Annotated in this window: 42 protein-coding genes (1 of these 42 cut by a window edge); 15 read left to right on the top strand and 27 right to left on the bottom strand. The window is 36.7% G+C overall.

What is annotated here, in order from left to right:
- Positions 1-370: the 5' portion of an RNA polymerase sigma factor gene (locus B5X53_RS16180; protein ID WP_079714272.1), read on the bottom strand. The gene continues 176 nt to the left of window position 1, outside the view; the window shows 370 of its 546 coding nt (coding positions 1-370); it begins with the start codon at positions 368-370; its stop codon lies off the left edge, out of view.
- Positions 371-648: 278 nt separating this feature from the next.
- Between B5X53_RS16180 and B5X53_RS16175 the strand changes: the two genes are divergently transcribed.
- From B5X53_RS16175 to B5X53_RS16135, 9 genes are all read left to right on the top strand, one after another.
- Positions 649-1,152, top strand: a complete 504-nt coding sequence (locus B5X53_RS16175; protein ID WP_079714271.1) for an outer membrane protein — start codon at positions 649-651, stop codon at positions 1,150-1,152.
- Between the two features lie 66 nt (positions 1,153-1,218).
- Positions 1,219-2,463, top strand: a complete 1,245-nt coding sequence (locus B5X53_RS16170) for a hypothetical protein (RefSeq protein WP_079714270.1) — start codon at positions 1,219-1,221, stop codon at positions 2,461-2,463.
- Between the two features lie 86 nt (positions 2,464-2,549).
- On the top strand, positions 2,550-2,981 hold the full coding sequence (locus B5X53_RS16165; RefSeq protein WP_079714269.1) for a lipocalin family protein: 432 nt from the start codon (positions 2,550-2,552) through the stop codon (positions 2,979-2,981).
- Positions 2,982-3,046: 65 nt separating this feature from the next.
- The gene (locus B5X53_RS16160; RefSeq protein WP_079714268.1) at positions 3,047-3,538 is read left to right on the top strand and encodes a hypothetical protein; all 492 of its coding nucleotides are present in this window, start codon (positions 3,047-3,049) and stop codon (positions 3,536-3,538) included.
- A gap of 94 nt (positions 3,539-3,632) precedes the next feature.
- Entirely contained in the window at positions 3,633-4,217 is a 585-nt protein-coding gene (locus B5X53_RS16155; RefSeq protein WP_079714267.1) for a hypothetical protein, read from the top strand.
- Between the two features lie 152 nt (positions 4,218-4,369).
- Entirely contained in the window at positions 4,370-5,542 is a 1,173-nt protein-coding gene (locus B5X53_RS16150) for a hypothetical protein (protein ID WP_143533271.1), read from the top strand.
- Positions 5,543-5,572: 30 nt separating this feature from the next.
- Complete coding sequence (locus tag B5X53_RS16145; RefSeq protein ID WP_079714265.1) at positions 5,573-7,339, top strand: outer membrane protein assembly factor BamB family protein; 1,767 nt, start codon at positions 5,573-5,575, stop codon at positions 7,337-7,339.
- A gap of 22 nt (positions 7,340-7,361) precedes the next feature.
- Entirely contained in the window at positions 7,362-8,063 is a 702-nt protein-coding gene (locus B5X53_RS16140) for a hypothetical protein (protein ID WP_143533270.1), read from the top strand.
- A 131-nt stretch (positions 8,064-8,194) separates the two neighbouring features.
- Positions 8,195-10,981, top strand: a complete 2,787-nt coding sequence (locus tag B5X53_RS16135) for a CHAT domain-containing protein (RefSeq protein ID WP_079714263.1) — start codon at positions 8,195-8,197, stop codon at positions 10,979-10,981.
- Between the two features lie 261 nt (positions 10,982-11,242).
- Here the strand turns inward: B5X53_RS16135 and B5X53_RS16130 are convergent, their stop codons facing one another.
- From B5X53_RS16130 to B5X53_RS16030, 21 genes are all read right to left on the bottom strand, one after another.
- A complete protein-coding gene (locus B5X53_RS16130; RefSeq protein ID WP_157822095.1) occupies positions 11,243-12,601 on the bottom strand; it encodes a capsule assembly Wzi family protein in 1,359 nt (452 codons plus the stop codon).
- A gap of 397 nt (positions 12,602-12,998) precedes the next feature.
- Complete coding sequence (locus B5X53_RS16125; RefSeq protein WP_079714261.1) at positions 12,999-15,398, bottom strand: GumC family protein; 2,400 nt, start codon at positions 15,396-15,398, stop codon at positions 12,999-13,001.
- A 6-nt stretch (positions 15,399-15,404) separates the two neighbouring features.
- Positions 15,405-16,202, bottom strand: coding sequence for a polysaccharide biosynthesis/export family protein (locus B5X53_RS16120; protein WP_079714260.1), 798 nt, complete (start codon positions 16,200-16,202; stop codon positions 15,405-15,407).
- Between the two features lie 544 nt (positions 16,203-16,746).
- A complete protein-coding gene (locus B5X53_RS16115) occupies positions 16,747-17,925 on the bottom strand; it encodes a glycosyltransferase family 4 protein (protein ID WP_079714259.1) in 1,179 nt (392 codons plus the stop codon).
- Between the two features lie 248 nt (positions 17,926-18,173).
- Positions 18,174-19,295 carry a non-hydrolyzing UDP-N-acetylglucosamine 2-epimerase gene (gene wecB / locus B5X53_RS16110; protein WP_079714258.1) on the bottom strand — a complete coding sequence of 374 codons (1,122 nt, stop codon included), beginning with the start codon at positions 19,293-19,295 and terminating at the stop codon, positions 18,174-18,176.
- A 58-nt stretch (positions 19,296-19,353) separates the two neighbouring features.
- The gene (locus tag B5X53_RS16105; protein WP_079714257.1) at positions 19,354-20,571 is read right to left on the bottom strand and encodes a glycosyltransferase family 4 protein; all 1,218 of its coding nucleotides are present in this window, start codon (positions 20,569-20,571) and stop codon (positions 19,354-19,356) included.
- A gap of 17 nt (positions 20,572-20,588) precedes the next feature.
- On the bottom strand, positions 20,589-21,704 hold the full coding sequence (locus B5X53_RS16100; RefSeq protein WP_143533269.1) for a glycosyltransferase family protein: 1,116 nt from the start codon (positions 21,702-21,704) through the stop codon (positions 20,589-20,591).
- 12 nt (positions 21,705-21,716) lie between these two features.
- Positions 21,717-23,294, bottom strand: a complete 1,578-nt coding sequence (locus B5X53_RS16095; RefSeq protein ID WP_159447911.1) for a heparinase II/III domain-containing protein — start codon at positions 23,292-23,294, stop codon at positions 21,717-21,719.
- Between the two features lie 94 nt (positions 23,295-23,388).
- Entirely contained in the window at positions 23,389-24,534 is a 1,146-nt protein-coding gene (locus B5X53_RS16090; RefSeq protein ID WP_079714254.1) for a hypothetical protein, read from the bottom strand.
- Between the two features lie 22 nt (positions 24,535-24,556).
- Positions 24,557-26,266, bottom strand: a complete 1,710-nt coding sequence (locus B5X53_RS16085) for an asparagine synthetase B family protein (protein ID WP_079714253.1) — start codon at positions 26,264-26,266, stop codon at positions 24,557-24,559.
- A 25-nt stretch (positions 26,267-26,291) separates the two neighbouring features.
- Positions 26,292-26,861, bottom strand: a complete 570-nt coding sequence (locus tag B5X53_RS16080; RefSeq protein WP_079714252.1) for a serine acetyltransferase — start codon at positions 26,859-26,861, stop codon at positions 26,292-26,294.
- Positions 26,862-26,885: 24 nt separating this feature from the next.
- Positions 26,886-28,346, bottom strand: a complete 1,461-nt coding sequence (locus B5X53_RS16075; RefSeq protein WP_079714251.1) for an MOP flippase family protein — start codon at positions 28,344-28,346, stop codon at positions 26,886-26,888.
- The gene (locus B5X53_RS16070; RefSeq protein ID WP_079714250.1) at positions 28,346-29,512 is read right to left on the bottom strand and encodes a TDP-N-acetylfucosamine:lipid II N-acetylfucosaminyltransferase family protein; all 1,167 of its coding nucleotides are present in this window, start codon (positions 29,510-29,512) and stop codon (positions 28,346-28,348) included. Before B5X53_RS16070 ends, B5X53_RS16075 begins: the two co-directional genes overlap by 1 nt.
- A complete protein-coding gene (rffA, locus tag B5X53_RS16065; RefSeq protein WP_079714249.1) occupies positions 29,466-30,665 on the bottom strand; it encodes a dTDP-4-amino-4,6-dideoxygalactose transaminase in 1,200 nt (399 codons plus the stop codon). Before rffA ends, B5X53_RS16070 begins: the two co-directional genes overlap by 47 nt.
- Positions 30,662-31,534, bottom strand: coding sequence for a methionyl-tRNA formyltransferase (locus tag B5X53_RS16060; protein ID WP_079714248.1), 873 nt, complete (start codon positions 31,532-31,534; stop codon positions 30,662-30,664). Before B5X53_RS16060 ends, rffA begins: the two co-directional genes overlap by 4 nt.
- Before the next feature lie 2 nt (positions 31,535-31,536).
- Complete coding sequence (gene rfbA / locus B5X53_RS16055; protein ID WP_079714247.1) at positions 31,537-32,406, bottom strand: glucose-1-phosphate thymidylyltransferase RfbA; 870 nt, start codon at positions 32,404-32,406, stop codon at positions 31,537-31,539.
- A 52-nt stretch (positions 32,407-32,458) separates the two neighbouring features.
- Positions 32,459-33,526, bottom strand: coding sequence for a dTDP-glucose 4,6-dehydratase (rfbB, locus tag B5X53_RS16050; RefSeq protein ID WP_079714246.1), 1,068 nt, complete (start codon positions 33,524-33,526; stop codon positions 32,459-32,461).
- Positions 33,527-33,531: 5 nt separating this feature from the next.
- Positions 33,532-34,887, bottom strand: coding sequence for a nucleotide sugar dehydrogenase (locus B5X53_RS16045; protein WP_079714245.1), 1,356 nt, complete (start codon positions 34,885-34,887; stop codon positions 33,532-33,534).
- Between the two features lie 951 nt (positions 34,888-35,838).
- A complete protein-coding gene (locus B5X53_RS16040; protein WP_079714244.1) occupies positions 35,839-36,207 on the bottom strand; it encodes a helix-turn-helix domain-containing protein in 369 nt (122 codons plus the stop codon).
- A gap of 10 nt (positions 36,208-36,217) precedes the next feature.
- Positions 36,218-36,607, bottom strand: a complete 390-nt coding sequence (locus B5X53_RS16035; RefSeq protein WP_079714243.1) for a helix-turn-helix domain-containing protein — start codon at positions 36,605-36,607, stop codon at positions 36,218-36,220.
- Positions 36,608-36,612: 5 nt separating this feature from the next.
- Positions 36,613-36,993 (bottom strand): helix-turn-helix domain-containing protein, encoded by a 381-nt coding sequence (locus tag B5X53_RS16030; protein ID WP_079714242.1) that lies wholly within the window; start codon positions 36,991-36,993, stop codon positions 36,613-36,615.
- Between the two features lie 712 nt (positions 36,994-37,705).
- Between B5X53_RS16030 and B5X53_RS16025 the strand changes: the two genes are divergently transcribed.
- The 3 genes from B5X53_RS16025 to B5X53_RS16015 are packed head-to-tail and all read left to right on the top strand — an operon-like array spanning position 37,706 to position 44,965.
- Positions 37,706-40,702, top strand: coding sequence for a SusC/RagA family TonB-linked outer membrane protein (locus tag B5X53_RS16025; RefSeq protein ID WP_079714241.1), 2,997 nt, complete (start codon positions 37,706-37,708; stop codon positions 40,700-40,702).
- An 8-nt stretch (positions 40,703-40,710) separates the two neighbouring features.
- Entirely contained in the window at positions 40,711-42,099 is a 1,389-nt protein-coding gene (locus B5X53_RS16020; RefSeq protein WP_079714240.1) for a RagB/SusD family nutrient uptake outer membrane protein, read from the top strand.
- Between the two features lie 25 nt (positions 42,100-42,124).
- Entirely contained in the window at positions 42,125-44,965 is a 2,841-nt protein-coding gene (locus B5X53_RS16015) for a M16 family metallopeptidase (protein WP_079714239.1), read from the top strand.
- A gap of 69 nt (positions 44,966-45,034) precedes the next feature.
- Here B5X53_RS16015 and B5X53_RS16010 read toward each other — a convergent pair whose 3' ends face one another.
- From B5X53_RS16010 to B5X53_RS16000, 3 genes are all read right to left on the bottom strand, one after another.
- Complete coding sequence (locus B5X53_RS16010; protein ID WP_079714238.1) at positions 45,035-45,358, bottom strand: DUF6520 family protein; 324 nt, start codon at positions 45,356-45,358, stop codon at positions 45,035-45,037.
- A 240-nt stretch (positions 45,359-45,598) separates the two neighbouring features.
- Positions 45,599-46,537 carry a helix-turn-helix transcriptional regulator gene (locus B5X53_RS16005; protein ID WP_079714237.1) on the bottom strand — a complete coding sequence of 313 codons (939 nt, stop codon included), beginning with the start codon at positions 46,535-46,537 and terminating at the stop codon, positions 45,599-45,601.
- Position 46,538: 1 nt separating this feature from the next.
- On the bottom strand, positions 46,539-46,919 hold the full coding sequence (locus tag B5X53_RS16000) for a DUF7793 family protein (RefSeq protein WP_079714236.1): 381 nt from the start codon (positions 46,917-46,919) through the stop codon (positions 46,539-46,541).
- Between the two features lie 1,233 nt (positions 46,920-48,152).
- Here B5X53_RS16000 and B5X53_RS15995 point away from each other — a divergent pair.
- The 3 genes from B5X53_RS15995 to B5X53_RS15985 are packed head-to-tail and all read left to right on the top strand — an operon-like array spanning position 48,153 to position 53,872.
- Positions 48,153-51,302: a SusC/RagA family TonB-linked outer membrane protein gene (locus B5X53_RS15995; RefSeq protein ID WP_079714289.1), complete on the top strand. Its 3,150-nt coding sequence runs from the start codon at positions 48,153-48,155 to the stop codon at positions 51,300-51,302.
- Complete coding sequence (locus B5X53_RS15990; protein WP_317042335.1) at positions 51,303-52,781, top strand: SusD/RagB family nutrient-binding outer membrane lipoprotein; 1,479 nt, start codon at positions 51,303-51,305, stop codon at positions 52,779-52,781.
- A gap of 8 nt (positions 52,782-52,789) precedes the next feature.
- Positions 52,790-53,872, top strand: a complete 1,083-nt coding sequence (locus B5X53_RS15985) for an alkaline phosphatase family protein (RefSeq protein WP_079714235.1) — start codon at positions 52,790-52,792, stop codon at positions 53,870-53,872.
- A 281-nt stretch (positions 53,873-54,153) separates the two neighbouring features.
- Here B5X53_RS15985 and B5X53_RS15980 read toward each other — a convergent pair whose 3' ends face one another.
- Both B5X53_RS15980 and B5X53_RS15975 read right to left on the bottom strand, forming a co-directional pair.
- A complete protein-coding gene (locus B5X53_RS15980; RefSeq protein WP_079714234.1) occupies positions 54,154-55,050 on the bottom strand; it encodes an outer membrane beta-barrel protein in 897 nt (298 codons plus the stop codon).
- A 39-nt stretch (positions 55,051-55,089) separates the two neighbouring features.
- The coding region (locus B5X53_RS15975; protein ID WP_143533267.1) for an MBG domain-containing protein at positions 55,090-57,671 on the bottom strand (2,582 nt) is incomplete at its 5' end.

Raw genomic sequence — 57,671 nt, 5'->3', positions numbered from 1 at the left:
ATCTTTTTAAGGCTATTTGCCGTTGATCATCTATTTCTGCTTCAAATACCTTCATTTCTTCCGAAACATGAATTATTCCTTCACCATGATAGATTTTTTTATTCTTATTTAATTGCTTGTATATTTTAAATTTCCCAATGGCAAATAGATAGGTTTTTAATGAACTGGTTAATTGCTCCAGTTTTTGATCTTGTACATTTTCATATAAACTGATAATAGTCTCCTGGTAGATATCTGAAATATCCTCTGAGGGTATAAAAAATGTATGGGCAAACAAAAAAAACTCCTCTTTATAAGTAAGATAGATCCTATCTAAAGTTTTCAAGTCATTTTGCTTTAGTTTATCAACTAAATACTGGTCTTTAACCATTAATCCATTTTTTGGGGTAAAGTAAACATCGGCAAAGGTAAACTTTTTTCCTACTACACATTATTCTTTAGCCTCCCCCTTAAAGTATGATCTCATTGACATTCATAGTCAGTGCTGTCTCAAAAATCAAAAAATTTTTTCTGATCTATATCTTATAGCTCTGCCCCTGAATTAGTTGTTTAAAAAACTGCTTCCCATAAATTTTTATCACTCCCAATGTTTACTTCTTTTTTCTAAAGGTATCAATAGGTGAATGTTTAATCAAAAATTAATATAAAATGAAAAAAACACTATTCTCTATTATCCTTATGTTAGGATTCTTAAGCACTACGCAAGCACAAGAAGAAACCAGAATCGGAGGCTTTCTTGCCTATGGAACCGAAATAGAAAACCTGGGTATTGGGGTCAATGCAGAGTTTCCTGTCATGGAAAAACTTAGCATCTCACCTTCGGTCATCTATTATTTTCCGAAAGAAGAATATGGATTTAAAATGAATTGGCTGGAATTTAATGCCAATGCCAACTATTATTTTCTGAATAACAGTGACCTGGGGGTTTATGCCCTTGGCGGACTTAATTACAGTAGCATAAAAGTTTCCTATGATGATTCGTGGGGTATGGGTGGAAATTTTTCAGCATCAGACGGTCGTTTTGGACTTAACCTTGGTGGCGGGCTCAATTTTGATATTGGCAGCAGTATCCTACCCTTTGCTGAAATTAAATACGTCATCCTGGATAGTGGACAATTGGTAGCCTCTGCCGGTGTAAAATTTAAACTCTAATCAAAAATTTTGGAAAATAGAATTTCCGATTTTCCTTCAATGAATAATTAATTAAAAAGAAACGAAATGAAAAATTATTTTAAACCTACCTCTTACTTAAGCCTTCTTATCTGCAGTATATTGTTATTAGCCTCATGTAGTAGTGATGATGAAGATATTGAGCCAGTAGAAGAACTACTCCCTCCTATTGTTCTTGAATGCGACTACTTTAGTGAAGACCGTGTACTGGAAAACGATACAAATAGACCCGTAGATTATATTATAAGTTGTTGGACAAATGTAGAAGGAAGCCTTAGAATTGAAGCAGGCGTTGTTATTGAGTTTGAAAATCACGCAGGATTAAGAGTTAACCTGGACAACAAGGTTTTTGAAATAAAGGGAACTGCAACAGATCCTGTTATCTTAACCGGAACTTCCAAACAAAAGGGTTATTGGAGAGGGATTTTCCTAACCGAAGCGCACAACCCAAACAACCTTATAGAGCATACGGTAATAGAATATGCCGGTTCACAAAACCTAACTTCTTCTTCTCCTGTATATGAAGGCAGTTTGGCCCTAAGAGGAGTTTCGGGCACCCCGCCGCAAGCTCTTACCCTAAACCACGTAGAAATAATAAATGGTGGCAGCGTTGGTCTAGACTATCACGGTATCAGTAAAAACGCAAGCATTTCGACTTCAAACCTAATTATTGCAGGAAACGAAGATGTACCGGTAAAGGTCTCAGCAGAGATGGCGCATTTTTTCGATAATACTTCTTCGTATACCGGTAATGCCAGCGATTTTTTTAACATTACAGGTTCCTATTACGAAATTGAAGACCAAACCGTAAGTTGGCAAAAATTGGACGTCCCGTATCTTGTAGATAGCAGGGTGAGTATCGGGGACGATGGTCACCTTAGCATTGAAGAAGGGGTAGAAATGCAGTTTAAAGCCGGGGCATATCTCCAAGCATACGGTTTTCTTCCTCCTTACAACTTAAGTTTAAAAATCTTAGGAACAGAGGCAGATCCTGTACATTTAAAAGCACATAACGGCACCAACTGGGGCGGTATACAATTTGGTTTTACACAAGAAAACAATATCATATCCCATACCGTCATAGAACATGCTAAAGGCGATTTTCCGGTTGGAAACATCCAAAATTCAGGTGCTATCTATATGCACGCACGACCTAAGTTAACCGTCGAAAATACGATTTTCAGAAACTTAGAAAATTGTGCCTTTTATGGATACTCAAGCAACCCGTTTGAAAACTTAACAACAACCAATCTCACTTTTGACAATGTCAGTGAAGAGTGGTGTGAAGAATAATTAGTAATGAGCAGCGGTATGTAAAAACGGAATTAGCCATTTACCTACCGCGCGCTCTTTAAGAGAAACCCATTCTAAAACAATATATGAAAGGGAGTATGCTACATATAATTTTATTACTTACGCTTAACTGCTGGCTTACTAGTTATACGTCCTTTTCCCAAACTCTTGATAAAGAAACCATTCTAGGCACCTGGGATATACAAGGCAACTTGATGGGTGAGAACGGTAAAGGGTGGTTGATACCACACAAGCAGTCTAATGCTGATTGCTTGCCAGACCACACCGTTTTTACTAAGAACCATATGGCCAGGGAAGTAAAATACAACAAGAGTTGCCAAGAAAGAGAAAACACTTTTAATTGGACATTGAACGAGGGTATTATAACACTTTCCAAAGGAGAACGTAGCATTAAATGGCATATCGAAGACATGAAAAATGGCAAAATGACCATAGGTGTTCCGATCCACCCGGGAGCAGAAAAAAAGCTATATCTGCTATATAAAAAACGAAATTAATCTTATAAGAAATGAAAAGAACAATCATACAATCAGCAACATATATTATAGCTTTATGCCTATTTATGGCTTGCTCAAATGACAATGAAAAAAAAGAAAATAAAAACACTTCCTCCAATGTGCATACTTATCATATCGATATAGCGAACGGAAAAACCTACCAGGGAAATATCTCTAAAGTTTCAGGCGGAGTTTATAATCCTGTTTCGATCGTTGAATATAGCCAGGCGATAGATAGCAAAGTAATGGCCGGAACACTTATGGATACCGGTGAATTTCAGATAGGAATAGGAATAGCCTTAGATGAAAACAATAAGCCAAGTCTTAAAGGTAGTGGTCCGGGTATTGTTTTTGGCCAATGGGGAGTGGAAGATAAATACAGCCCCTCAGGAATAATAGATATCACGTTAAATAATTATGAGGAACATAATATTTCCATATATGGCCAAGATGGAAAAGTAGCATCGTGCATTTTGAATTTTAGTGGGAAGTTTAAGTTAGGAGCAGATGGGGAGGAGGTAAATGTAACTGGTGAAATAGTCGTGGACGCCCCTTAAAACGTAGCTTAAAATTTTGATAAAAGGGACAGGATTCTCAGGTTCTTTCAGAATTAGTGCCTGGTAAAAATTAACAAGGACAAATCTTAAACAGATGAATATAACTACACTTTCAAGACCTATTATAATAATATGTATACTGGTTTTAGCAATTGGTACCACAGCCCAGACTAACAATGAACATCAAGTTTCTTTTGTTGTATCGGGAGCAATATCAGGTAAAAAAACAGGTAATGCAAAGGTATTGTTCTCCGAAGGACAGAACAGGCATTTCTTTACTATCCAAATTACAGACGAAAATACAAATACTCCCGAATACAGATTACGATTTCGGGCGGAGTCCTGGGAAGAACTAGGACTACCCGAACCGGGAGAATATGCTATTATAGACCGGGGGAATCCCGACCTGGGATATGAAGCAGGGTTTGAAGTAACCTATACGCATTATTTAGAATACAATGACTCATATTATCAAAATGTAGCCATAGAATACAAAGCGCAGCCCGCCTGGAAAATAGCTCCCAAAGGAAAAATAATCATTGAATCGGTTGATGGTACTTCCCTTACGGGCAGCTTTGAATTTGAACTACCGGAAAACACATCCATTAACAAAGCACCTCTAACAGGAAAAGGGATAAACATTGTTAGCGGCAAGTTTAATGTTGAAACAAAGAAATAAAAAATTAAGAAATGAAAACAATCTATTCCAGTACCCTGATGCTTTTATGTGTTTGGTTAAGTGTATCTTCTTGTTCAAAAGAACAGAATCCAGCACCACCGCAAGATGAAGAAGAGCAGCAACTAAGCCTTACGATAAACCAGGCAATGATAATGGTATCATCGACGGTCACTTTTGAAGTCACCGCAGATGGAGAACCCGTGACCGATGCCGATATCTTTATCAACGGACAGAAAACCGATGCATATCAACACCAATTTAACCAGGCCCAAACTGCAACCGCTATTGCGAAGAAAGACGGGTATAAAGACAGTGAGCCGCTTACAATCACGGTAAACGTAATGCAAAGTGATGTGGATATTTACGTGCTGGGTGAAGGTTATCACGAACAACTCCAGGGCATTTGGCCTATGTATTGGAAGAATGGAGAACCAATGCCACTGCTACTCGCTCCAAATCATATGGAAGACCCTGTGATTTACCATAGTATTGCCGTCTCTGGTCACGATGTGTATATCACAGGTGAAAGAATCTTTTCAAGTTCACGAGCCTCAGCTTTCTTTTGGAAAAACAACACTTACCATGAATTAACCCAGCCATCCGGGTATGCCAAAGGATTAGACATCAGTCTGGCCGATGATGACGTGTATGTGGCAGGGGTTCAAAAAAATGCGAACAACCTGATAGATATTGCTTATTGGAAAAATGGTGGAGAGTTACCTGTTCGTCTGGATAGTGGAACCATAGGCCAAACGGGAGAGAGTTTCATCAAGGTAATCGGGGATGATGTTCATGTTGCAGGCATATTGGATGCTGAACCCACATACTGGAAAAATGGGGTTGCCACCCCGTTAGAAGGCACGGGAGTGGTTACCGGTATTGCAGTATCCGACCATGGAGATGTATATATTTCCGGATACGGATCGAACGGGAACCGCACAATAGCCAAATATTGGAAAAACGGACAAGAAGTTATTTTAGGAACAGGTGAGCTGGAGTCAGAATCAAGTTCAATTTTTGTAGAAGACGACGATGTATATGTGGCCGGATATGAGAAGGTATTACATAAATCGGGTCAAGGCAGGGTAAATGTCGCAAGGTACTGGAAGAATGGAGAAGCAGTAGATCTGACGGATCGCTCGTACCCTGCAGAAGCTAGTGGCATCTTTGTATTGGACGGGAATGTATATGTGTCGGGAATAGAATCTCTACCCGACCAGAAAGTCTCGGCAACCTATTGGCATAACAGCCAACCGGTGAGGTTATCGAATAAGGACCACAACGGGCAGGCCGGTGATATCTTTGTGGTGAAAAAAAATCCATAACCCTTCCCCCCTCTCAGAAAAACTAAAAAAATGAACTTCATAAAAATAACATTTCTATTTCTTTTAATAGCATGGCAGTCAACAGCTCAGGACGCTATTGATCCAGGGAATATCGATCTTGGCTTCTCACCAGAATTCATTGATTTTTCACCAGATGACAGATACCTGGTTGCCGAAAACGACTCTCATTACCAAGTTTGGGATTTAGAAACCCAAACCAGGATATTAAATGGAAAGCATACTTTTAAACCGGGACGCGCTATAAAATCAAAGGTGTTGCCAACCGGTAGCGGTTATTTCTTGTTTGGAACCGAGCAAGTGTTTATGACGGTCGATTACCAACACAACAAGACCCACGTTAAGGCCTTTAGCCTTAAAGATGGAAAAATGATCTGGGAAACCGACCAATTGCATATGGAAGTTAGCCTTGCCGAAACCATTTTACGTTTACACGGTGAAGGTATCGTAACCGCTGAAATAGTTGGGAAACAGGTAAACCCACGCCACTCATTCAATTCCTTTTTTACTCCGGACAAAGTCTTAGACAGACTAATTAATTACCTCCCTGAAAGGAATACGCTCTTTTTCAACGGAAAAAAAGGTTTGCAATCGGTTGACATTAATAATGGCAATATCAACTGGACACAAAAATCCGTAACTGGTGGAATTGGGGAAATTTTATTCAACCCTCAAGCCGGTCAATTATACCTAATAAAAGTTCCCAATTCTGAAGGCTCGGTAGACCTTCTTACAGCCAAACCCGAAGTACAAGCCTTGGATGTAAACACCGGTAAACTGCTATGGAGTGTTCCTTATACAGGTGACTTTACACCTGGTTACGCTTCGATAGTTGGCCACACTTTAGTGCTTCCATATTTAGATCTAACTTTTATCGATGTTAAGAATGCTGTAGAACGCAATGGTGACATCAAAAGTCGTCTGGGAGCTGCACGAACCTCAACCAAAGTTTTGGGCGGTATAATGGCCATAGATAAAGCCATTAATGGCGGCAATAGCCAGGCAAAAACCGATAGTAAATACAATAGATTAATCCCTCGACAACTTTATTTTGACGCCAATGGGAAGTTATGCTACTTCACGATATTTAACAAAAAAGGAAAACTAGGTGTAGGAGGTAAAAAGGGCTACCTCAATATTGATATTCATAAAGACAAGGTAGAAGTAGAAAAATATAATATCCTGGGAGACCAATGGACAGTGATACAAGATCAGCTGGAAGACGGTATTTTTTATATAAAATCATCTGGCACCCTTAACCGTACGATGATAACGGCCATAAATCCCGAAAATGGAGAAATTCTTTTTCAAACCGATAAAGCCAGAAACAGTGCCGATAGAGCCAAAGCCTTCAATCCTTTTTTAATTTCCAATGCTCGTATTATCGATTTTGTGTCCAAAGGTATCTATACCCTTGATGCCAGAACCGGACAGAAAATCGCTTACACCACCTCCAGGGACTTAGGCGTGGGCACAATAAAATCCAGCCGTTTTTTCGAGAAAGGCATCTATATTTTCGGCACCAAAGGCATAGGAATCATGGACTTTGACGGTAAGATTATACTAAATGTAGAAGCCAGGAACGTAAAGGATGTAGTAGCCAATTCAAACGAAGTCTGGATACTGGAAAATAACAAGTTTACCCGCGTCAATCTTCAACTAGCCAAAATAACAGAAAACATTACCTTTAAAAGCCGTGAAACGATGGTATTCAGCCCTTCCGGAAAATACCTTTTAAAGGTGAATAAAAAGGGAGATAAAATTAAAATGTATAACTAAAAACTCAATTATAATGAACAAAATGAAATCAATCACTCACTTATTAACCATAATGCTAGTGATTAGCTTAACGGTAAGCTGCTCCAAAGACAATAGTGAGGAAATTGGCAATGACCTAACCGGGGTAAACGCCACATACAATATGATGGTGGATTATAATGATAAGGGAAGTCAAATCCCGGAACTTACAGAAAGCAATTACTTGTTTGAATCCGACCTGTATACCTTTTATTTAAAAACAGAAATTAACAAACTAGAAACTAAAATAAATAACTGGGCAGAGATAGCTCCCAAAAATCCCAAATATGAGGAAGTCCAAGCCGATATTAAAAAAGCCAAAGAAAGCTTAATCGGTTTATACGAAAACCTAGAAAATATAAAGCCCTTAATAGGTATTAAACCACCACGAAAACCACGTCCTTGTTTGGGCAAAGATAACGACGCCATACCCTGTATTAATCCTAAGCGATTCAGCCTACTGGTAACTACTGATGATGTTGAAATTCTCAGCTTGAGCCTTTCTGACAGTAAAAACAATACCATTGCGGTCAATAATTCCAAGGAAACCCACCAACCGCTACCTGAATATAAAAATTTACTTTACTATACTTCGGTACAGCTTAAGGAAATCCAACCTATGGTCGAAGCTACCTTATCCATACAAAAGCAAGTTAAGGGTAAGACTTTTATTTACAAAGTTCCCGTAATGGTTAGGCAGGATTAACAAACGAATTAAAACAGTTTACCAATAAGCCTTTATATATAATTAAAAAACAACGGAAGGTAGTAATCAGAAAAGAGGTCGTATGTCTATACGCCTCTTTTTTGTATTTTAGGGCGCTATAAGCTTTTTAGATGAAAAAGACGATTATTACTCGTATAGGACTCATTCTGTTTTTTACCACCTCCATACAAGCCCAAAACGATACACTGGAATATCATTACTCACAACTACACCAATACGTATATACCGACCAGGATTCCACATATTACCACGCTGATAAAATTATTCCGGTAGCCTCAAGACACAAAGCCTACGACTACCTGTTTTATACTCTTACTATGGTTAATTATTCAGCAGGATATTTTCATAACCTAAGCAAACTCAGAGAAAGCACACATTTAGCCGATTCCCTCTTTACTACACACCATACTGGCTTGCAAAATTTAGGCCTACGGGATTATACTGATATTACTGTTCAGAAGCAATTTGATAAAGGCCTATATTATTATTTGGTAGGCCACTACAAAAAAGCGAGAAGCAGTTTTAATAGCATGCTTGAAACCCTCAGCAGCCTTCCCGATTCCTTTCAAACTGCCAATGACTATGCTTCTATATCTTCTGCATACAATTACCTGGCAAAAATGTATACCAATGAAGGCAAATATGAGCTGGCAAAGCTTTACTATAAAAAGGATCTACAATTTTTAAAGGAAAAGTTGCCTATCCAACAAGAAAATATAAGCCATGTGTACCGATTACTTGGCGAAGTATATATGAAAGAAGGACAATACCAGGAGGCCAATCGGTATATTCTAGCTTCGCTAAACCACGACCTTAAAGATTTCACTACAGAAGAAAGTAATAGTATAGCTGCTGGAACCGGCTATATGGTTGAAAACTATCTGGCGCTCTCAAAAGTGGATAGTGCGAAACACTATCTCTCCATTATGAGACGCGCTTTAACTGATAATAGCTCCTATGCCCCAAACTATTACTTAAACAAGGCTGCTGTTCTGGATAAAGAGAAAGAGAAAAAGGGCGCATTAACAGCCTATTTAAAGGCATTAGAACTCGCTAAAGCGAAATGGAACAATAGTCCACATAGCAATATAGCACAAATACACGATAAAATAGCGTCATTTTATCAACGTGAAGGACAAACCACCTTAGCCCTAGAAGAATACAATAAGGGCATTGCACAGGTATACGGGAATTCCATAGAAAGGTCCACCTTAAACCTCATTACTTTAGTAAACCTTTTAAAAAACAAGGCAAATGCACTAAGCACATTCCAAACAACAGAAGCCCGTAATAACATCTTGCAAACAGTAGATTTGGGTATCCGCACCCTGGATAGTCTAAAACCCACTTTTGAAAACCACGGCGATAAGTATCAACTTATAGAAAACGCTTACCAATTGTTTGAGACTGGTATTGCCGCTTCATTTGCATTGTATCAATTAGATAATGATCCAGGTTATATAGACAAAGCATTCTATTATTTAGAAAAAAGCAAAAGCATCCTGTTGATGGAGGCTTTGTTAAGTGCCAAAGCAACCCGGTTTGGGTCGGTGCCCCAAAGTCTCCTGGAAGAAGAAAGTTCGCTACGTAAAGAAATTAGTCTCTTGGAAAAACAACAGCATACAGCAAAAAAAACCTCTAATAAAATAAAAAAAAGACTGTTTCTGTTAAAAGATGAATATCATAAGTTAATGGCTACTATAGAAAAGAACCATCCTGAGTATTACAACTTAAAATACAATACCAAGGTTGTTAACTTGAATGAAATAAAAACACTGCTGGATAGTGATCAAGCTTTTATAAGCTACTTTTATGGCAGTGAAAACCTATACGCTATTACCGCCGGGAATAAGAAAAACGGGTTTTATCGCCTTGATACCAGTAAGAATCTAAACGAACAAATAACAACGTATTACCATACATTAAGCACACCCGGTATTTTGAATAGCAAGCTTATTACCGCTTCGGCCGAGTTGTACGCCCAACTTTTAGAACCGATGCAGAATGATTTTTCAGCAAAAGAAAGGTTACTTATTGTAGCCGATGGTGCGCTCAATTATATTCCATTTGAGAGTATGGTTGTTTCTAAGGAGACCGATAAAATTAATTTCCTGGCTGAAAAGAAATCTATTGGCTATGTAAATTCAGCTACCTTATACAAGGAGTTGTCAGGAAAAAAAGAGCAAAACCATTCTGTTTTAGCCTTTGCTCCCAGCTTTATGGGCTCTAAAAACGACAAATTACAATCCTTAAAAAGCAATAAGGATGAAGTAGCGGCTATTTTAGGTCATTTCAAAGGAAACGGATTTATCGATAGCGAGGCTACACTTGCTAATTTTGTAAAAGAACCGAATTTGTTTGGCATCCTTCATCTAGCTACCCATGCCACGGTAAACGACACATTACCGGAGCTGTCTTACCTTTCTTTTGAACCCGTGGAAGGCCAGGAAAGCACCTTGCACGTGAGCGATTTGTACAATTTAAAACTCAACGCCAACCTGGTTACTCTTAGTGCCTGCGAAACCGGTATCGGAAATTTAATGAGGAGCGAAGGCTTTATAAGTCTCTCTCGCGGATTTTATTATAGTGGTGCTTCAAGCATTGCCGGTACACTCTGGAAAATAAGCGACGAATCTGCCGCTGAACTGATGGATTATTTTTATAAAAACTTAGCCGAAGGTAAAACAAAAGACGCAGCCCTGGCCCAGGCAAAACGTGATTTCATAGTCTATAATCCCCTTAAAGCACACCCCTATTTCTGGGCTGGCTTTATTGTTAACGGCGATGTGTCTCCTGTTACAGCACAAAAGAACAATATTGTATGGTGGGTGTTATGTTTTTTAATATTAGGGGGGGTGGTTTTCTTTGTTCTTAAACGCAGGAAGTCGCAGGTATAAATATTACTGTGTTATAACTGGGAAACTAAATATTATAAGAATAAGTTAGGAAGAGAAGAATCCTTAATCATAAAGCAAAGTAATACGTACTTTAAAATCAATGAAAGAGGGTAGGTATATTAGCTTAGAGAAGGATTAAAAAGAATATATTTGAAATTGAAGGTTCTAGTCACTGATATGGAGTAGAATTAAAAGCTTAATTCAAATGTGAAATTTTGCTAAATGGAAGGCTACATTCTTTGCAAGAAGATAAATAGTCTTCTAAAATTGCTTACTCAAATTTAAACCAACTCCATAAAGAGGTTCTGAGATATTGCTTACTTCAACACCTAGCTGGACATTCAGCTGCACAAAAGACTGTAAAACATTAATATCGAACAATCCGGCTAGGATATCCCGGTTTGGAGTATAGAACCTCCCGTACCTGCCTTCGTTATGAGAAAAACTCAGTAATAACTTCCAGGGATAACTCACAAAGTAATTGGAAAAATTTCCGGATAAGCCTAAATGATGTGCGCTAAATTTACTGTTAACGACCTGGTCTAATTCTTCATTGTAAGTAAAAAACGGAAGGCCTATTATTCTGCGCTCATAAGTAAAACCGGAATGATAAGTCAGGAAATTATTCATATAATTGTCCGCCCCATGGGGGGAACCGGCATTAACACTTTGATTTCGGGTATAAAAAAATTCATATAGAATTCCATTAACCAGTCGTTGATCATCTTCAAAATCAAGAAAAATACCATAGCGTCCATCGGGAAAATTAGCGTAACGGCTACCGGAACCGTCCTCAAACATATGGTTGTAGATAAAACTTAATTCAAGCTCAGGATTAATTCTTTTTGTAATTTCAAGTTCGTAAGTACCTAAATGATTTCCCAATACATTGGCCTGGTCCCCTCCTACAGCATTATCACCACCTTCCCGTCCGGAAATCACTTTTACATAATCTGAAAATCCATCGGGTTGTGGTCCTGACTCGGGGGAGTCACCGGCCCATTGCGCAAAATGCCGAACCCCTACTTTAAGCTGAAAATCGGGGTTGGGTTGGTATACTAAATTGATGCTTTTATGATGCAACCTCGCACCTTTTACAAAGCGATCGTCTCCCAGCAAATATTCACTCCAACTAGCTTCAAAACCATAAGCTGATTCAGGAGTAAAGAAAATAGTGCGATTGGTAGAAAATGATATCCCCGGCAATGGCCTGGCATTAAGGGACCATAACATGTTTTCGTTAGTGGCACTTAAACCTTTATAAAGCTCTTTTTCCTGCCTGCGTCCAAGTACGGCTTCAAGCCAATTGTTATTATAAGCAGCATAAACCTCATCCAGGAATATTTCATCACTTATTCCATCCTGGTATAAAATCCCTGCACCAATTTCTAAAGAATTCCCATTGCGGAATTCATTGAAAGTCCTTCCCGAAATCCAGCCAGAAAGATTTGTTTCATCAGACACCCGGCCACGCTGATTATGAACCATCCAGAAAGGAAGTTTTTGTAAAGAACCTTCATGTAAATAGCCATTTAAATTTACAGAGCCCTCAAAATTCCACTGTGCATAACTACTGAAGGATAGCAAACTAATAAAGCTTAAAAAAAATAATTTTTTCATTGGTTGATTAAATCTGGTTTCAACGAGCTTAAATTTAAAAAATTGCCTTTTCTCAGTTGGCATTTAACAGTCTCAGAAGGCAGGAACATCTCTACACCAAAGCTTGGAGCGCTCCTGAGTCGCTCGCAAGGTCGAAACGAGGTAAGAAAAAAACTAAAAAAATTCGTGGTTTCAGTCTCAGTTCGCAAAAAAACTCCAACAAAGAAATTGTACAGCTTCGGAGTCGCTAATAATGATTACCCGACACAAGAGGAAACTGAAAACAGAGAATCGAAAACTCACAACAGAAAACTTCCATGAGCAGTCTCAGTTAGCAGGAAAACACTTATCAAAAGATTGCCACGCTTCTATCCTATATTGCTGCCATTGACAAACCGAAACAAGAGAGAACCAATAACTAAAAAATCGCTGCTTTCTCCTTAAGTCTCTTAAAGAAAGACTTCTTTTCTTCCCCATAGGCATAACCATACTTATTCCCGTAACCGAAATTAGCAAGCTCTACATCATTCAGTACAAAACTTACATCGTGTAGTTTTCCTTCGTTCTTGGCATCTACAGCAAATCCGAGTAGTTTCTTTTCAGTATAACCTGCACGGGCTACGTAGAGCGTAAGATCGGCATATTTGTTAATCAAAAAGGTATCGGCTACCAGCATTGATGGCGCAGTATCTACAATTATATAATCGTAAATTCCTTCCAATTCGTTCAACAGCCTTGCCATTCTTTCGCTTCTAAGCAGTTCTGATGGATTTGGAGGTATATGTCCGGAGGCTATAATATCTAATTTTTCGTGCGCTTTTGCTTTGGCAATAATCTCTTTAATGCCGGTTTCGGTATTATAAAGATAATCACTTACCCCGACATAGGTACGGGCATCGGTCTCGTATCGCTGAAGCTGCGGATTTCTTAGATCGGCTCCAACTATTACTACCTTTTTACCCATATTGGCCAAGGTAATAGCCAGGTTAAATGCTATAAAGGTTTTTCCTTCCCCTTTAACCGTAGAGGTTACAAATAATTTAATTCCCTTTTCCTTATCTCCTGCACCAACTAATAAATACTGAAGGTTGGTTACCATAATCCGGAATGCTTCGGAAAGTACCGACCTGTCATTTACCGAAATAAGATCACTTTCCTTCCTGGCAATCCTCGGGATTTCACCGACTATAGGAATTTCTTTGGTCGCGTTTTCTATATCGGTTCTATCGGTGATTTTATTATTCAATAAATTTTTTACATAAATAATAAGAAACGGGATAAGTAAACCTAAGATTAAAGCAGCGAGCAAAATGATTTTCGCCTTTGGTGAAACCGGTTTAGTATTACTGTAAGCACTGTCTACAATCTTTGCTTTAGGTGCTGTAACCGCCAGGGATAAAGAATTCTCTTCTCTCTTTTCAAGCAAAAATAAATAAAGGGCTTCTTTAATATTCTGCTGCCTTTCAATGCCCCGGTACTGTCTTTCTTTTGCCGGCACTGCCGAAATTTGAGAGCCTATAACAGCCGCCTGCCTGTCCAGGTCTTCCTGGGCAATAAGGAGATTACTGCGCATTCTTTCCAGGCTTTGTAAAACATTCCCACGCATCTGGTCTATTTGGGAATTCAGCCTTAAAACCACCGGGTTTTCTTCAGTAGAAGCGCTTAAAATCCTGTTTCTTTCTAAAACCAGGGTGTTGTATTCTTTGATCATATCATTGACGCCTTCTTCCTGGATACCAAGGTTTGCCGGTAAAAGGTCAGATGTATTACCTTTTAAATGATCTAACATCGCATTGGCCAGTTCTAACTGGGTACCCACCTCCTGCTGGCGCTTCTTATAATCGCTGGCGTTTTCTATAAATAATTCTGATTCCGCCTCTATATTAGTAAGCTGATTAGATTCCTTAAATTCCTCTTTACCTACTTCAACCGAATCTAATTCCTGGTTAATAATACTTAATCGTTCATCTATAAAAGAAGCGGTATTGGTAGCCACCAGATTTTTATCTTCTATTGCCTGCCGGTTATATTCCAGAATTAACTGGTCTAAGATATCCTGGGCTTTTTCGGTTACCGGGTCTACCAGGCTTAACTCTAAAAGGCTCGAATTCTTATCGGTAAGATTAACCTGGACTCCTTCCCGGTATTTACCTACTATTGATTCTACTGGACTAAATTGAACACTAACTTCCAGGTCTTCTTCTTCTTCCGGTTCTATGCCTGTTCTTTCAAGCGTGATATCTGCAAAGCCGATATTCACCGGATTTCCAAATCTCCCCTCAAAATTTTTGTCGGATTCGGTGTTTATTAAAATAAAATCGTTTTCTGATTGAGGCTCAATTAAGAAACGGTGACCCAGTTCCTCTTTTATAATTTCACTCAGTTTTTCCTCATCCAATTGAAGTACCTGCACATTGAAAGGAGACTTGTTATAAAGCTCTTTGGATTTTACCCCAGCTTCATCGTAATAGATTATATTTAAATCAAGCGCCTTAACGGTTTTGGTCATTAAGGTTTTAGATCTCAGGATCCCAATTTCATTTTCAATACTGCTGGCACCCATACCGCTTAAAAGGCCGAGATCGGCAAAACCAGCCATTTCTGAAGAAGGACCCTTGCTTTCTTCATCTTTAATAATTATACTGGCGGTTGTACTGTATTGTGCGGTGGTATATTTTAAATATACAAAACCGATAAGTACACATAAAATTACTCCGAAAACAAACCAGGGCCAGTACTTTAGGTATTTATCGAGTTCTTCTCTTAAGTTAATTTCTTCTTCCTGGGATCTTATAGGGGTATGATGTTGTTGAGACATAATAAGTTATCTGGTTAAAAGTACGGCAACTGAAACTAAGACCGAGGCGATAGAAATATAAACCCCGGCATTCCGGTTATAATTTGCACTTTGTCTTTGGGGACCATTGGGTTCTACGTAAATAACATCATTTTGCTGTAAATGATAATATGGCGAATTAATAATATCGGCATCGCCCAGGTCGAGATAGGCGTGAGTGGTCCTGCCATTTTCTTCCCGCATTACCAGTACATTATCCCGTTTACCGTAAATCGTCATATCCCCGGCCATTCCGAGGGCTTGGGGTAAAGTAAAATAATCGTCCTGAACATTAAATGTTCCGGGGCGGGTTACCTCTCCCAAAACACTTACCTGGAAATTTACCACCCTCACATTCACAATAGGATCCTGAACATACCTTTTTATCTGGCTTTTTAAGTTTTGGGCAAATTCTTCCTGGCTAAAACCTTCGGCTTTAGTTTTCCCCAGAAACGGAAAATCTATATTTCCATCTTTCCCTACAAGGTAGGTTTGAAGTTGCTGCCTGCCATTCACACTTAATCCAATTTGATCGCCCCCCATGGGAACACCTATTACAGGAAGGTTAAATGGTAAAGCCGCATCCTGTTGAGCCGCCGCAACGCTTATGGTAAGCAAGTCATTTGGTTTAATTTTTAAACTCTTATTAGATTGTTCTTCCATTTTAGCTTCTGCTTCTTCCAGACCCTGGAAATAAACAATTTCCTGGCGGGAAACACAGGAAGTGGCTAAAAAAATACAAAAAAGCCCAAGGGCCGGTAATCTTAAAAAATGGGGGTATTTCATTTATTTTAAAATTTGTGCGAATATAAAATTTTATGTTAATTTTTCCTTAATTATTTTTAAGAATTATGAAGTTTTTGTCAACCCTTACGGCTTGTTCGTATTTCATGTCACGGCTAGTAGTTCAACTATTCGGAACCTAAATTTGGTACCATCACATCTCTCACTTCGAGTTTCCGACATAAGTAGGAAATATCCAGAAGTGTTATGAAGTTAAAGCTTACGTTGATTCTAGCTACATCGATATTTTCACTATGATTCCCACATCGCCACTGATCTGACGGTCTTTTTAGTTTACAGTAAGAAGTCTACGTTGCAGCCAAAAAACTAACGCCATTGCGAAGTATTCCAAAGTATCGGGAGACTGAAGCAATCTGGCCGTTGAAAATTGGTTTCAATTAATAACGTTAATAAGATTAAAAGATTGCTGCGCTCGTGTCGCGCTAATGACCAAAAGAGGCAAGAGAAAAGACTTAAATATTCTTGGATTTGTAGTACCTCAGAAGACAAACTGCATACTGCCAGCTGAAAACTGCTCACTGCCTACCTATTCCCCTGCCATGGCAACTTTATCTTTTCTGCTCCTATCCATTCCTTCACTTTGTTTTCTTAGATTTCTTCTTAGCGCTTTCTTTTTAAGTACTTCAAAAGCAATTGCAACTATTATAAACACACCTAACATCGCTAGGCACATTCCAACACTTCTTAGATCCCTACTTAATATAATAAATAAAACTATTACGGCCAGGCTTAATCCGCCCAAAACAAAACTTGCTTTTTTATGACTTAGGCCATTGTCCAGCAGAACGTGATGCATATGACTACGATCGGCTTCAAAAGGAGTTTTTCCGTTTCTTAATCGAATAACAATTACCCTTATAGTATCAAAAATGGGTAAAAACAAGACCGCTAAGGCGAAGAGCAGCGTATTTTCCGGCACATAACCTTCTCTCATAAGAGGTTGGTACGGTTGCATTACCAGTATCTTTAAACTTAAAAAAGCAATCATAAATCCCATCACAAGGCTTCCCCCATCTCCCATAAAAATCTTTCTTCTTCCACGAGAAAAATTAAACCTTAAAAAAGCCCCCAAAATTCCTGCAGTACAAAGACTTAATAAAACAAAATATGGATGCCCGGTGGTATAAAAAACCAGGGCATAAGTAAGAGAAATTACAATTCCAACAATTCCCGCCAGGCCGTCTATTCCATCTATAAGGTTATAAGCATTTATTAAAGCCACCACAATTAAAACATTAAAAGCATAACCTAATATTTCAGGAATCTCATGAATTCCTAAAAATCCATGAAAACTTGTAAGGCTCAGTTCCGGTGAAAAAATAATAAAACCGGCTGCAAATAACTGACTGACAAACTTTAACCTAGCAGAAGAGATCACCAGATCATCCTTTAAGCCGGCCATAAATAAAAAGGTAAGCCCTATTATAAGGTGATTCCCTGTAGGAGATGTGCGTAAGGCCTGTAGCAAACTTATTATTAACACCAGCACCAGGAAGAAAGCCACACCGCCAAAAGGAGGAATTGCCGTTTTATGAGAACTACGAGCATTTACTTCTTTCATCAAGTTCTTTTCCCTGCTTACCCATAATACCTTAGGAGTAAAATACCAGGTAAGACAAAAGGCCAGTAAAAACACGCCAATAGCAAAAAATAAATAATGCTGATGAAATAGGTCCAACAAGATGTTTTGATCTAAAATGTTCATAACATAAGGTTTTGGTTAGTTAATTGTGGTCGGTAAGTAGATCCATTATACGGCATCCTGAATCTATTTCAGGACCTAAGATGAATTAAAAACTATTGTTGAACGAAGCTTTATGGTCAGAATTTAATGTTTTAAGTCGCGTAGTCGATACCACCAATTGTTAATTGAGAATATGTTAGACTTAAGTTGGTAGGTTAGGTGGTAGAATTAAATAAACTGGGAAAACTAAGCTATAAATTAAAATTAAGCTAGGCGTCTAACCTAACTTCAATTGTCTGATAAATATCAATCAATCTCTCAATAATCCGTTCAGAAGTTTTGCCATCCCAAAGTGGAATCTTCCCACCTTGTTTCCATTCCCCGACCATTAATTTTTCTAGATAGGGTTTTAATTTTTCAGGCTCGGTTCCTACAAGCTCGTTGGTTCCCATAGTAATAGTTTCAGGTCTTTCTGTATTATCTCTTAAAGTCATACAAGGCACACCCATGACAGTGGTTTCTTCGGTAATTCCACCTGAATCGGTAATTACGGCTTTCGCATTTTGAACTAAGTAATTAAATTCCAGGTAAGAAAGCGGTTCCACATAATGTAAATCGTGATGTTCAATACCTAAATTCTTTAAAATTTTGGCAGTTCTTGGATGTACAGGAAAAATGACGGGTAGGTTTCCTGTGCCGTCAATGATCGCCTGCATCATCTCTTTTAACTTTTCCTCTTCATCCACATTTGCAGGACGGTGGAGCGTAAGCACAAAATAATTTTTATCCTCCAGGGCTTTCCCATCCACCTTTATCTGAGGATCGATAAAATTTTTCATATTTGAAAGCAGGGTATCTATCATGGTATTCCCGACAAAATGAATTCTTTCTTCAGCTATTCCGGCCTTTCGCAGGTTTTCATTGGCAATTTCTGAAGTAGTAAAAAAATGGTCAGAAATACTGTCCGTTACCATCCGGTTAATTTCCTCTGGCATGCTTAGATCTCCGGAGCGTATTCCGGCTTCCACGTGTACCACTTCAACATTAAGTTTTTTTGCTGTAATGCTGCAGGCCATGGTAGAGGTGACGTCACCCACAACTAAAACTACATCTGCCGGATTTTCCTGGAGTTCTTTTTCAAACCGAACCATAATGTTGGCGGTTTGCTCTGCCTGGCTTCCACCACCGGCTTCCAAATTAGCGTGAGGCTCGGGAATTCCTAATTGCTCAAAAAAGCTACCGGACATTTTTTTATCATAATGTTGCCCCGTATGTACAAGGCGAAAATCTATTTTCTCTCCAACTGATCTAGCTTTTTTGATAGCTTTAATAATTGGTGCAATCTTCATAAAGTTTGGTCGCGCTCCCGCGATAATGTTGATTTTTAGCATTTTTTTATTTTTTTTGTCATCCTGTCCCGCAGTTTCGGGATTGTTTCAGGATCTATTATTAATCTCTTTTTACCCGTTGTAAACATTCCAGCATCCTGGCCGCAATTTTACTCCTGTCAAAATCCTTTATCAGTTTTTTAGATCCTTCTAAATTTTCCTGATACTTCTCTTTACTGGTTATGGAGTTTATAGCTTCATAAAATGAGTGTTGATCTTCAGGTCTAAAACAAACCCCTGCATTGTAATTTTCAATAATCCCTTTGGTTTCGCCCTCAAGCCCCAGTAAGATAGGTTTCTCCATCGCCGCAGCCTCAAAAATTTTCGAAGGAATTACGGTTAAAAAGGTATCGCTTCTTCGAAGATTAACTAGAGCGATATCCATCAAACTCAAATAATCAACCACCTCTTTCTTTCCCACTGAATCTACAAAAACAGCATTTTGCAAGTTTAATTCTTTAGCCTGTTTTAAAAGATTTTTTTTCTCTGCTCCGTCTCCAATAAATAGGAAGGCCAATTCAGGATGAGATTCTGCAAGGGGTTTAATAGCATTGAGAATAAAACTTAGCCCGTGTGCCATTCCGTGGGTACCTATATAAGCAAAAACAGTTTTATTCTGAAGTTTAAGTTTTTGTTCAAGTTCTATCTTCTTCCCTTGGGGTTTAAAAAGTTCTAGGTTGGCACCATTTTTAAAAACAGAGATCTTTTCACCATTAATACCCCTGGCAATAATCTTTTTCTTAAAAGTATCCGTCACTACAATGATATGGTCGGCACTTTGGTATAATTTCTTCTCTAACCATTCAAAAAAGCGGATAGTCCTGTTCCGTTCCATCGCTCCCACTGCAATAATCGATTCCGGCCAGAGATCCCTGACTTCAAACACCCATCTTTTTCCTTTGAAAAAGGAAAGTAATCTCCCTGAAACTGCGGTAAAGAACTGTGGCGAAGTAGCCACTATAAGATCGGTTTTAACAAATAGGCCGGCAAAGAAAGCCATCATTGCAAAACTGATATAATCCAGGATACGTTTTACAAATCCTTCGTTGGCGGTAATATAACTCCAGACTCGAATAACTTTGATCCCGTCAATATTTTCTGTCTGGTAAAGTTTATTCTTATATCCCGGAAAAACTTTCCCCTTGGGAAAATTCGGAGCACAGGTAATCACGGTTATATTTACCCCGGTTTTCAGCCATTCTTTGCAGTGTTCATGGGTACGGTTGGCAGGTGCATTAACTTCCGGAGGAAAGTTATCAGTGATAAATAATATTTTCATTAGAAAATGATCCTGTATTAAGTATTTATAATTTTTTTTATAACAATGTCTTGATCCTCCCAAGTAAATTTATTCACGATTTTTGTTGTATTTGTTCTATAACCGTCGTAGTTTTTTTTCATTTCATAAATTCCTACCTCTATATCCTCTACCAATTCCCCAAAAGAATTTAGAGTAACCCCACAATTGTATTTAGATACTATATTTTTCATAGTAGGGTTAGCTCCAACAATGACAGGAATACCTTGTTTAAGACTATGATACATTCTGTTTGGTGCACATAAATAATTGTTTTTGTTCTCATCTGTATAAAAGATGAAAGAGAATCTAGCTTTTCTCATATAGTATCCCAAAGAATTGCTCGGTTTCTTTCCTAATACTTTAATGAAAGAGTCAAATTCGCTATATTTAGTTCGCACTTTTTTATATGTTTCATTCTGCTCCCCAACCACAAGTAAATATTGCTTAGTATTAATGCAAGCCAAAACTAAAGAATCAAAATTTCTTGAAGGATGTGTGGCGCTTTGACAGTAAGCAAAATTTTTATTTTTAATCCATTCTTCAAATTCTGAATCAAAAAAGTCTTTGTCCAAAGATTGATTTTTCCCTTCCATTGAAGGATAGTTGTGTAAGACGTTATATTTTGTGATCATTCCTTTATTAGTCATGTATGCACCTCTCTCTCCATTTGCGACAATAATAGTATTAGCTTTCTTTCCAATTTTTGTGAATAGATAATTTAAACCCTTATTTTTAACAAAAGATGAAGGAGGTAGTTCATGAAGATCCCAGATCAACGATTTTTTAGTTTTCAATCTCAAGAATGGTATTATAAACATAAGGATCGGATCATGTACCCAGACTTTGTCAAAATTCTTTATCCTAATTTCTTTATTGAGCTTGAATACTAATTCTAGAAGAGTTAAAGCTTTTCCTAACCCAGAGTTCGTTTTTCTAATTCTAAAGTCTGGATTTAAAACTTTCACATTAGATTTAGAATAGGAGGATTTTATATCTTCAATGGCGAATACGGTAATCTGCTCAACTCCTAATGTCAAAAGACTATCGATTTCTTTCTTAAGTCTCTCGTCATAAGTTATTGATGAAGTTTTTATTATCATTAAAATTTTCATATTCATCTTTTATTATTGGAAAAAAATTTTATTGTCTTTCAAGGTTATTTGAATGTTATGAACGCCAACTTTAAGGATATAAATATTGTTTCCTATAATTGAGAAATCAAATCCTTTTGTTCCTTTGAGGATGGAGGTTATTATATAATTCGTTTCAGAAAACACTTCATAGGAATGTTCAATATGCCTTTCTTGATACTCATAACTAATATAATTTTTCTTTTGGGAAATTTTTGAAATATTTAAAAAAGAGACTTCTGTCTCCAAAAGATTAGAATATAATCTTAATTCACCGTGGATATCTTTTTTTACAAAATAAGTTTTAGAATCGACCAAATTAATATTACACGCAATCCTGTTATCGGAGAACAAATCAACAATGATTAAATGATCTTTCTGGTTAAAAATAAACAATCGTTCATGTATTTTTTTTTGAAGTTCACTGCTAATTTTCACCATTTGAAAATCTTTTACTTGCATGATTTTTTCGATTTTATAGGTAGATAATGAAAAATAATCAGGTTTGGAGACAACGAAAGCAAGATTGTGAGATTGTTCACTTCTTATATTTTTATTAAATTCAGATTTGGAATAAGTAAACTTTCCTGCATCGGTAATTATCTTATTTCCCTGAAGAAATAATTCAAAGGAAGTAGTGTCCTTATGTTTATGAATTCTTGAATTAGTAGATAAAATGCTGGAAAAATACCACCCAGTTTGATTAGAAATTGATAGTAGGTAATCTTTTAAATATAAGTTGCCATGAAAATCTCTACTAGAATTTTTAAACATTTTAGAATAAGAGACTTTATGATCTAGACCACTGTCGCCAATAAGAGGAATTTCATTATTGGGAGTGATAAAAAATGAAGATATTTCTTTGCATTTCAAAATTTTATCTTTTAATTCATTAATGTCAAATATTATTCTCAATTCCTCAAACACGAAAGTTGCCCATAAATGATATTCGGGACTGTGTTCCTGGTGTACCCCTTCTTTACTAAATTGTTTCCCAAACAACTCTACTACACTTTCTTTTTCTTTTTTAAGCTTAACAAAATTTTCAAGTCTCTGAAATATTAAAAGTCTCGCAACTCGCTGAAAAATTTGATGATTTCCTTTTTGAAGTAAGTAATCCTTTTTAAGGAAAAATTCGTGGAGTTTAATAGCATAGTCAAATCTCTTACTTTCACTTTTTGAGAAATTAAGACTTTCAGTTTGGACAATACGATATAATAAAATCAACCTAAAGGAATCGGCCATATCATACCAGCAAAAAGGATTGCTCTTTCCTTTCTTAAGAAACAATTCTATCCAATTGGATATGTAATCTTTGCATACTTCTAGGACATCTTCCCTATCATTATTTTCTTCAAGTAAGGAATATAATGGGTAGAAAGCATTCCATCGAAAGGCTTCATTTCGCTCAAGGTTCTTCGTGCTGAGAATAAATTGCCTGAAATTATCTTCTTTATAGACTTTTTCTAAGAGTTTTGTTTCTGTATTTCTATTTTCAATATTTTGATTTAATAATACCTCGACCGGTTTAAAAAACTTTAATGTTTTATGGTGACGGTGGTAATCATTCAAGATATTGGAAAACTTTACCAAAAAACCTTCAAAAAGGGAAAAGCCGACGAAAGAAAATTTTCGTCTCATAACAAAATATGTTTTAAAAAATAACCTAAGCATTTCTTCTTAACTTGTATTTTTTAATTAATATAACTGTTATACCAGCAAGAACATAAAGAGGCAACTTAACTCTACTGTGTCCTCCTCCACCATGATATAAACCATAAATACTTATTGTGCCTAAAGTAAATAAGAGATAAGCCAACAATTCTTTTTCTTTAAAAAAATATTCTAAAATCACTCCTTTTAATTTTCTGATATTAAAAATTATATAAAAAAAAGAAAGATAGAGACTAATTTGAGATAACAACCGTAATAGATCATTGGTGTAGCCAAACTCAGAAGCTCCGTTAGAATAAATCTCTTGGAACATTGAAGTGGGAATTGGAGTGAAAACAAATCTGACAAAAGAATAAATAAAATATTCACCAGTTAAACTAGCTTCTATGGCAGTGTCTTGAGCTTTTGAAAAACCATCTTCTAATAATACTTCTATCGAAAACAAATAAGAATTAATTTTATTTTTAAAAACAACAAAAATTCCTGATATACTTAAAGCTGATAAAACCACATATTTCAGAAATTTCTTAAAAAAATTCCCTTCCTTCTTTTTCAATATTATCTCCAGGATATAAACACCTAATAGCGCAAAAAGTAGTAATCCAAGGTAAAAAGGTCGCATTCCCACAATAAAAAAAACTGAGAGAACAAGGATGAGGATCCGATATTTTCCCTTGAAATTGAAAAAAGCATAAATAAAAATTAGGGAGAACGTAAAAAGCCATATATCTCTTAGAGCAGTCTGAGAAAGAAAAAGAATATAAGGGAAAAACAATGGAATAAAAAGGCTTTTTCTACTGTTTGTGAGACGCCATAGCACAAAAATTAGAAAAGGAATTATTACTAGATGAATAATTTTAGAAAAAAAACCAAACTCAAAATCCGTAGATTTTACAGTTTGAACAATATTAAACCAAAGGATTCGGTCCTGTTTTGCAGCCTCTGAAATGTCCAAATTATAAAAGTAAACAGCTTCATCACTAATGAAATAGTCAATTCCTCTAAATGTGTGCTCAAGAGAAAAGATTGCTAAGACTAATAGAATAATAAGAAGATAATAACCACTTATTAAAGCAACAAAAGGACTTTTTTTATATACAGTCAGCAGTGATAAAAAAATAAAAGGAAGTAAAATCATTATAAGAACACTATAGCTTTTACTAGAAAAACAATTTAACAGCAGACAACAACGTTAGAACCTGATTTTTCTCTACTCCACTACCATTATTATAAAGGGAAATACAATCTGCTTTAAGATCTCCTAGATCATCAAGTCGTGAAATATTTTCATCAAAAAAGGAGTCTTGAAAAGCTTGCAGGCTTTTGTTATTGTTATACCAAAAGTCCAGAGGGTTCATATGGTTTTTTGTTGCTTTTCGATCTGGTGATCCAAGAATTTTTCTTCTCACGATTGCTGGAATTTTCTTTACTGGAACGTATTTATTTCTAAATTTAACCTGTTTATCTGTAATTTTTGACTCTGTGGCGGCCCAAACATAATTAGCTGCATCTGGGTACTTTCGTATTATCCAATTCTTATAAACCTTATGATTCATACGGTATTTAATTGGAATTGAAAGACAGAATTCAAAAAAGTCAATATCATAGAATGGTGACATTGTTTCAGTATATTGTTGGGCAGATAGCAAACCATTATTCGCTCCATTGAGTCCTCTTCTATACACCAAGCTTTTTTCTAAATTTTGGAAGTTATCAATCTCTATAGGTTTAAATTCTATTTTGTCTACCAAACGTTTAGAATAGGCACCGCTTAATTCTTTAAAAGATTTTTCGGAAAGTTCCTTCACAAAACTTCCAATCACTATATCACCAAGCTGTCCTGAATGAATAATTCCTAAATTCTCAAAATTTATAATTTTGTAAAGGCTGTTGGCATGTGCTAATCCATAAAAAAGTACGTTTCCACCTGACATAAGATTGATCTGATCAATATCTGTAAGGAAGTTACCATTGTCTAGAGCTTTAAAAATCCATTCATGATTTAATTCCGCTGCAATTTTCTTTGGAATTGTTTCGTCTAGATAATCGGTTTGAGAAAATGTAAAATTAATTTGGTTATTATAACCTAATTCATTTCCTACCCAGCTTGTCATTCGCGAATCCAGACCGCCACTAAGAGCAACAAAATGGTTTAAGCCATATTCCTTATCTTTATCAAATTGGAGGGATACGGCCTTCCGGAATAAATCATCTAATGTTTCCAAATCATTATCGGTGAATTCACCGTCCACTTTGGACAATGGTAGTTGGTAATATTTCACAACTTTAGAAATGTTATCTTCGATTAGAATATAATGGCCTGGCTCTAATTTCTTAATATTTGCACAAAGGGTATTATCATCAAGCATATAGCCAAAGCTTAATAACATATATGCAGCATTAATATCTAACTTAGGCTTTAATTTATTTTTTTTCCAATAATGATAAATATCTGTAATAACACTTGATATAATCTTGAAATTACTATCGTAATATATATGCTTGGTGCCCAAATGATCTGTGAATATAATCCATTTAAGTGTTTTTTTGTCATAAACCAAGCCCGAAAAGGAGCCTCTAAAAATTTTAAAGAAATCATTCCCTCTCTCTAGGTAGAGAGACCAGATATATTTTGCCCATTCTTTCTTTTTTTGACTGGATATCAAGGATTTCTTATTAAGAATCACTCCTTCAATCAATATTATACAATTTTCATCTTCATAAAAAACCTTATCGTTAAGGAACTTATTGGTAGTAAACCTTTGAATGGAAAAACTTTCTCCCGTAATAAAATTGTTTATTAAATAAGGTTCTGTTTCTTTATTTTTAAGAAAATTATTTTTCTCAAACAATATGTTAAAACCAGGCATAATTTTTAGATTGATAATGTTAAAATTAATATTTTATGTCCTCTATCCAGTGACCATTTTCATAATAGTACCATTTGCCGCCCCTTTCACTGAAAAATCTGTTGTCCATAGGAATTTTCTTTTTAATTATTCTTGTTGGGGCCGATACTGCAATAGAATTGCATGGCATATCTTCATAAACCACGGCGTTGGCGCCTACCCTACAGTTGTCACCTATAGTAATCTTTCCTATTATTTTTGCCCCACTTCCTATATAAACATTATCTCCAATGGTAGGGCTGCCAAAGTTCCGGTGCTTATAAAGGGTGTTAGAGCCTATAGTGACTTGTTGGTAAATTATGGAATTCTTACCTATACTTGCCCCACCTGATATAAAAACACCTCTTGGTCCGTGCGGAAAAAAGGGTTGCCCTTTAACTATTGAATTATAAGCAATCCATGAATTAAATTTTCTATCCATATACTCTTCGTATATTGAAAGTAAGAAAGGAGAGAATTGCTGGTTTAATTTTGCCTTTACTTTCCATATATTTTTATAGAATAACCATACATATAGAATAGTAAAGGGCTTAAAGAAGATAAAAATTGTTTTCATTAATAGAATTTTCGAAATGTTATCCTATACCCCTTTAATTTTTCTGAAAATATTTAATTCTTTTACTTCATGAATCAATGCTAAATTCAATTTCCTACTTATCATTAAATAAATTAAGGTATAGATGATAGCCGTACTAATTGTAGCTAAAAATAAATTACTGATAAACGAATAAAGGAATAAAGGAATAATGCCAGAAATCAGAGATATGCCAATAGGTATTGCAAAACTTTGGAAATATTCCGTGTAATTTATATCACAAAGTGGTTTAAGGAATAAATACCAAATCGGATAAATGATTGTAGAAGTTCTAAGAATTGCAAGAGAAATTGCTATTCCTAATAACCCAAAAGAACTCCCCAACCAAATTGTGGCAGGCATTAAGAAAAATAGTCCCAGATTCCAGTAAAACCCCCAATCCGCTCTTCCTTTTGCCAATTGTAATGACCCAACAGGATTTCCTACACTTACACTAAGTATCATGATACATAATATTTCAAAAATAGGAGCAGCCTCAATCCATTGGGCACCAAAGGCAAAACTTATTATTGGTTCTGATAAAATTATTGATAGGATATAAACCGGAGCATTTGCACTTGTAAGAAGAATAACTACTTTAATGTAGGCATTTTTTAATCGGACTGGCTCACCTTTTATAGAAGCGAAAAAGGGAAAAGCAACTTTTGTCAGAACAGGATTGAGAATTTGAAAGGGTTTTATAGCCAAACTTTTTGCTATGTTATATAACCCTAAAGCCTCCATTCCCAAAAGTTTTCCAATCAATATCGTATCAAAATTCCCATTAAAATAGTTAATTAATTTTTCACCTACTTGATAAAATCCAAAAGAGAAAAATCCTTGATCTTTTAAACTTTTATAAGAAAACATAAATTGAGGTTTGTATTCCCTTATACCATATAGGATTACAAGAAAAGTAGAAATTACTGCAGTAGTGAGGCTAGCTATCACCAGCGAGAAAACACCGTAATTCAGATAGGCCAAAATAACAGCAGTAATTAATCCTGTCACCTTTCCTATAATATCCCGTATTGCCAGTGCTTTAAAATTTAATTCCTTTTTTAGTAAAGCTTCATATTGCTGCCCCCAAGGAATTACTAGGAAAGTAGTGGCAATAACTATTATCACAGAAGTCAACTCATTAGATTCGTAAAAGATACCGATAAAAGGTGCCGAAATAATTAGAATGAAATAAATCAGAATACCAAAAAAAACATTCAACCAAAACAAAGAACTCAGTTGACTCTTATGCACATTTTGTTTAAATATTATAGTATTAGAAAGGCCCATATCCACAAATATCCGCGAAAATCCAATGATAAATAAAGCAAGAGCCATTAAACCAAAATCATCTTTATTCAAAAACCGAGTTAAAATAGTAATTTGAAGCAATTGGACGACAGATGTTACTATTGCTCCGAGTGTAGTCCATTTAGTACCTTTAATAACTTTTTTTTTTTTCGTCATTAGCGAAAATACTCTTCAAAATTGTTTTTTAACTCTTTAAGTAGTTGTTTTTCACCAACCTCTTTTTTCAGAATTTCTCTGTTCCTATTTTGTTCTTGAAAGGAGAGTAGGTCAAATACTTCCAAATTTTCTCTTCTTAAATCTTTTTCAATCGAAAATACATGAATTCCTTTTCTTTTAAGAAAATGAAATATAGAATTTCGTTCATCAAGATATATTTTTGAACCTAACCATAACATAGATAAGACATTTCCTATGGCCTGTTGCCTATAATGATTCATTATTACGATTCCGCATTGTTGTAGATATTCATTATATTGGTGGAGAGGCAGAAAATCAATTAAAGGTTCAAAATTTTCAGGAAAAATTTCCCTGCCTTTACTAATAATAGAATCAGCATAATTCTTTTTTCCATAACTTAGAGGAACTATTATTTTTTTTCCCATGAGGGGTAGCCTCTGCAGCAATTCAAATATTTCTAAGTGGTTGTTATTTTCAGAAGCCGAATTTCCTACAAGAATATTTGTCGCATTTACTCTCGCTTTTTCATTTTTAACCATTAATTCAATAGGATAATAGGAGAATTTAAGGAAATCTACATCCTGTGAAATTTTTTGATGGATGAAATCCACTTCTTCCTTAAAAAGGATACCACAGAACTTAACATTTCGGATTGCCGTTAATATTGTTTCAGAAGGAGTATTAGTTTGAAAGAATAGCTGATAATAAACTGGTCTTAAAATATTCTTTATGCTACTCTTCAATACTTTGAAGCCGGTTTTTTTTAAAAATTTCGAATAGGTAATTGGTCCTATGATATTTCGCGGATCAACAATTAGAGGATTATTATAAACTTCCCAACCCCAAAGAAACCAAACAATTTGGCAATCCTTGGAAATTTTATTAAGCAAAAAAGCGGAATAATAATCTAGACCATGAAAAATAACAATTTTATCATAAGACAAATTCTTAGCTAATACTTTTAATGTCTTTATTTTTTTTTCAACTAATAAAAAGTCTTGGTTTTGATTTACATATTTTAATTTCTCATAAGGATTATCCACTAAAAGGTAAAAAAGATTCCGGTTTGGAAATACTTCATTAAATTGCCAATATGCACTATTTATAAACTTTTCGTCTGAGGCTATGTGTATTATCTTCTTCAATAGAGTAGGTATTATAAAATTCTAGAACAGATTTAATTATTTTATCCTGTTCCATTTCAGTTAATTCATAGAATAATGGAAGCCTTACAAGATAGTCTGAATAAGACTCACTCACTTCTAATTTTTCTCCTTCATATTTATCTTCATAGAATTTGCTTTTATGAAGTGATAAATAATGAAATACAGCAAGAATACCGTCTGTCTTTAAATGATCTATCAACTTCTCTCTCTCTCTGGCATTACTGCAAATTAAATAATACATATGCGCGTTATTGCTCGCATATTCGGGCACGAAAGGTAGTTGCACCTTGTTAACCTTATCAAGAATTCCACAGAAACTGTTATTATAATTGTTCCACAATTCCTTTCTTTTGCATTGAATATTCTCAATATTTTCTACCTGGGCATATAAAAAAGCAGCGATAATATCTGACGGCAAAAATGAACTACCTATGTCTACCCAGCCATATTTATCAACTTCCCCGCGAAAAAAAGCAGAACGGTTTGTTCCCTTCTCCCATATGATTTCGGCTCTTTCTGCAAAATGGAGGTCATTAATAGCTAACATGCCTCCTTCTCCTGAAATTATATTTTTTGTCTCGTGAAATGAAAATGCAGCTAAATGCCCGATAGAACCCAGTGCCTTTTTAATACCATTCCTTCCCGTATAATAACTGTCGATAGCCTGTGCTGCGTCTTCAATTACAAAAAGATTATATCTATCTGCCAAATCCATTATTTTGTCCATATGGCAAGCCACACCGGCATAATGAACAGGAACTATTGCCTTTGTTCTTTCAGTTATCAAGTCTTCAAGACTGTCTTCGTCCATTCCGGGATGATCTTTTCTGCTGTCTGCAAAAATAATTTTTGCACCACGAAGGATAAAAGCATTTGAAGTGGAAACAAAAGTGTAAGAAGGCATAATCACTTCATCTCCCGGTTTGATATCAATTAAAATTGCAGCCATTTCCAAGGCATCTGTACAAGATGTAGTAAGAAGACACTTTCCAAAGCCGAAAAGTTCTTTTAAATATTTCTGGCACTTCTTAGTATATTTTCCGTTCCCTGAGATTTTACCTGTATGGACCGCATCATACATGTAATGTGCTTCCTTACCCGTCATGTAAGGTTTGTTAAAAGGAATTTTCATTTTAGTCGCTTTCTTAATTTATTAAATTGATATGGTTTTCCATCCATATGATAGGCTTGTTTTATCATAATGGCATCCTGTCCACAAACTACAATTGGTCTTTTATTATTAAACATTAAAATTTTCCCAGGATGTATCAATTCCAACTTGAAGTTTCTTATAACTTCTACATCGCTAATTCTTATAATTTCATCATCGAGATTGGTCTTTGCTCCATCATATGGGAATCCCACAGCATTTACAAATCTTTCGATAAAATGTGCACCCATTGTCCAGTCAATAAAATAATCTTCGTCATCTCTCCAAATACTATAAGTGGCTTTAGAGTGATCTTGAAGAGAAGATGGTAATTTTTTTGCTTGATTTACATAAGTCAATATTTCCAAAATTATTTCTGAATATAAACCGGCTATTAAATTAATAGCATCTTTAATTTTTAACGGGTAATCTACTTCTATGACTTTTTGAAAAATGATATTTCCTTCATCCATTCGCTCAGAAGCAAAAAGGGAGGTAGCTGCTAATTGATTCTCACCATTGATCAACATATTTGGTAAAGGCGCAAAACCTCTATATTTAGGTAATAATGAGTCATGGAAAACAATTAAGTTAGGAATATTAAATAATAACCATTTCCAACCAATTGCAATCGAATACAGGGTATTAACTTTAGCAAAATCTTTCCTATCTATGTATGGGATTGAATTTGCCTCGCAAAGATTTTTTATTTCCTCGTAATAGTCCTCCTTATTTCCTTCATCCCTAGCTATAACCACCAATTCAATTAGTTGCTTTAGTTTATTTTCTATTAGAACACTTTTTAAGGACTGATATCCTTTTTTATTTAGCAGAAATAGAGTTACTTTCATCTTTAAAATATCCTATTTAAATACTGGTGATAACTACTTTTTGCATCTTCATTGGCCAGTTTTTCAATTTGATTTCTATCAATGAACTTCATTCGGTACGCTATCTCTTCAATGCAAGCAATTTTTAAACCTGTTCTTTTTTCGACTGCCTTTACAAATTCTGTGGCTTCTGTAAGAGCCTCATGTGTCCCGGTATCGAGCCATGCATACCCCCGGCTCATAATCTGAACCTTTAACTCCTCTTTCTTTAAATAATCCTGGTTTACAGAAGTAATTTCTAGTTCTCCACGCAAAGAAGGTTTTACCTTTCTTGCTATTTCTATTACAGAGTTAGGGTAAAAATACAGACCAATAACCGCATGATTTGATTTAGGACGTTCAGGCTTTTCTTCGATACTTAAAACATTTTTTTTCTCATCAAATTCCGCCACTCCATACCGCTCGGGATCTTCTACATAATACCCAAAAACAACAGCTTTTTTTTCCTCTTTCACTGTCTCGACGGAATCAGATAACAATTTCTGCAAGCCGGCGCCATAAAAAATATTATCCCCCAATACTAAACAAACATCGTCATTCCCAATAAAATCTTCTCCTATAATAAATGCTTGGGCTAAGCCGTCAGGGAACGGCTGTTCAGCATATTGAAAATTTAATCCTAAATGACTTCCGTTACCAAATAAGTTCTTAAAATTAGGCAAGTCACTAGGAGTGGAAATTATTAGAATATCCTTTATTCCCGCCAACATTAAAACGGACAACGGATAATATATCATCGGTTTATCATAAACGGGCAATAGTTGTTTAGATACTACCTTAGTTAAAGGATGTAGCCTGGTTCCAGAGCCTCCTGCGAGAATTATTCCTTTCATTTAAATACTGATTTCATAGATTATTAACAACACGAATGCCCGATTTTGCATATTATATGGATTTCTGATATTGTTTAATATAGTAGTCTTGATAACTGCCGGAAGTAACATTACTAAGCCATTCCTGGTTTGCAAGGTACCAATCTATAGTTCTGCTGAGGCCTTCTTCAAAAGTTACACTTGGTTTCCATTCAAGTTCAGAGTTGATTTTAGTTGCATCAATGGCATAACGAAGGTCATGCCCAGGACGGTCTTTAACATAAGTAATAAGTTCTTCGGAGGTTCCTTTATCTCTACCTAACTTTTCATCCATTTGTAAGCAAAGTAATTTCACCAAATCTATATTTTTCCATTCATTAAAACCACCGATATTGTAAGTTTCAAATCTTCTACCTCTTTGAAAAATCAATTCAATCGCTTCAGCATGGTCTTGAACAAAAAGCCAGTCCCGCGTATAGTTTCCATCGCCATAAACTGGTAGCGATTTTTCTTTTAAAATATTATTAATAAAAAGAGGAATCAGTTTTTCTGGAAATTGATTGGAACCATAGTTATTGGAACAATTACTAATTATAAATGGCAGACCATAAGATTCTCCATATGCCCTTACAAAATGATCGGAACTTGCTTTACTGGCAGAATAAGGGGAATTAGGGTCATAGGAAGTTTCTTCCGTAAATAAACCACTTGCACCTAAACTACCATAGACTTCATCAGTGCTAATGTGATAGAACAGTTTATTTTGAAAGTTCTTTTTCCAGTTTTCTTTTGCTGCATTTAATAGATTCATAGTTCCGAGTACATTAGTCTTGACAAAAGCCAAGGGATCAGTAATGGATCGGTCCACATGGGATTCGGCGGCTAAATGAATAACTGAATCAAAATCATACTCTATAAAAAGAGTATTAATAAAATTAGCATCTATTATATCACCTTTGATAAAAGTGTAATTACTTGCAGTTTCAATATCCTTTAAATTCTCCAGATTGCCGGCATAGGTTAATGCATCTAGATTATATATCTGGTATTCAGGATATTTTTTCACGAAAAGGCGGACTACGTGAGAACCTATAAATCCGGCCCCACCCGTTATTAATATTTTTCTGTTTTGAAATTCCATATTATTTAAAGTTTCGAACTGGCTTTCTCTTCTAAAACTCCCTTTACATCATATACCACCGCCTTTTCTGCTTTAAACTGCTCCAGATCCATCTCTAAAAACTCCTTATGAGCTACAGTTAAAACCACTGCACTAAACTTTTGTTTAGGTAGTTGCCTGGTGTTTTGCAAGCCATATTCGTGTTTTACCTCTTCCGGGTTTGCAAGGGGATCGTAGATTGTAATGTTGGTACCGTAAGATTGTAGCTCTTTAACTACATCTACCACTTTGGTATTCCGCACATCAGGACAGTTTTCCTTAAAGGTTATTCCCATTACCAAAATGTCGGCACCTTTTACTTTTAAATCGTTTTGCAACATCAGCTTTATTACTTCCCCGGCTACGTATTTTCCCATAGAGTCGTTCATACGTCTTCCTGCCAGGATGATTTCCGGGTGATAACCCAGCTCCTGTGCTTTTTGCGCCAGGTAGTATGGGTCTACGCCAATACAATGCCCACCTACAAGACCGGGTTTAAAGGGTAAGAAGTTCCATTTTGTTCCTGCGGCTTCCAAAACATCCTGGGTGTCAATATTCATCTTATTAAAGATCTTTGCCAACTCGTTTACAAAAGCAATATTGATATCTCGTTGGGAATTCTCTATCACCTTAGCAGCTTCAGCTACTTTAATCGTTGGCGCCAGGTGGGTACCTGCAGTAATTACCTCTTTATAAAGCTTATCTACTTTTTTTCCTATTTCAGGAGTAGAGCCCGCGGTTACCTTTAAGATTTTCTCTACCGTATGCTCTTTATCTCCGGGGTTAATTCTTTCCGGTGAGTAGCCCACAAAGAAGTCTTCGTTGAATTTGAGTCCGCTGTGTTTCTCCAGCACCGGCACACATTCGTCTTCGGTTACGCCCGGGTATACGGTAGATTCGTAGATCACAATATCGCCTTTCTTTAAAACCTTAGCCACGCTCTCGCTGGATTTGTAAAGCGGGGTAAGGTCAGGGCGATTGTTTTTATCTATTGGGGTTGGAACTGTAATAATGTAGTAGTTACAATCGGAAATATCCCCCAAGTCACGCGTAACGAATAAGCCAGACTCCTCGACTGCACTCGGGGTAACATCTACTTTGTCTACTTCACCCGTCAGTTCCAGTGTAGGTTGTTTTTTAAATTCATAAATGCTGTTAACCAAAATTGCTTTTAGAATCTCATCCTCAACTTCCAATGTACTATCATGGCCTTTTTTAAGCTCTTCTACCCTTGCGGCATTTATATCAAATCCAACTACGGGAAATTTAGTAGCGAAAAGCCTCGCCAGTGGCAGCCCTACGTATCCAAGGCCTATTACTGCAATTTTAATGTTTTCGTTCATTTCTATTATTCTTTGATCAGTCAGTGATTTTAAGACAAAAGCATGGCTTTAAACACTTTTACAAGCGCTTCAGTTACTGTTGCTGAAAATTTAGATTTTTTTTCCGTCGGAGTACGGAGGTGAGTTACACCATAAAAAGGTTTAGGTATTTTGCAATTGTAGGGAGCTGCAAAATGATTATTTGTCAGTTGTTAGTCCGTAGACGATAGATTTGGTTTTTAAGGATGTCCGTTTTCGGCCGGTAAAAGGCTGGAATCTGCCATCTCACCACTGCCAACTGAATACGGCTTCGCCACAGTGAGTCCCATTTTATCGCTCGCTGTAACTTTTAATTACCAACTTTTTTTACAGTTGTTGCCCTTAATAACGACAACAATTTGAAAAAATTATGGAAAAGCGTAAATAGAATTTGTTTTCCGTTAAAGCCGCGAAGATAGAACACATCTAAGAGCCCTGCCAAGTCCAATATGTTAAAATTCTTAACTAAAATTAACTTTCACAAATTATCAAATTTAATTCACTTTTTGTTAGTGAAAATGAATTAAATGTGACCGATCATTAAGGTTATTGTTATGTTTCTTGGTATTATTCTAATACATATAGCATCAGAAAACGATTAGAATTTCTTTAGTCCATGAAAGCATTTTTGGATTTTTCCCTAGAAAATATTATGAAAATTTCCTGATTAAAATAAAGTCGCTTGGGATATGCAGAAAATCTGCCGGAACAAAATTAAGTATATCTATGGATCACCCCCCATTTGTTCCAAACACTCGGTAATTCTTTTTTCCATCTGGGTTTGGTATATAAAACTTCCCACGACATAGTTATATTTACATATGACCGCTTTGCAGTGGGTGATTATGAAGAGATTCTAATTTGAATTTTTTGTAATTATTGACGATCTTATTATCGAAAGAATTTGAATGTAAAGTATCATCTTAGCAAAATTTAATTATTTTTTGTTCTAATAGATGCTTCAAGGTCTTGGTGTTTTCTTTTACTATCTTTTAAGGCATTTTCTAAATTCTTAACATGATCTGAAGTGCATCCTTGATACATAATATTTACTCCCCTGTTGCCTTCGTAATTATTGAAATGATTACTAAAAGTTTGTTTATCCTGATAATTAAGAAGATATTCCGGGCTACATTCTAAGATATCAGCTATTTCAAATAAACGTGTAAGAGTTATGTCTGATTTATTACTTTCAATATTGCTGTATGCTTTAGTAGTAATTCCTAAGGCTTTAGCTACAAAATCTTTATTTAGTTTTCTCTCTTTCTCCCTTACTTCCTTAATATTTTCTCCAATTTTCATAGTATAGTTTTTAAAATTTAATTTTATAATTTCGTAATAAAGCTTCCAAGAGAGCAATGCGATTTCTTTCACTCTTCAGTAATTCCTCCTGCAATATTATTATTTTCTGAGAAGGAGGGTTCTGGTAAACTTGTTGATTAATCAAGGACGTTTTTCTTATTATTTCTTCACGAAAGTGGTCATAAAATTTCTTTTTATAATCTTTATAATTAAGTATGTAAATAGGACTACACTCAAGGATTTTAGCAATTTCTTCAAGCCGATCTAAAGTTAAGTCAGTAATATTATTCTCAATATTTCCATATGCCCGAGTTGAAATTTGCAAACTTTTTGCTACAAAACTTCGTTTGTAGTTTCTTTCTACCTCTCTGATTTCCCGAATATTATCCCCAACTTTCATCTATATTAAATGTCAAATTCTATATTATGATCTCGAAGTAATCTTTCTAATTTAGGAATACGCTCTAATTCCTCTCTGTACAATTCTTTATAAGCAGTTCTGATTTCCTTTTGGTCCACACCTTGGATTTGTATATTAGTTCCATTATTTCCTGCGTTATCGAAGTGGTTATAGATACTGCCACCTGACTCTTTATATTCAAGCAAGTATATAGGGCTACAGGATAAGATAGCTGCAAGGTGATTCAATTGATTCAATGTAATATCCAGTATATCTTGTTCTATTTTAAGATAGTCTTCCAATTTCATGTTTATTCCATCTGCAACAAATTGAGCACTATAACCTTTTGATTCGCGTACTTGCGTAATATTTTTTCCGATTTTCATAATATTTTTTCTCTTAAACATACTCAAACTTCCGAAAAAGAAGTTAAAATTCCTAATAGGGAAGCAATTTTTTTTTCTTTTACTACAATAAGAACTTATTTAGCATTAGAAATTAAAGGATGAACTCTTTTTTAAGATATAAAATAATTAAGCAAAACTGGTATACTCAATTTCGATCATTACGGGGTATAGCCGATTTTTTAGATTTTACGGCCTTTGATATTCTTTTCAAAAAGAAACCAAAAAGTCCAGTCTAAATTCACTTTTTAGACTACAATACTGTTGATAATTTGATTATTGATATCAACTTTATAGTACTAAAATCCCTACACTAAAATTTATTCAATGACCAGTGCGGTCGCCAATTGCAAAGTGCAGTTGTATTCGCTAATTCCTAGCTTGCGGGAGCAGGAAATCTCTTAAACAATCCCGTGGGTAGCTGTTTTTATGCCCTATTTTAATTATAGCTTGGGTGGGTGCTCCTAACCCTTTATGGGAAAAGAGCCTTGGGAAAAATTTGATTTGGTTTATAGGTGCTAACGGGTAGGGCCGTTAGATTTAGCAAAAAAAAAGAAATTGTTTATGAAAAGAAAAGTGAGTTAGCCTTAATTAAAAGGTGTCAAGCCTAAAAAACCTCCCCTGAAGATTGGTGTCTGGTGGGGAAGGTTTAGGCTTAATAAAACAATGTTTCATACAAAACACACGCAAAATTATGAAAAATAATTACTCGCGCCTTAAATGGGTGGCGCTAATTATTCTTGGCGGGATGCTAATGTTCCTGTCAATGGTTGCAACTGCAGCAATCCCTACTCCTCTACCCTTGCTACAGCAGGAGGTTTCAGGTATAGTAGAAGATCAGAATGGGCTTCCTATTCCAGGAGTTACCATTACCATAAAAAATACCAACCGTGGTACAGTAACCAACCTAGACGGGCAATATAGTATTACAGCTCCATCAAATGGGGTTTTAGTATTCTCTTTTATAGGCTATTCAACCATCGAAATAGAAATAGATGGTCAGAAAGAAATAGATATCAAACTAGAAGAAGACATTGCCGCTCTTGGTGAAGTTCAAATTAATGCTGGGTATTATAACACTACAGAAAGAGAAAGAACGGGTAGTATTTCCCGGGTTTCCAGCGAAGATATAGAAATGCAGCCAATCGTTAGTCCACTAGAAGCATTACAAGGGAGAATGGCTGGTGTCGAAATAGAACAGCCCAGCGGAATTCGTGGTGTAGCTTCCTCTATTCGGATCCGCGGAAGAAACAGTTTAAGACTAGGAGGTGATCAACCCTTATTTATAGTAGACGGGGTTCCGATTAATGCCAACTCCATAAGCAGTATAGGTCTGTTTACCCAAAATAGCGGCATGGATCCCCTGAGTACTTTAAACTTATCGAACATTGAGAGTATTGAGGTTTTGAAAGATGCCGATGCCACGGCTATTTATGGTTCCAGGGGAGCCAATGGCGTCGTCCTTATTAGTACCAAAAGAAATAAAGGCGGGCGTAGTCAGGTTGAGGCGAAAATATACTCAGGTTTCTCGCAGGTTTCCAACCGGATGGATTTAATGAACACTGCTGAATATTTGGAGGTCCGCAGAACAGCGTTTGAAAATGACGGGGTCACCCCTACTGAGTCTAATGCTCCTGACCTGGTACTGTGGGATCAAAACCGGGAAACGGATTGGCAAGAGGAGTTACTGGGAGGAACATCACCAATAACCGATATAACTATGTCGGTATCAGGCGGCAATGAACAAACTTCGTTCCGGCTCGGAGGATCCTACCGAAAAGAAGGTTCTGTGTTTCCGGGAACTTTTGAATATAATAAGGCAACCGCAAATTTTAGTTTAAATCATCGATCTAAAGACAATAAATTTGCTTTGGACTTCACGGCAAATTATGGTGTAGACAATAACCAGCTATTCTTCGGTTCTAATTATGTAAGACTGGCAGTTATCCTTCCACCAAATGCTCCTGAACTATATAATGATGACGGCAGTTTAAATTGGGCGGAAAACAGGTGGATCAATCCATTAAACGGCTTATTTAAACCACAGGATATAGAAACCAATAACCTGTTAAGCAATCTTAGCTTAAAATATAACTTAGGGAAAGGCCTGGAATTTAAAACTAATTTTGGCTACTCCAATTTGATAAGTGGCCAGGTTACCAAAAATTTAATTAATTCATTCAATCCTGTTACCTGGGGGTATACAAGACTTTCCTCTTACCATAGTGATACCCGTAGAAAATCCTGGATCATAGAGCCTCAGATGACCTATAATAAACAATTCGGAGGTTTTAATGTAAATGCCATTACCGGACTCACATTCCAAGAGAACCAAAATAGTTTGTTAACCATGGACGGCACGGGTTATGGCGATGATAGCCTTGTTGGAAACCTTAGTGCGGCAGATCAGGTAAGGGTAAATTCAGATCAAAAAATAAATTATCGCTATGCTGCTATATTTGGCCGGTTGGGCCTGGATTGGAAAAAGAAATATTATTTTAATATTACCGGAAGAAAAGATGGTAGCTCAAGGTTTGGACCCAACAAACGTATCGCAAATTTTGGTGCAATAGGCGCAGCCTGGATCTTTTCGGAAGAAACTTTTATTCAGCAAAATTTATCCTTTCTAAGTTTTGGCAAATTTAGGGGAAGTTACGGGACAACCGGCAGTGATCAAATTCCTGATTATGGGTTTATGGATACGTATGAAACTACGAATGGTCCTGGTGGTTTATATCCCACTAAACTCTATAATCCTAATTTCTCCTGGGAAATTAATAAAAAATTGGAAGCTGCCCTGCAGCTGGGCTTTATAGAAGATCGTATAAATTTAGAAGTAAACTGGTATAGAAATAGGTCTTCCAACCAGTTGACCGGCTATCCCCTACCTGCTATAACGGGCTTTAGCTCTGTTCAGGCTAACCTACCGGCCACCATTGAAAATTCCGGTTGGGAAATAGCACTAAACACCCTTAATACTAAAGGCGAAAATTTCTTTTGGCAGACTTCTTTAAATTTTACAATCCCAAGGAACAAATTGGTAGAATTTGATAATCTCGATCTCACTCCGTATAGGCAAACTTATCGGGTTGGGGAACCATTAAGTATTGCATTGGTCTATAAGTATGATGGAATTAATCCTGACACGGGACGCTATGAGGTAAAGGATATAAATGAGGATGGGAGACTGGATTTTAGTGACAGAACGGGTATAGCCTTCTTAGGTAGAAAATATTATGGGGGAATTCAAAATACGGTTAAAGTTAGAAATTTTAATCTGGGGTTTCTTTTTGAATATATAAATCAGGATAAGCATAGTTATTTACGTGATACTGGACGCACCCCGGGCTACTACGGTAATAATTCGACACAGATTTTAGATGCATGGACCCAGGCGGGAGACCATACAAACATTCAACAATTATCTACTTCTTCTTCCTCTTCATTTTTAAATGCCTTGGAGTCAGATCGAATGATAACTGATGCATCTTTTCTAAGATTAAAAACCCTTTCCCTTAGTTACCAGTTCTCAAAGACTTTTGTAGAACGTATGGGAGTAAAAGAACTGGATCTTTATTTACATGCACAGAATCTTTTTACATTAACAAATTACCTTGGCCTGGATCCACAAGCAGGCCTGGCAGTTCCCCCTATGCGAACCATTACTTCCGGTCTTAGAATAACCATTTAAAATTAAGTATGATGAAATATATTAAAATTTTGATACTGGCACTTGCCTGCCTATTACAACTTTCCTGTGAAGATTTTGTTGAAATTGAAATTCCGGATGATCGGCTAATCAATAAAAGCGTTTTTAGTAGCGATAAAACTGCCAATAGTGCGGTAAAAGGTATTTATAATGAATTATATCAGGCAAACTTTTCCAGTGGTCTCCAAGTATCGCTAACTGTACTTTCAGCATTATCTGCCGACAACCTTAAGGCTACGGTAACCACTGAAAATCTACTGGAGTTTGAGGCAAATGAAATTTTTATAAGAAACAGCTATAACCTGGGAATTTGGTCAAGTGCATATAACATTATTTATATGGCCAATGCCGTACTGGAAGGTCTAACAGGGAATAACAATATATCACAAGACCTAAACGAAAAGCTATCAGGAGAAGCCAGGTTTATTCGGGCCTTCACCTATTACTACCTGGTTAATTTATACGGGGAGGTACCACTGGTACTTGCCACCGATTACGAAGAAAATTCCCGAAAAAGTAGAAATAGCACTTCAGAAATTTACGCCCAGATCGTTCAGGATTTAGAAATTGCCACTGAACAATTGGGTAATACCTATAATAATGGAGAGCGATTACACGCCAACCGTTTTACGGCTATGGCATTACTGGCAAGGGTGTTTCTTCATTTAGGGGAATGGGAACTGGCTGAGGATTATAGTACGGAAGTAATTGATGCCTCCCAAACCTATGAATTATTAGCACATGATGAAGTCTTTCTAGCTAATAGCAAGGAAGCTATTTGGCAAATATCACCCAGGGAAGGAGGATCTTCCCGAACTAATACTAGGGAAGGCGCTTTATTTATCCTGGTTAATAACCTCAGACAGGTTGCTTTGACAGAAGATTTAATAGATTCATTTGAAAGCAATGATACGCGCCTGGAGCAATGGATAGGGCATTTTAAAACTGAAAATGAGAGCTATTTCTTCCCCTATAAATATAAGATACACACTGACACAGAAGAAATTTCAGAATATTCGATGGTTATGCGCCTGGCAGAGCAATATTTGATCAGGGCTGAAGCTCGTGCTGAACAGGGCAAATTGGCTGAGAGCATTAGTGATTTGAATAAAATAAGGCAGCGGTCAGATTTAATCCCGGTAGACCTAGATGATCCAGGTATCACTTCAGATATGGTTATTAACCTCATTCTTCAAGAACGCAGAAAAGAATTATTTACAGAATGGGGCCACCGATGGATTGACCTTAAACGCAAGGGGGAAGCGGGTGCCGTTTTATCTTCAAAAAAACCACTTTGGGATAATACCGATGTTTATTATCCCATCCCGGAAGATGAACTATTAAAAAACCCTAATCTAACTCAAAACCCAGGATATTAATTCCACCGATAATCTTAAAAAAAGGATGAAAATCAAAATAAAAAAAAGGATATTCCTATCGCTTATTGCCAATCTCATAGTGAGTATTTCGTTGGCTAACACCAGTATTTCCAATGATAGCATACCACTTGATGCCAGTATCAGGTATGGAGAATTACCCAATGGGCTGACTTACTATATTAAACCCATTGATAATCCCGGTGCCGGATTGAATTTAAGACTTATAGTTAAAGCTGGTATTAGACAGGAAAAAAATGGGGAATTAGAATTTGCTCATATTACAGAACATTTGGGATTTGTTTCAGGAAAAAACATTTCAAGAAAGAAATCTACCCATCTTTTTGATGAAGCCGGGGTACGTCTGTCACAACTCAATGGTTCCACAGCTGGGAATTATACAAATTATTCTGTTCAGGTGTCTGACGACAATGAAAAAGGAATTACCCTGGCATTAAATTTTTTTAAAGATATTTTATGGGGTTTAGAATTAAATGAAAAGAATATTAGGCTGGAGCGAATAACTGTTTTTGATGAAGCCAATGGCGGGGTTTTTCACCCGGGAATTCATTCATTTCATTTGGAACAGCAAATTACGGGCTGGGGTGCCGAGGCCCCGGAAGATTTCGAAAAACATATAAAAACTTTTGAGCATAAAAAATTAATCGATTTCTATGAGAAATGGTATCGTCCCGATTTAATGGCAATTGTTATTGTTGGAAATATTGACAATATTGATAACCTGGAAAAAGAGCTTAAAGAAAAATTTGGCACAAAAAAGAGACCGGGTATTCCGCCAAACCCTGATGTTGATCAAATAAATTACCTTGAAAAAGCTCCCCAGTTTTATAAAAAAGAACTGCAAAGTGATAGTGAGCATTTAATATACAAACCATTACATTTAAGTTTATACTTCCGCCAGTTTGAAAGTAAAAAGCACCAAAATAAGCAGGAATTAAAGAATCAATTAATAAGGAATTTATTTATCGAATTATTGAACAAAAAGTACTTACAAGTACTTCAGGAATATAATACTTTTACTTCAATTCGAGCTAAATTCCTGGACCCCCCTGCTGCTTTAAGACTCGAAATTATTCCAAAGGAGGGATTAAAACAAAAGCATCTTAGTACAGCTCTTACCACTCTAAGAGAAATAAAAGAATTCGGGTTTTCTGCTAATGAATTCAATCAGGGTAAAGCGGAATACCTTAATTCAATAAGAGAGACCGACACCTTGAGCCAATTTCAATGGAAAAACAAAATCATTCAGCATTTTTTGTACGGAGAAGCTTTACCCGGAAACAAAGAACAACTTCAGGTAGGTATTTTACAAAACCTGAACCAGGAGGAATTTCATAGAGAAATTAAAAATTATATCAAGGAGGAACCGGAAGATATTAGTTTGGTAGCCCATAAAGATGATCCTGCATTAGAGAATTCCGAAAAAAAAGTAAGGTTCTGGATTAAGGAGGTAAACAACTTACCGGTCGAAGCGTCTGCTCCCCCTAAAAGGAATTTAGTATTGATGGATAGTTCTGTAGCTACAGCACTTAATGAGACTCCGGTAAAGGACTTAGAGACTGAAATCTCGGGAGCTAAAAGCTACGAAATGGAAAATGGGTTGCGTGTCATACTCAAATCTACACTATCACAGACTTCAGATGCGGTTTCCGACCAGAATTCCATCAGGTTTCAAGGATTTTCTCCTCATGGCATTAATTGTTTTCCAAAAGAAGATTATTTTTCTGCCTTAAATTCTACGGAAATACTGAGGAATTCCGGAGTCGGGAAGCTTAATAAATTTGAATTAGATAGAATTTTAAACCGCAAAAGATTTAAGGGTTTTGTATCTCCCTATATTGAAAGTGATGCAGCAGGCATTAGGGCCAATATCACTCTAAAAGATTTGGAAACTGCCTTGCAATTAGTATACCTGTATTTTACATCTCCTGATTTTAATACAACTGCTTTTGAAGATTGGAAGACTCGACAAAAAATTTACATAGCATATAAAAATAATCCAGCCCAAAATTTTGAAACTGCTATCAGGGAATTTTTACCGGATAATGATTATAAGCCAAAAGGTCAAAAGTTTATTGAAGGACTAGACCAAACGGATTTAGATAGAGCCCGAGAAATTTATAATCAAATTTTTAATGATGCCGGAAATTTCACCTTTCTATTTACAGGGAAATTTAATGAAGAGGTGGTATTAACGCTTTGTCAAAAATATTTAGGAAATCTTCCTGCAGCGACTGAAAATTCAAGTTGTATAACCAAAAAAGATTCATTAGTGTTACCGATTGAATCAAAGACTTTTTATTCCGTGGCCCCCTTGAATTCCACTATTATTAAAATGGTATATGTGAAGGAATCGAATAGTTCCTCTATGGATTGGCAGGAAGAAATTAAGTTGATTCTTTTAAACCGTATTATCAAAGAATCGCTAATGCGACGTTTACGTTTTGAATCAGAAGAAGGAGGTACTTATTCGGTTACACCAGCCTTGAATATTGTTAATTCTCATAATTATATTGAAACTCCTATAGGGTTTAACGCCAATCCAAAAGATGTTGAGCGATTAATTTTAGAAGTTCAAAATTTTATTGAGGAGCTGAAGAGCTCACCTGTGGAAATTTCACTTTTTGAAAAATTAAAAAAAGCACGGTTAAATAAAAAAATGAGAAATGGACTTACTCTAATGGAAATGTTAAAGCATTCGAAGGATAATTCCCCCTGGCTGGATAATGATGAAAGAAGTGCCTTTATAAATACCTTACAACCAAAAGATATACAGGAGACTGCCAGGAAATACCTAAGTAATGAACCTATAATATTTAAAATGCTACCAAAGGAAAATAAAGAATAGTAAAATATGTCCAAATAAAGATAGTGTACAGCCCAATAAGGCTGTACACTATTTTTTTAAAAAAATTAATTAATTATCATCAGTAGGTGGAAAACCTTCAAGACTCTTAATAATCCCCCCTCCTTCAGCTGGATCATTAAAATCATCAGAATTGTATACCTCATAAGTAGCTCCCAGAGTCGGGTCTTCATCAAACTCAACTATACAATCAGAAGTTCCGATTTCACAATCCACTTGAATATCATACCACTCGCCGTTTATATGCACATACATAGTAGCATAATTGTCACTTTCCGGTATTTCAGGTTCTGGCTCCATATTAACGGTTGCAAATGCCATTCCTATGGCAAAAATAAATGCCATCATCGGCAATAAAAACTTTTTAAGTTTCATAATATTTAAATTTATTTGTTATTAAAAACACCGTTGTAAAACAGGTAATCGGCTTCGACCTGCATCATCGCGCAATAATATTTTAGAACTATTCTGTTTCTATATCCTTGAAATTTCAACCTGAATTTGAGTTTAAAAATCCAGGATAGTTTTTTCTTTTTCTATGAATATAAAGGTCTGCAATAATCATATTCCAGAGGAACCATGGAATGTTCTGGGAAGGTATTTTTCGTTCCTGGCCTAATTATGCTTATTAAAGAAGGCCTTCTTACGGAATTGCAAGGGTGTAATTCCATATTTTTCACGAAAGCGGCTGATGTAGTGTGAATCTGTTTTAAAACCATAATTTTTAGATACTTCTTTTATTTCAATATCGCTCTCCTTAAGTAAAAAAGTACTGGCCTCAAGACGCTTTTCCATATCGTATTTTAAGACTGCCTTACCGTAACGATCTTTAAAAGCTTTCTGCATGGCACTTATACTGGCTCCTGCCTCACTTGCTATAACCTCTAAAGAAGGAATGGAAGAGGTTTGGTGTTTAAGAAGTGCATCGTGAACCCGTTGTGCCAGCAAAAAATCACCGATAGTTTTAGAATTATTTTTAGCCTTTTTTCCGGGAAAAGTTTTTAAAGTATCTTGCTCTTTTGTGCGTAATGGAGGAACGGGCTGTTGAGGATCAAAACCAAAAATATAATACCAGGAATCCTCCAGCAAAGCTCTGCTCTGTCTAACCTGAATATGTAAGGGGACCAATAATTCAGTCTCTCCCCGGAAATCCAGGATCCCCATATCGTAACAGCTTAAGGTTTTCTTATCCCATTTATACCAATGTTTTGAGAATATCTTTCTTCCTTTTACGGATAACAGGTCGTTTAGTGTTTTTGGTATTAACTCTTTTGAGATAATTTGGTGATTCTCATCCGTATGCGTCAGCAATTCTTTCTTTGAATTTATTAGAAGAATAATTTGGGGATGTGTATAAACCCGGGTTTTTTTGATTTCATTAAACATAGTGTTTAGACGAATATTCGTTTTGTTAATTAACATACCAAGGGTGTCCTTCCAGTCCCTAGCGTCGGAAATGGGAATTCTGTATAAGAAATTACCCGAAGCCATTTTAAGCAAAGCCTTTACTAATTGCATGAACCTGTGATCGTATATCTGGTTTGGTGTGAGCATTTCAGGATTTTTTTTGTATAAACTTTTGGAGATAATCCAGCGCTTCTTGTTTGTTACTGAAAATTTGAATAGGTTTTGCCAGGTTATGAAATTTTATAAACACTTCTGCCAGAACACGATGATAATAGGAATTGCATAGTAATGCTATAGCCGGGATCAAGGCAATCCCTTCCGTGGCGAGGTAATCCGCAGCCTCTTCACTTACAGTCTTAAGGTTGTAAATGTTGCATAAAACAGGATAGGGAGTTTTATCCTGAAACTTAAGCCTACTGGCGACAAGTATTTCCGCTTTCTTCAGGTCAAGTTCAGCTATAGCTTTAAATGTGAAATAAAGAATACCCTCACTAACCCACATCGTGGCATATTTAGATTCTTCCTGCATATCGTTTTAATTCCAGGTGAAATCTATCGGGTAGGGCTCAAGAATTATTAGGCAATATAAATATAATAAGTTTTTGGTTTACTCAGGAAATTGCCTGGTAAGCCTAAAAAGTGTTCTCTAAAGTTTTATTTGAGTGAAAAAAGATGGATCTACTATCTTTAAGCAATAATGAGTTTATAAAAATCAGCAAAATTTCGAAAGCAGTCAATTTAAACGAAACTATAATGGATAATGCCCCCTAATTTTCTATATAAAGCACTTCTTTGGTTTTGAACTTCTACCGTGAATCCCAGAGGGGTAAAAAGAGACGTATTTTTCTTTTTCCTATATTTCGAATAATAGCTTCCTACTGTTTAAAGGATCCGTTTTGAACTTGTTAAACAACTGGTTAATTCGGTATCTGAATTCGCAGGTTTATATTTAAAGTATAACTTGTCTATATAGGATAATACACCCAGCATAAGGGCTATTAAAGTCCCACTGAATATAAGCAGAATAGTCGCATCAAGGCCATCCATTCTATGTATGTGAACCGCTTTAAATTCAACTTGTAAAAGATAGGATGAAAAAGCCCTTCTCATAAGAAGCAGAAAAGTAGTGGTTTTAATAAAGAGATGTTTTTTGAGAAAGGTGGTCTGGCGGTAATTAGCTAAATATTTTTCTGCGTCAGTTAATTCTTGCTTGTTATGGTACTATTTATATTCTTAAATTCTTTTACCGATGCTGTAGATAAAGATTTAAAGTTTGAAGTTATCAATTTTATAGTTTTTAGCTTAAAGCCTTTTATACGGTTCTTAGTGAAAGGAAAACCTAAATAGTTATGGAGTAATTCCGAAAGAGAATTGCAATATCTATACCTGGGCAGTTACTATTGACTATGAAACAATTGCAAACTCTTATCTAGATCAAGATGGGGGTATTAGGGAAAGTTGAAAATTATGTCTACATCAAATTTTAAACTTTAACGGGAATAATGCGTCGCCAGACATAAAAAATTCCGTTAAAAGTAAAGTTTAGTTAATCGTAATTAATTTATAATTTCATGTTAATTAAATTAAGATAAAACTAAAAAAACATCAAAAGATACAACCATAATTAAATGATTTCCAGTTTTTTAATTTCCGCCTGGGTAGGATACGAACTTAATTATAACTTAAATATTTTCTAAAATAGAATTGATGTTTCCAGTTGGATTGAAATGTAGTTTTGGCAGGAATTTTAACCAACCTTCCAATGAAACAATTTTACTTAATTCTAATTATTTTCAATTTATCCTGGGGTATGCAAGCGCAGGAGGAGATTTCTGGATTAGTCACTGACCCAGATGGACTTCCTTTAGCAGGCGTCGCTGTCAGTGTCAACGCCGGCGCGGTAGGTACAGTAACCGATTTTAACGGACGCTTTAGCGCGAGTGTAAAAAAGGGAGATACAATGAGTTTTTCCTATCTTGGATTTTTGTCTAAGGTTGTGCCGGTAGCGGATCAAACGGAAATAAGCATTACTCTCGAACCCAACACCGAATCTCTGGACCAGGTAGTAGTCACTGCCCTGGGAATTACCAAGGCAGAGAAGAAAATCGGTTATGCCACACAAGAAATAGAAACGGATAACCTTGATAATTTACCTATCGCAAATGTGGGAAACCTGTTCTCGGGAAAGGTTGCCGGCCTACAGGTTAGCAGTCCTCCGGGAATGTTCCAATCCCCAACCTTCCTTTTACGAGGAAAAACCCCTTTGATAGTTATAGATGGTATTCCCGTAGAAACTGATTTCTTCGATATCTCACAGAATAATATCGGTTCCATTAATGTTCTAAAAGGAACGACTGCTTCTGCCTTATACGGTTCCCGTGGAAGGAACGGAGCTATTCTTATAAGCACTAAAAATGCCACGGAAAATGGCTTATCGGTAGGTGTATCCCAGAATGTTATGGTAACTGCGGGATATGCTATATTCCCGGAAACCCAGCATGAATACGGAAATGGTTCCAATGGGCAGTATGAGTTTTGGGATGGTGCAGATGGAGGAATAGCCGATGGCGATATGATCTGGGGGCCTAAATTTGACAGTGACCTTCTAATACCGCAATGGAACAGTCCCATTGTTGATAATGAAACAGGTGAAATTATCCCGTGGTGGGGTAGTGTAACCGGAACACAGTATGATGATCGATCCCGATATTCCCGGCAAGCATTACCATGGGTAGGTCATGATAATCTTGATGATTTTTTACGGACAGGGGTTATTTCCAGTACCAATTTTAATATCGGTCATAAGAATGAGAACGGTTTTTACCGCTTAAACGGTAATTTTTCGCATAACAGGGACCGGGTGCCAAATTCAAGCCTGTCACAAGGAGGTTTAAGTTTTAAATCTTTGACAAATATTACTGATAATTTAAGCTTAAGCAGTAAGCTAACGTATAATAAAGTTTATTCACCGAATTCGCCGAATTATGGATATAACCCTAGCGGACACATGTACACCTTATTGATTTGGATGGGAGAAGATGTAAATGGAAGGGACCTCCGCGATCATCAGTGGGTGCCAACACTCGAAGGTTACCGCCAGGCCAACTGGAATTATGCCTGGTATAACAATCCGTGGTTTGGAGCAGAGCATTACCAGAAGGAATATGATGCAGACCTTATTAATGCTCAAATGCGCCTATCCTATAGTTTAGGAGAGAAATTTCAGTTTCAGTTACGCGGATCAGGAGTATTACGAAATAATTTTGAAGATCTTGAAAGTCCGAAATCTTATTTCAATTACAGCGCACCGCGTGAAGGTTCTTATCAGACCTGGAACAAAAGCCGTTTGAACATTGACTACGATTTTTTGGCTACTTATAATGAAGAACTTACTGAGGATATCGGTCTTGTGGTATACGCCGGAGCTTCCACCTTCTACAGGAAATACCAACAAGAATTCAGTGCTACCGATGGCCTTACCGTACCAGGGGTATATAATATGGGAAATTCAACAGGGCCGGTAAGAGCAGAAAATTATTTCGAGGAAAAAGCTATCAATAGCGTTTATGGAACTCTTGAGCTTGATTTTTACGACACTTATTTTCTTACTGCAGCTGCAAGAAATGACTGGTCCTCTACACTTCCTAAAGAAAACCGTTCTTATTTCTATCCCTCGCTCTCAGGAAGTATTCTATTAAGTAATATTTTTGATTTACCCAAAAAGGTAAATTACATGAAATTATTTAGTTCCTGGGCGCGAGTATCCAGTGACCTAAATCCTTATGAGCTATCTGCCTATTACAACAGTTCCGGAAATTTTGCCAATAATCAGCGGCTAAATTATCCTTCAGACATTGTAAATCCTAATATTGAGCCTGAGACTTCTACTTCTTATGAGATAGGTTTGAATACTTCTTTTCTTGACAATAAATTAGCCCTGGATGCAACCTATTATCATACTGTAGACACCGACCAAATCATCGACCAACCTATTTCACTGGCCTCGGGATTTTCTTTCAGAAAAATTAACGGTAATGAATATACCACTAATGGGTTCGAATTATCTTTAAGTTTTAAACCGGTGCAAAACGAAAATTTTAACTGGTCAGGAATATTAAACTGGTCCAAACGAGTAACAAGACTATCAGAAATTACAGGAGAATCCCAAAAATTTGGAAACCTATCTCTTGATGACAGGGTAGATAGTTATTACGACACCCAATGGAGAAAATCCCCGGATGGACAGGTAATTCTTGATGAAGGAACAGGAATGCCCACAAGAGATACTTACGTATCTTACCTGGGGCATTTTGATCCGGACTGGACTTTCGGTTTTGTAAATGATTTTCAGTATAAGAATTGGCATTTGAATGTGGCCCTGGATGGAATTTGGGGAGGCGTATTTAGATCCGAGGTTGTAGAAAAAATGTGGTGGGGAGGAAAACATCCAAAATCTGTGCAGTACAGGGATGAAGAGTACGCTGCCGGTCAACCTGTTTATGTTCCCCAGGGTGTGAATGTAGTAAGCGGCGAATTAGTTCGTGATGTAAATGGTAATGTAACATCGGACAACCGCGTTTTCCAGCAACATACCACCCCTATTAGCTGGCAGGCCTGGTCCCAAAATTATCCTTACCGTGCCAGGGTTACAGAAGATGAAAGCGAAACATTTGCGAATGTTTTTGATCGTACTTACCTAAAATTACGAAGTATCTCTCTTAGTTATAACCTAACTGAAATTTTAGGAAGTAAAACTATAAAAGATGCAAGCGTAAGTTTTAACGGATATAACCTTTTTGTTTTAACCAAAGGGGATTATCATACAGATCCGGATTATAAAACCCAGAATGAAAATAACATACAGGATCCCTCCTCCCGATATCTCGGGTTAGGTTTAAACTTTAAATTTTAGATGATGAAATCAATAAAAAAATACTTTTACCTCTTAATTGTAGTAGTTTTACTGCAAGCTTGTCAGGATCTGGATGAAATCAATGAAAATCCAAATTATGTAAACCAGACACACCCCCAGCTATTACTTACCCAGGTAGCATCAAGTGCTTTTCAGGTACAGGGTACAAGTCCTTTGTATGCCTCCAGAATGCTCATTCAAACCGGCGAGGAAAATGACTACCAGTACTTTAAATGGGGGAACGGAAGCTATAATACCTATAATGACTTGAGACAGGTAACCATAATGATTGAGGAGGCTCAGCGTATTGGAAGCTCGAACTACGAAGCCATAGGAAAATTTTTCAGGGCTCACTATTTTTACAAATTAAGTTTGATGTTTGGAGACATTCCTTATACCGATGCCCTTGGTGGCGAAAGTGGAAGTTTTCAACCCCGGTATGATTCCCAGGAAGAAGTTTTTGCCGGAATTATAACTGAGCTTGATGAGGCCGCTTCTTTAATTAATGAAGAAACTACTATTGATGGAGATATCATTTATGGGGGTGATCCATCCAGGTGGTTGAGATTAATTAATTCCTTTGAGTTAAAGGTTCTCCTTACCTTATCTGGTAAAGAACGGGTCGGGGAGATAAATACAGCGGCAAAATTTAATGAAGTATATACCCGCGGTCCACTAATTAGTTCGCTTTCGGAGAATGGGCAATTAGTTTTTGTCGATCAACAGGATAGCCGTTATACCGAATTTAATTCCAGCAGTTATGGATCCAGCATGTTTATGTCCGCAACTTTTATAGATCTATTACAGGAATTAGCAGATCCACGTTTATTTATTATAGCCGAACAAACCCCCGGTGCGGCTTCAGAAGGTAAGCCTATTAATGATCCTGAATCTTATAACGGGGGCGACCCCACAGCTAATTATTCATTGATCAATGAAACACTTGTGGCAGACGGCAATATATCCAAAGTCAATGCACGGTATTATACTGATCCGACCACAGAACCCCATAATATTTTAAGTTACTGGGAACTAGAATTTATATTGGCTGAAGCAGCCGTTCGCGGGTGGATTAATTCAGATGCGCCGATGCATTATGAAAACGGCATTCGGGCTAATTTCGAATTCTATCGCAATTATGCAGAGCCTTATTCTGATTTTCTATCAGAAGATTTTGTTGAACAGTATACAAACCAGGAACAGGTTGTATTGCCAACAGGAGATCAAGGCTTATCAATTGAATACATAATTACTCAAAAATACTTATCCTCTTTTCTTCAAGGTGGATGGACACAATATTATGACTACCTACGGACGGGTTATCCTGATTTTGCATTTCCTTCAGGGGCTACTCCCCCTACCCGATTTGTATATCCTAACGATGAATATAATAACAATACCACTAATCTTGAAGAAGCCATTAACAACCAGTTCAATGGGAATGATGGAATCAGAGAGCTACCTTGGTGGTTAAAATAAAATAGAAAATGAAAAAAATATTCTTATTATTAACAATAGTTTGCTTCTGTACCGGTATGGTAAAGGCACAGCAAAAAGAAAAAGTAATTATTATTAGTCTGGATGGACTTAGGTGGCAGGAATTATATGGTGGTGCCGATTCCTTGTTTATAAATGACAGCGATTTTGTTTCCAATCCAAAATCATTAAATACAGAATTTTGGGCGAAGACTAAAGAAGAAAGACGGGAAAAACTAATGCCTTTCTTTTGGAGTCATGTATCTAAGCAAGGAGTCATGCTTGGAAACCGATGGAAAGGAAATAAAGTAAATCTAACCAATAAAATGTTATTTTCTTATCCCGGCTATAACGAAATTCTTACCGGAAAAGCAGATGATGAGCATATTAACTCGAATAATAAAGCTCATAATCCCAATATAACCATTCTTGAAAAAGCAAATTTTTCAGAAGCTTATAAAAACAAGGTTGAAGCTTTCGGCAGCTGGGATGTATTCCCATTTATCTTAAATGAACAGCGAAGTAAAATTCCAGTAAATGCGGGTTACAGGGCTGCAATCACCTCATATCCGACTGAGAAAGAGCTTTACCTGGATCTTATCCAGGAGCAAACACCAAGGCGGTGGGAAGGAGTAAGATTCGATGTTTTTACTCATAATTATGCGCTTGAAAGCCTGAAAAACCGTAAACCGGATGTGCTATATATAGCCTATGGAGAAACTGATGATTTTGCTCACGACGGACGGTATGACCAGTATCTGAAATCAGCAAAAAGAACGGACCAGATGATAAGGGAATTATGGGAGTTTGTTTCCAATGATAGCTATTATAAAGGAAAAACATCAGTTTTTATTACAACTGATCACGGAAGAGGAACCGGTACAGCCAAAGACAATGACTGGAGGCATCATGGAAGCTCCATTCCTGTTTCTGATCAAACCTGGATTATTGCTTTCGGAAATCACATTGTCCCTTCAGGGGAACAGGAGGATAAAAAGCAATATTATACCACGCAATTTACTCCTACTATTGCTGAGATTTTAAATATCGAAATGGAACAAAAAGGTTCTTTATTACCGGTACTGGAGGAATAATAGTCAAGTTAATTATAGCTATTGACCACAATTATAAAAATTCCCTTGGGGCTATCCCGGGGGAGTTATTTTTTAGGTATTTTCCGATCTTTAGAATACCCCAATAAATGCTTTATTATTCACATCATATTGATAATTTAAAAATCGTCCAGAATCACCACTACTATCTTACTGGTAATGGACTTATCTTACTTTTAGTGAAAAATAGATAATGTATAATATCCACAAAAGAAAAAACCCTCTCAAAAAATGAAGGGCCCTTCTTTCAATCACAGTTCCTTTCAGAATTGAAATGCATATTGAACCTTTAGACCAATGGCCAGGGTTCTTACTTCATCTACATATGGTTCTGAATTCATATCATTCCTTGAAAATAACACACTGCCAAAAGCAAATTCTGTTGGATTTTGAGCATTATAATCAACAAGCCGCTGCCCTGAAGTATCAGGTTTGATATCGTTTAGTCCATAATCCAGGAAAATTCCCATATAGAGTGATTGTCTATTTTCCAGCATAAATTTTACCCCGCTTTCCAGGTGGGCTACAAAGTTGGTCTTCAGATCCAGTTCAGATTTAGCATTGTTTACTGCACCAAATTCACCAAATCCGGCAAATTCGGGATCGGTAAGTTCCACATCATATTGCGGATAATAACCACTGGTTTCTAAGGAAGTAGCGTAAGTATTGTATTCTGAAGCTAATCCCAAGCCCACTTTAACACCGGCAGCTGCATAAAACCTGGTCAACCCAAGAGATTCATATTGAATCTGGAGGGGAATATTTAGGAAATACACCTTCTGGTTTTCCGAGAAATTATCAGCCTGATATCGAAATTCAAATGCATCTGCTTCAGCGTCCTGGGTCATAAAAGCCCCTTGAATAGCAGGAACAAAAATCGATCCTTCCATATACTGGAATTCAGCACCTGTCCCCAGGCTCCAATTTTCAGAGAAATAATAGGCATATTTAGCTCCAAGGCCAAAACCGTTTTCCAACTTACTTTTCTGCCCCAGAGCTTCATATCCTAATTCAGAAAATGAGCCCTGCAGATAAAATGATACTTCATTATTAGATTGAGCCAAAGCCGGGGTACTCGCGCTAATGAGAGCAAGAACTAAGGCAAGTTTTAGAATGCCGCTCCTATTGGCTGCTTTTGTATTATTAATTTCCATATTCATATTTAATCTTTATCGTTTTCAACAACCAACAGGCATTTCTTACTTAATGATAAACTTGACAGACTTATTAAAATTCTCCGTTCTAATCTTGAGTACATACACCCCCATTTGAAGTGTATACGGCAAGGTTATACTTGTTATTTTCCTGTTCGATTTTAAATGTTTAATAAGGGTGCCATTAAGATTGTGTATCGAGAGCTGCATGGTTTCAAGTTCATCTTTAGGAAAATCTGCTAAAAGCTCCATAGTGCCTCCTGAACTTACAGGGTTTGGTGCTAATGAAATGTTGAAAGAACTCCTTAACTGAATCTCGGAAGTACAGGTTTTCAGGATCTCCCCTTCTGCAGTTTCCAATACTACGTAATAAGAGCTTTCTGCATCCAAAAGATCATCTGCATTTTTCCCGGCAGAGAAGTATTGTTCATTTCCGATCACGGAACCATCTTTATACCAACGGTAACTCACAAATTTATATCCACCATTGGTTTCCGGGTTATTATTGATCAGCATTACATTATTAAACTTCTGAATTACAATATCCTCAAAGTTGAAATTCTTCTCTACAGTGATATTATAAGTTTTGGTTGTATTTCCATCTTCAGAAGTCACTGTCACCGTTTCCCTGTAGATCCCAGCCCCTGGCGTACTCATGGTAAAGCTATCGCCCTGGTCGATGGAAGATCCCTCATTTTGTTCAAGTTCAATATGAACCTCATTTTCAGCGTTTCCACAATCAATGAGATAATAGATCTCTTCACCAGGATTGGAATAAGGAGTTCCATTTATAATTACAGAATTCAAACGAGCCGTACCACCAACTATAGTTAGTGTTCTTACTACCGGAGTAGCTGCTTCATAATTCCGGTTTCCTTCCTGGGTAGCTGTAATCCACACTTCTCCCCCTCCCAAAATTCTTACTAATCCTCGGGGACCAACTGTAGCAGCAGGATTTTCTGTCTCATAGGTATAGGAATAAATTACAGGTAAGCCTGAACTGGAAATCGCCTCTAGTTGAAAGTGTTCATCGGTCTGTTGATTTCGATCTTCAATTTCATTAAAATTAATCTCCTGCTCTGCCTTTTCAATATCAAGCTGCGCTGTCAATACCTTATCATCATAATTATCCAACCTAATTGTAGCGGTAACGGTATAACTGCCGGCATTGATCTGTCCATTGTTGGCATAGCTCACTGCCGCTCCATCCGGAAGACCGCTCACTTTGAGGCTTTTTGAAGTGCCATCATACACATAGCTGGCACCTTCCAAGGTAACCCCATCAATTTCAGTATTTTCAATAACCAGCGTTACTTCTCTGGAAGCAGACAAGTAATTGGCTGTTTCTTCTGATGAGATTTCTATAACATATGTTCCGGCATCGGCATACCCCTGTTGCGGCATATAGGTTAGCCCGGTTTCCGTATGGTTCAAGGATGCAACTACATTTTTCACTTCGTTATTATAGGTAAAGGCCTGCACCGCATCTGCAGCGATCACTGCAGCGGCCTTTTCGATGGTTAGCTCAGCGGTAAGAACCAAATCATTATAGTTCTCCTGCCTAACAGTGGCGGTCACCTCATAGGTCCCGGCATTGGTCTTCTCATTATTGGCGTAGTTCACTGATGCTCCGTCAGGAAGGCCGCTAACTTCGATACTTTTTGCCGTGCCATCATATATCTCATTAACATCTTCGAAGGCTACCCCCGTAATAATTGCGGGGGTGATCTCAAAGTCAGCACTGCTAAAGTCAATGGTGTAATCTGTTCCTGCATTCAGCATTCCTTGTTGGATTGCATACAGACCCACAGCTTCACCAGGTTCCCTTGTTAGTGATCCATTAAGGATAGACGCATCGTCTCCATTTTCAAAACCAGTGGCGGTATAGGTAAAGATCGGGTCAGCATCTCCATAAACTCTGTTCTGACCTGGATCGGCAGTAACCATAAGGACTTTAGCATTAATAGCGAAATCAGCACCCGTAAAATCGATCGTATAGTTTGCTCCTGCACTTAAGCTGCCCAAATCGATCGAATAGATTCCCACAGCTTCGCCAGGTTCCCTTGTTAGTGATCCATTAAGGATAGACGCATCATCCCCATTTTCAAAACCAGTGGCGGTATAGGTAAAGATCTGGTCAGCATCTCCATAAATTTTACTCTGACCTGGATCGGCAGTAACCATAAGGACTTTAGCATTAATAGCGAAATCAGCACCTGTATAATCGATGGTATAGTTTGCACCTGCACTTAAGCTGCCCAAACCGATCGAATAGATTCCAACAGCTTCGCCAACTTCCCTTGTTAGTGATCCGCTTAGGATAGACGCATCGTCTTCATTTTCAAAACCAGTGGCGGTATAAGTGAATTCCGGGTCTGTTTCTCCATAAATTTTACTCTGATCGGTATCGGCAGTAACCGATAGAACTTTAGTACCAATCGTGAAATCGGCACCTGTATAATCGATCGTATAGTTTACTCCTGCACTCAAGCTGCCCAAACCGATCGTATAGATTCCAACAGCTTCGCCAACTTCCCTTGTTAGTGATCCGCTAAGAATAGACGCATCGTCTCCATTTTCAAAACCAGTGGCGGTATAGGTAAAGATCGGGTCAGCATCTCCATAAA

It is taken from the genome of Salegentibacter salinarum (genome assembly GCF_900168115.1).
In the GTDB taxonomy this organism is placed as follows: Bacteria; Bacteroidota; Bacteroidia; order Flavobacteriales; family Flavobacteriaceae; genus Salegentibacter; species Salegentibacter salinarum.
This window is presented reverse-complemented; position numbering and strand designations above follow the sequence as displayed.

Bases quoted from the DNA above. Each gene is read 5' to 3' on its own strand.
- B5X53_RS16175 (WP_079714271.1), top strand. From the start codon at position 649: ATGAAAAAAACACTATTCTCTATTATCCTTATGTTAGGATTCTTAAGC.
- B5X53_RS16170 (WP_079714270.1), top strand. From the start codon at position 1,219: ATGAAAAATTATTTTAAACCTACCTCTTACTTAAGCCTTCTTATCTGC.
- B5X53_RS16165 (WP_079714269.1), top strand. From the start codon at position 2,550: ATGAAAGGGAGTATGCTACATATAATTTTATTACTTACGCTTAACTGC.
- B5X53_RS16160 (WP_079714268.1), top strand. From the start codon at position 3,047: ATGGCTTGCTCAAATGACAATGAAAAAAAAGAAAATAAAAACACTTCC.
- B5X53_RS16155 (WP_079714267.1), top strand. From the start codon at position 3,633: ATGAATATAACTACACTTTCAAGACCTATTATAATAATATGTATACTG.
- B5X53_RS16150 (WP_143533271.1), top strand. From the start codon at position 4,370: ATGGTATCATCGACGGTCACTTTTGAAGTCACCGCAGATGGAGAACCC.
- B5X53_RS16145 (WP_079714265.1), top strand. From the start codon at position 5,573: ATGAACTTCATAAAAATAACATTTCTATTTCTTTTAATAGCATGGCAG.
- B5X53_RS16140 (WP_143533270.1), top strand. From the start codon at position 7,362: ATGAAATCAATCACTCACTTATTAACCATAATGCTAGTGATTAGCTTA.
- B5X53_RS16135 (WP_079714263.1), top strand. From the start codon at position 8,195: ATGAAAAAGACGATTATTACTCGTATAGGACTCATTCTGTTTTTTACC.
- B5X53_RS16130 (WP_157822095.1), bottom strand. From the start codon at position 12,601: ATGAAAAAATTATTTTTTTTAAGCTTTATTAGTTTGCTATCCTTCAGT.
- B5X53_RS16125 (WP_079714261.1), bottom strand. From the start codon at position 15,398: ATGTCTCAACAACATCATACCCCTATAAGATCCCAGGAAGAAGAAATT.
- B5X53_RS16120 (WP_079714260.1), bottom strand. From the start codon at position 16,202: ATGAAATACCCCCATTTTTTAAGATTACCGGCCCTTGGGCTTTTTTGT.
- B5X53_RS16115 (WP_079714259.1), bottom strand. From the start codon at position 17,925: ATGAACATTTTAGATCAAAACATCTTGTTGGACCTATTTCATCAGCAT.
- wecB (WP_079714258.1), bottom strand. From the start codon at position 19,295: ATGCTAAAAATCAACATTATCGCGGGAGCGCGACCAAACTTTATGAAG.
- B5X53_RS16105 (WP_079714257.1), bottom strand. From the start codon at position 20,571: ATGAAAATATTATTTATCACTGATAACTTTCCTCCGGAAGTTAATGCA.
- B5X53_RS16100 (WP_143533269.1), bottom strand. From the start codon at position 21,704: ATGAAAATTTTAATGATAATAAAAACTTCATCAATAACTTATGACGAG.
- B5X53_RS16090 (WP_079714254.1), bottom strand. From the start codon at position 24,534: ATGATTTTACTTCCTTTTATTTTTTTATCACTGCTGACTGTATATAAA.
- B5X53_RS16085 (WP_079714253.1), bottom strand. From the start codon at position 26,266: ATGCCTGGTTTTAACATATTGTTTGAGAAAAATAATTTTCTTAAAAAT.
- B5X53_RS16080 (WP_079714252.1), bottom strand. From the start codon at position 26,861: ATGAAAACAATTTTTATCTTCTTTAAGCCCTTTACTATTCTATATGTA.
- B5X53_RS16075 (WP_079714251.1), bottom strand. From the start codon at position 28,346: ATGACGAAAAAAAAAAAAGTTATTAAAGGTACTAAATGGACTACACTC.
- rffA (WP_079714249.1), bottom strand. From the start codon at position 30,665: ATGAAAATTCCTTTTAACAAACCTTACATGACGGGTAAGGAAGCACAT.
- B5X53_RS16060 (WP_079714248.1), bottom strand. From the start codon at position 31,534: ATGAAAGTAACTCTATTTCTGCTAAATAAAAAAGGATATCAGTCCTTA.
- rfbA (WP_079714247.1), bottom strand. From the start codon at position 32,406: ATGAAAGGAATAATTCTCGCAGGAGGCTCTGGAACCAGGCTACATCCT.
- rfbB (WP_079714246.1), bottom strand. From the start codon at position 33,526: ATGGAATTTCAAAACAGAAAAATATTAATAACGGGTGGGGCCGGATTT.
- B5X53_RS16045 (WP_079714245.1), bottom strand. From the start codon at position 34,887: ATGAACGAAAACATTAAAATTGCAGTAATAGGCCTTGGATACGTAGGG.
- B5X53_RS16040 (WP_079714244.1), bottom strand. From the start codon at position 36,207: ATGAAAATTGGAGAAAATATTAAGGAAGTAAGGGAGAAAGAGAGAAAA.
- B5X53_RS16035 (WP_079714243.1), bottom strand. From the start codon at position 36,607: ATGAAAGTTGGGGATAATATTCGGGAAATCAGAGAGGTAGAAAGAAAC.
- B5X53_RS16030 (WP_079714242.1), bottom strand. From the start codon at position 36,993: ATGAAAATCGGAAAAAATATTACGCAAGTACGCGAATCAAAAGGTTAT.
- B5X53_RS16025 (WP_079714241.1), top strand. From the start codon at position 37,706: ATGAAAAATAATTACTCGCGCCTTAAATGGGTGGCGCTAATTATTCTT.
- B5X53_RS16020 (WP_079714240.1), top strand. From the start codon at position 40,711: ATGATGAAATATATTAAAATTTTGATACTGGCACTTGCCTGCCTATTA.
- B5X53_RS16015 (WP_079714239.1), top strand. From the start codon at position 42,125: ATGAAAATCAAAATAAAAAAAAGGATATTCCTATCGCTTATTGCCAAT.
- B5X53_RS16010 (WP_079714238.1), bottom strand. From the start codon at position 45,358: ATGAAACTTAAAAAGTTTTTATTGCCGATGATGGCATTTATTTTTGCC.
- B5X53_RS16005 (WP_079714237.1), bottom strand. From the start codon at position 46,537: ATGCTCACACCAAACCAGATATACGATCACAGGTTCATGCAATTAGTA.
- B5X53_RS16000 (WP_079714236.1), bottom strand. From the start codon at position 46,919: ATGCAGGAAGAATCTAAATATGCCACGATGTGGGTTAGTGAGGGTATT.
- B5X53_RS15995 (WP_079714289.1), top strand. From the start codon at position 48,153: ATGAAACAATTTTACTTAATTCTAATTATTTTCAATTTATCCTGGGGT.
- B5X53_RS15990 (WP_317042335.1), top strand. From the start codon at position 51,303: ATGATGAAATCAATAAAAAAATACTTTTACCTCTTAATTGTAGTAGTT.
- B5X53_RS15985 (WP_079714235.1), top strand. From the start codon at position 52,790: ATGAAAAAAATATTCTTATTATTAACAATAGTTTGCTTCTGTACCGGT.
- B5X53_RS15980 (WP_079714234.1), bottom strand. From the start codon at position 55,050: ATGAATATGGAAATTAATAATACAAAAGCAGCCAATAGGAGCGGCATT.